Annotated in this window: 54 protein-coding genes and 1 riboswitch (2 of these 55 only partly in view); of the genes, 20 read left to right on the top strand and 34 right to left on the bottom strand. The window is 60.5% G+C overall.

Features of this window, described 5'->3' with window-relative positions; all coding sequences use genetic code 11:
• The 4 genes from PSPTO_RS26470 to hemE all read left to right on the top strand — a co-directional run.
• Positions 1 to 3, top strand: the end of a protein-coding gene (locus PSPTO_RS26470) for an FAD-dependent oxidoreductase (protein WP_005621194.1). The gene continues 1,416 nt to the left of window position 1, outside the view; only the last 3 of its 1,419 coding nucleotides appear in the window; its start codon lies off the left edge, out of view; the stop codon is at positions 1 to 3.
• 157 nt (positions 4 to 160) lie between these two features.
• Positions 161 to 1,720 (top strand): amidase family protein, encoded by a 1,560-nt coding sequence (locus PSPTO_RS26465; RefSeq protein WP_005765488.1) that lies wholly within the window; start codon positions 161 to 163, stop codon positions 1,718 to 1,720.
• A 145-nt stretch (positions 1,721 to 1,865) separates the two neighbouring features.
• Positions 1,866 to 5,114 (top strand): dermonecrotic toxin domain-containing protein, encoded by a 3,249-nt coding sequence (locus PSPTO_RS26460; protein WP_044390498.1) that lies wholly within the window; start codon positions 1,866 to 1,868, stop codon positions 5,112 to 5,114.
• A gap of 130 nt (positions 5,115 to 5,244) precedes the next feature.
• Positions 5,245 to 6,309, top strand: a complete 1,065-nt coding sequence (gene hemE, locus PSPTO_RS26455; protein ID WP_005765484.1) for a uroporphyrinogen decarboxylase — start codon at positions 5,245 to 5,247, stop codon at positions 6,307 to 6,309.
• A gap of 27 nt (positions 6,310 to 6,336) precedes the next feature.
• Here the strand turns inward: hemE and PSPTO_RS26450 are convergent, their stop codons facing one another.
• From PSPTO_RS26450 to PSPTO_RS26425, 6 genes are all read right to left on the bottom strand, one after another.
• Entirely contained in the window at positions 6,337 to 7,851 is a 1,515-nt protein-coding gene (locus tag PSPTO_RS26450; protein WP_011105323.1) for an N-acyl-D-amino-acid deacylase family protein, read from the bottom strand.
• Between the two features lie 3 nt (positions 7,852 to 7,854).
• Positions 7,855 to 8,715 carry a MurR/RpiR family transcriptional regulator gene (locus PSPTO_RS26445; protein WP_007245604.1) on the bottom strand — a complete coding sequence of 287 codons (861 nt, stop codon included), beginning with the start codon at positions 8,713 to 8,715 and terminating at the stop codon, positions 7,855 to 7,857.
• Positions 8,716 to 10,065, bottom strand: a complete 1,350-nt coding sequence (locus PSPTO_RS26440) for a GntP family permease (RefSeq protein ID WP_011105322.1) — start codon at positions 10,063 to 10,065, stop codon at positions 8,716 to 8,718.
• Between the two features lie 298 nt (positions 10,066 to 10,363).
• Positions 10,364 to 11,008: an HNH endonuclease gene (locus PSPTO_RS26435; RefSeq protein WP_011105321.1), complete on the bottom strand. Its 645-nt coding sequence runs from the start codon at positions 11,006 to 11,008 to the stop codon at positions 10,364 to 10,366.
• Entirely contained in the window at positions 11,005 to 12,273 is a 1,269-nt protein-coding gene (locus tag PSPTO_RS26430; RefSeq protein ID WP_011105320.1) for an AAA family ATPase, read from the bottom strand. Before PSPTO_RS26430 ends, PSPTO_RS26435 begins: the two co-directional genes overlap by 4 nt.
• Before the next feature lie 77 nt (positions 12,274 to 12,350).
• Positions 12,351 to 13,607 carry an MFS transporter gene (locus tag PSPTO_RS26425; protein ID WP_011105319.1) on the bottom strand — a complete coding sequence of 419 codons (1,257 nt, stop codon included), beginning with the start codon at positions 13,605 to 13,607 and terminating at the stop codon, positions 12,351 to 12,353.
• A gap of 116 nt (positions 13,608 to 13,723) precedes the next feature.
• Here PSPTO_RS26425 and PSPTO_RS26420 point away from each other — a divergent pair, with 116 nt between their 5' ends.
• Positions 13,724 to 14,617, top strand: coding sequence for a LysR family transcriptional regulator (locus PSPTO_RS26420; protein WP_005765469.1), 894 nt, complete (start codon positions 13,724 to 13,726; stop codon positions 14,615 to 14,617).
• A 37-nt stretch (positions 14,618 to 14,654) separates the two neighbouring features.
• Here the strand turns inward: PSPTO_RS26420 and PSPTO_RS26415 are convergent, their stop codons facing one another.
• From PSPTO_RS26415 to PSPTO_RS26320, 20 genes are read right to left on the bottom strand one after another with little or no spacing between them, the layout of a single operon-like run.
• Positions 14,655 to 15,881: a beta-ketoacyl-ACP synthase gene (locus PSPTO_RS26415; protein ID WP_011105318.1), complete on the bottom strand. Its 1,227-nt coding sequence runs from the start codon at positions 15,879 to 15,881 to the stop codon at positions 14,655 to 14,657.
• Complete coding sequence (gene fabG, locus PSPTO_RS26410) at positions 15,881 to 16,609, bottom strand: 3-oxoacyl-ACP reductase FabG (RefSeq protein ID WP_005765466.1); 729 nt, start codon at positions 16,607 to 16,609, stop codon at positions 15,881 to 15,883. The genes PSPTO_RS26415 and fabG overlap by 1 nt, the downstream gene beginning before the upstream one ends.
• Complete coding sequence (locus tag PSPTO_RS26405; RefSeq protein WP_011105317.1) at positions 16,606 to 17,061, bottom strand: hotdog family protein; 456 nt, start codon at positions 17,059 to 17,061, stop codon at positions 16,606 to 16,608. The genes fabG and PSPTO_RS26405 overlap by 4 nt, the downstream gene beginning before the upstream one ends.
• Positions 17,058 to 18,254, bottom strand: a complete 1,197-nt coding sequence (locus PSPTO_RS26400; RefSeq protein WP_005765463.1) for a beta-ketoacyl-[acyl-carrier-protein] synthase family protein — start codon at positions 18,252 to 18,254, stop codon at positions 17,058 to 17,060. The genes PSPTO_RS26405 and PSPTO_RS26400 overlap by 4 nt, the downstream gene beginning before the upstream one ends.
• A complete protein-coding gene (locus PSPTO_RS26395) occupies positions 18,251 to 18,733 on the bottom strand; it encodes a lipoprotein (protein WP_005765461.1) in 483 nt (160 codons plus the stop codon). The genes PSPTO_RS26400 and PSPTO_RS26395 overlap by 4 nt, the downstream gene beginning before the upstream one ends.
• Positions 18,730 to 19,464, bottom strand: a complete 735-nt coding sequence (locus tag PSPTO_RS26390; RefSeq protein ID WP_046463874.1) for a class I SAM-dependent methyltransferase — start codon at positions 19,462 to 19,464, stop codon at positions 18,730 to 18,732. The genes PSPTO_RS26395 and PSPTO_RS26390 overlap by 4 nt, the downstream gene beginning before the upstream one ends.
• Positions 19,461 to 20,708 (bottom strand): NAD(P)/FAD-dependent oxidoreductase, encoded by a 1,248-nt coding sequence (locus PSPTO_RS26385; RefSeq protein WP_011105315.1) that lies wholly within the window; start codon positions 20,706 to 20,708, stop codon positions 19,461 to 19,463. The genes PSPTO_RS26390 and PSPTO_RS26385 overlap by 4 nt, the downstream gene beginning before the upstream one ends.
• A complete protein-coding gene (locus tag PSPTO_RS26380; RefSeq protein ID WP_010212054.1) occupies positions 20,695 to 21,867 on the bottom strand; it encodes a membrane protein in 1,173 nt (390 codons plus the stop codon). Before PSPTO_RS26380 ends, PSPTO_RS26385 begins: the two co-directional genes overlap by 14 nt.
• On the bottom strand, positions 21,864 to 24,227 hold the full coding sequence (locus tag PSPTO_RS26375) for an MMPL family transporter (RefSeq protein ID WP_046463873.1): 2,364 nt from the start codon (positions 24,225 to 24,227) through the stop codon (positions 21,864 to 21,866). Before PSPTO_RS26375 ends, PSPTO_RS26380 begins: the two co-directional genes overlap by 4 nt.
• Positions 24,211 to 24,825, bottom strand: a complete 615-nt coding sequence (locus PSPTO_RS26370; protein WP_011105313.1) for an outer membrane lipoprotein carrier protein LolA — start codon at positions 24,823 to 24,825, stop codon at positions 24,211 to 24,213. The genes PSPTO_RS26375 and PSPTO_RS26370 overlap by 17 nt, the downstream gene beginning before the upstream one ends.
• Positions 24,822 to 25,247: an acyl-CoA thioesterase gene (locus PSPTO_RS26365; protein WP_005765450.1), complete on the bottom strand. Its 426-nt coding sequence runs from the start codon at positions 25,245 to 25,247 to the stop codon at positions 24,822 to 24,824. The genes PSPTO_RS26370 and PSPTO_RS26365 overlap by 4 nt, the downstream gene beginning before the upstream one ends.
• Positions 25,237 to 26,784, bottom strand: coding sequence for an HAL/PAL/TAL family ammonia-lyase (gene hutH, locus PSPTO_RS26360; protein WP_007245619.1), 1,548 nt, complete (start codon positions 26,782 to 26,784; stop codon positions 25,237 to 25,239). Before hutH ends, PSPTO_RS26365 begins: the two co-directional genes overlap by 11 nt.
• Positions 26,765 to 27,712 (bottom strand): glycosyl transferase, encoded by a 948-nt coding sequence (locus tag PSPTO_RS26355; RefSeq protein WP_011105312.1) that lies wholly within the window; start codon positions 27,710 to 27,712, stop codon positions 26,765 to 26,767. The genes hutH and PSPTO_RS26355 overlap by 20 nt, the downstream gene beginning before the upstream one ends.
• Positions 27,709 to 28,443, bottom strand: a complete 735-nt coding sequence (locus tag PSPTO_RS26350) for a glycosyltransferase family 2 protein (protein ID WP_011105311.1) — start codon at positions 28,441 to 28,443, stop codon at positions 27,709 to 27,711. Before PSPTO_RS26350 ends, PSPTO_RS26355 begins: the two co-directional genes overlap by 4 nt.
• Positions 28,436 to 30,118, bottom strand: coding sequence for an acyl-CoA synthetase family protein (locus PSPTO_RS26345; protein WP_005765442.1), 1,683 nt, complete (start codon positions 30,116 to 30,118; stop codon positions 28,436 to 28,438). The genes PSPTO_RS26350 and PSPTO_RS26345 overlap by 8 nt, the downstream gene beginning before the upstream one ends.
• Before the next feature lie 10 nt (positions 30,119 to 30,128).
• Positions 30,129 to 30,674, bottom strand: a complete 546-nt coding sequence (locus PSPTO_RS26340) for a membrane protein (RefSeq protein ID WP_011105309.1) — start codon at positions 30,672 to 30,674, stop codon at positions 30,129 to 30,131.
• Positions 30,671 to 30,925, bottom strand: a complete 255-nt coding sequence (locus PSPTO_RS26335) for an acyl carrier protein (protein ID WP_005765439.1) — start codon at positions 30,923 to 30,925, stop codon at positions 30,671 to 30,673. Before PSPTO_RS26335 ends, PSPTO_RS26340 begins: the two co-directional genes overlap by 4 nt.
• A 9-nt stretch (positions 30,926 to 30,934) precedes the next feature.
• On the bottom strand, positions 30,935 to 31,195 hold the full coding sequence (locus PSPTO_RS26330; protein ID WP_002551687.1) for a phosphopantetheine-binding protein: 261 nt from the start codon (positions 31,193 to 31,195) through the stop codon (positions 30,935 to 30,937).
• Positions 31,170 to 31,982 (bottom strand): lysophospholipid acyltransferase family protein, encoded by an 813-nt coding sequence (locus PSPTO_RS26325; protein WP_005765436.1) that lies wholly within the window; start codon positions 31,980 to 31,982, stop codon positions 31,170 to 31,172. The genes PSPTO_RS26330 and PSPTO_RS26325 overlap by 26 nt, the downstream gene beginning before the upstream one ends.
• Positions 31,958 to 32,677, bottom strand: coding sequence for a beta-ketoacyl synthase chain length factor (locus PSPTO_RS26320; protein WP_005765435.1), 720 nt, complete (start codon positions 32,675 to 32,677; stop codon positions 31,958 to 31,960). The genes PSPTO_RS26325 and PSPTO_RS26320 overlap by 25 nt, the downstream gene beginning before the upstream one ends.
• A 305-nt stretch (positions 32,678 to 32,982) precedes the next feature.
• Between PSPTO_RS26320 and PSPTO_RS26315 the strand changes: the two genes are divergently transcribed.
• The gene (locus tag PSPTO_RS26315; RefSeq protein WP_005765433.1) at positions 32,983 to 33,762 is read left to right on the top strand and encodes a ParA family protein; all 780 of its coding nucleotides are present in this window, start codon (positions 32,983 to 32,985) and stop codon (positions 33,760 to 33,762) included.
• 73 nt (positions 33,763 to 33,835) lie between these two features.
• On the opposite strand, the gene PSPTO_RS26310 is transcribed toward PSPTO_RS26315, so the two are convergent.
• Complete coding sequence (locus PSPTO_RS26310) at positions 33,836 to 34,228, bottom strand: PAAR domain-containing protein (RefSeq protein WP_005765431.1); 393 nt, start codon at positions 34,226 to 34,228, stop codon at positions 33,836 to 33,838.
• Between the two features lie 252 nt (positions 34,229 to 34,480).
• On the opposite strand from PSPTO_RS26310, the gene mdcA reads away from it, so the two are divergent.
• From mdcA to madM, 9 genes are all read left to right on the top strand, one after another.
• Positions 34,481 to 36,157 carry a malonate decarboxylase subunit alpha gene (gene mdcA, locus PSPTO_RS26305; protein ID WP_005765429.1) on the top strand — a complete coding sequence of 559 codons (1,677 nt, stop codon included), beginning with the start codon at positions 34,481 to 34,483 and terminating at the stop codon, positions 36,155 to 36,157.
• On the top strand, positions 36,157 to 37,032 hold the full coding sequence (locus tag PSPTO_RS26300; RefSeq protein ID WP_011105305.1) for a triphosphoribosyl-dephospho-CoA synthase: 876 nt from the start codon (positions 36,157 to 36,159) through the stop codon (positions 37,030 to 37,032). The genes mdcA and PSPTO_RS26300 overlap by 1 nt, the downstream gene beginning before the upstream one ends.
• A gap of 1 nt (position 37,033) precedes the next feature.
• Entirely contained in the window at positions 37,034 to 37,333 is a 300-nt protein-coding gene (locus PSPTO_RS26295; RefSeq protein WP_003378783.1) for a malonate decarboxylase subunit delta, read from the top strand.
• A complete protein-coding gene (locus PSPTO_RS26290; RefSeq protein ID WP_011105304.1) occupies positions 37,326 to 38,177 on the top strand; it encodes a biotin-independent malonate decarboxylase subunit beta in 852 nt (283 codons plus the stop codon). The genes PSPTO_RS26295 and PSPTO_RS26290 overlap by 8 nt, the downstream gene beginning before the upstream one ends.
• Positions 38,174 to 38,974, top strand: a complete 801-nt coding sequence (mdcE, locus tag PSPTO_RS26285; protein ID WP_005765423.1) for a biotin-independent malonate decarboxylase subunit gamma — start codon at positions 38,174 to 38,176, stop codon at positions 38,972 to 38,974. The genes PSPTO_RS26290 and mdcE overlap by 4 nt, the downstream gene beginning before the upstream one ends.
• Entirely contained in the window at positions 38,968 to 39,606 is a 639-nt protein-coding gene (locus PSPTO_RS26280) for a malonate decarboxylase holo-ACP synthase (protein ID WP_046463872.1), read from the top strand. The genes mdcE and PSPTO_RS26280 overlap by 7 nt, the downstream gene beginning before the upstream one ends.
• Entirely contained in the window at positions 39,603 to 40,538 is a 936-nt protein-coding gene (gene mdcH, locus PSPTO_RS26275; protein WP_011105302.1) for a malonate decarboxylase subunit epsilon, read from the top strand. The genes PSPTO_RS26280 and mdcH overlap by 4 nt, the downstream gene beginning before the upstream one ends.
• Before the next feature lie 69 nt (positions 40,539 to 40,607).
• Entirely contained in the window at positions 40,608 to 41,033 is a 426-nt protein-coding gene (gene madL, locus PSPTO_RS26270) for a malonate transporter subunit MadL (protein ID WP_005765417.1), read from the top strand.
• 1 nt (position 41,034) lies between these two features.
• Positions 41,035 to 41,799 (top strand): malonate transporter subunit MadM, encoded by a 765-nt coding sequence (gene madM / locus PSPTO_RS26265; protein ID WP_005765415.1) that lies wholly within the window; start codon positions 41,035 to 41,037, stop codon positions 41,797 to 41,799.
• Positions 41,800 to 41,809: 10 nt separating this feature from the next.
• Here the strand turns inward: madM and PSPTO_RS26260 are convergent, their stop codons facing one another.
• Positions 41,810 to 42,736 carry a LysR family transcriptional regulator gene (locus tag PSPTO_RS26260; RefSeq protein ID WP_011105301.1) on the bottom strand — a complete coding sequence of 309 codons (927 nt, stop codon included), beginning with the start codon at positions 42,734 to 42,736 and terminating at the stop codon, positions 41,810 to 41,812.
• A gap of 122 nt (positions 42,737 to 42,858) precedes the next feature.
• On the opposite strand from PSPTO_RS26260, the gene PSPTO_RS26255 reads away from it, so the two are divergent.
• Positions 42,859 to 43,473: a PAQR family membrane homeostasis protein TrhA gene (locus tag PSPTO_RS26255; protein ID WP_005765411.1), complete on the top strand. Its 615-nt coding sequence runs from the start codon at positions 42,859 to 42,861 to the stop codon at positions 43,471 to 43,473.
• A gap of 121 nt (positions 43,474 to 43,594) precedes the next feature.
• Here PSPTO_RS26255 and PSPTO_RS26250 read toward each other — a convergent pair whose 3' ends face one another.
• Complete coding sequence (locus tag PSPTO_RS26250; protein WP_011105300.1) at positions 43,595 to 44,314, bottom strand: 16S rRNA (uracil(1498)-N(3))-methyltransferase; 720 nt, start codon at positions 44,312 to 44,314, stop codon at positions 43,595 to 43,597.
• A gap of 116 nt (positions 44,315 to 44,430) precedes the next feature.
• A complete protein-coding gene (locus PSPTO_RS26245) occupies positions 44,431 to 45,837 on the bottom strand; it encodes an adenosylmethionine--8-amino-7-oxononanoate transaminase (protein ID WP_011105299.1) in 1,407 nt (468 codons plus the stop codon).
• A 210-nt stretch (positions 45,838 to 46,047) separates the two neighbouring features.
• Here PSPTO_RS26245 and PSPTO_RS26240 point away from each other — a divergent pair, with 210 nt between their 5' ends.
• The 3 genes from PSPTO_RS26240 (at position 46,048) to PSPTO_RS26230 (ending at position 49,415) form a co-directional block, all read left to right on the top strand.
• Entirely contained in the window at positions 46,048 to 47,925 is a 1,878-nt protein-coding gene (locus PSPTO_RS26240; protein WP_011105298.1) for a flavin monoamine oxidase family protein, read from the top strand.
• Between the two features lie 335 nt (positions 47,926 to 48,260).
• Positions 48,261 to 48,809 (top strand): cytochrome b, encoded by a 549-nt coding sequence (locus PSPTO_RS26235; RefSeq protein WP_003378760.1) that lies wholly within the window; start codon positions 48,261 to 48,263, stop codon positions 48,807 to 48,809.
• Between the two features lie 27 nt (positions 48,810 to 48,836).
• Positions 48,837 to 49,415 carry a YceI family protein gene (locus PSPTO_RS26230; RefSeq protein ID WP_003378759.1) on the top strand — a complete coding sequence of 193 codons (579 nt, stop codon included), beginning with the start codon at positions 48,837 to 48,839 and terminating at the stop codon, positions 49,413 to 49,415.
• Positions 49,416 to 49,696: 281 nt separating this feature from the next.
• Here the strand turns inward: PSPTO_RS26230 and PSPTO_RS26225 are convergent, their stop codons facing one another.
• From PSPTO_RS26225 to ahcY, 3 genes are all read right to left on the bottom strand, one after another.
• The gene (locus tag PSPTO_RS26225; protein ID WP_005765402.1) at positions 49,697 to 51,586 is read right to left on the bottom strand and encodes a DEAD/DEAH box helicase; all 1,890 of its coding nucleotides are present in this window, start codon (positions 51,584 to 51,586) and stop codon (positions 49,697 to 49,699) included.
• Between the two features lie 310 nt (positions 51,587 to 51,896).
• Positions 51,897 to 52,742 (bottom strand): methylenetetrahydrofolate reductase [NAD(P)H], encoded by an 846-nt coding sequence (metF, locus tag PSPTO_RS26220; RefSeq protein ID WP_005765400.1) that lies wholly within the window; start codon positions 52,740 to 52,742, stop codon positions 51,897 to 51,899.
• A 189-nt stretch (positions 52,743 to 52,931) separates the two neighbouring features.
• Positions 52,932 to 54,341: an adenosylhomocysteinase gene (gene ahcY / locus PSPTO_RS26215; protein ID WP_005765398.1), complete on the bottom strand. Its 1,410-nt coding sequence runs from the start codon at positions 54,339 to 54,341 to the stop codon at positions 52,932 to 52,934.
• Positions 54,342 to 54,364: 23 nt separating this feature from the next.
• Positions 54,365 to 54,474, bottom strand: a riboswitch (S-adenosyl-L-homocysteine riboswitch).
• A 220-nt stretch (positions 54,475 to 54,694) separates the two neighbouring features.
• Here ahcY and PSPTO_RS26210 point away from each other — a divergent pair.
• Positions 54,695 to 55,090 (top strand): acyl-CoA thioesterase, encoded by a 396-nt coding sequence (locus PSPTO_RS26210; protein WP_002551711.1) that lies wholly within the window; start codon positions 54,695 to 54,697, stop codon positions 55,088 to 55,090.
• 245 nt (positions 55,091 to 55,335) lie between these two features.
• On the opposite strand, the gene PSPTO_RS26205 is transcribed toward PSPTO_RS26210, so the two are convergent.
• Positions 55,336 to 56,190 (bottom strand): IS3-like element ISPsy8 family transposase gene (locus tag PSPTO_RS26205; RefSeq protein ID WP_122722792.1) (it continues 497 nt past the right edge of the window). Within the gene, positions 55,336 to 56,190 belong to an annotated coding region that runs on past the window's edge; the region does not span the whole gene.

Here is a 56,190-nt window from a genome sequence, read left to right as displayed (position 1 = left end):
TGATCCTTGGGAGTGCGCCTTTGCAGAGGCGTACTCCTACAACAAGCGTCTACCCTTCACCTGCAACCTGCCTATCTGTCTGACATCCCCGCTGTCACTTCCTTCCTAGACTTGCTGAATTCGCTCAGGACGAGCGTTTTATCAACCGGGGAAGGACGTCATGAAACTCAAGTTTGGTCTGTTTTGCGCGCTCTCTATTGCGCCCTTTGCATTTGCATGTGCTGACGATCAGGCAAATGCGCAATTCGATGGGCCCGTTTTCGGATCGATCATCGAAACGAAGGCATCCCATTTCGAATCTAGTGTGGAGCTTCAGAAACGCTTGAGCGAAGGTAGCCTGACTTCCGCCGAGCTGGTCCACGATCTGCTCCAGCGTATCGAAGCGCTGAACAACAATGGCCCGGCGCTCAACGCTGTCATCGAAGTCAACCCCGAGGCTCGGCGGATAGCCACTCTGCTTGACAGGGAGCGCTCCAGCGGCAAGCAAAGAGGGCCGCTGCATGGCATTCCCGTACTGGTGAAAGACAATATCGATACGGCAGACAAAATGCAGACGACTGCAGGCGCACTTGCCATGGCCGGCGCGCCTGCGCAGTACGACGCTTTTGTAGTGCAGCGGCTACGCGAGGCGGGCGCGATCATTATCGGCAAGGCCAACCTCAGCGAATGGTCTAATTTCCGTGGGAGTAACGTCCCGAACGGTTGGAGCGGCCGAGGCGGGCAAACGCGTCATCCATATGACCTCGCTGCCAGTCCGCTTGGCTCCAGTTCGGGTCCGGCGGTAAGTGTTGCAGCTGGCTTTGCGCCGCTGGCAGTGGGTACCGAAACCAATGGTTCGATCATTCAGCCTGCCGCCACCAGTGGCGTCGTGGGAGTGAGGCCCACGTTGGGTCTGCTTAGCCGCTCTGGCATGATTCCGATCTCCAGTCGCCAGGACACCCCCGGTCCAATGGCGCGGACGGTCACTGATGCTGCCATCATGCTGACGGCGATGAGCGGCACTGACCCGCTCGACAAAGCCACCTACCAAGTCCCCGGCAACACCGTTAGCTACGTTGAGTACCTCAGAGCTGGAGCGTTGAGAGGCAAGCGCCTGGGTTATCCGAGCAAACTGCCTGACGGTCGATTCATGGACGACGATCCCGCGTTCCAAAAGATAAAACGTAATCTGAGGTCTGCAGGGGCGATATTGGTTCCGGTCGACGTTCCGCTTGTTTCCAGCATGGCGGAGCCTGCAATGCTCATGAATGACTTCAAGCGTGAGCTTGAAGCGTACTTGAAAACCCGTCCCGGGCTTGAGGTTCGTACGCTTGATGACATCATTGCCTTCAATGTCGCGTCTCCTGGACCGGAAGGTTACAGTCAGGACGCGTTGATTGCGGCCTCGGGCACGGTCGTAGATCAGGCGATCTATTTTTATGATGCAACCGATTTACGCCGTTCCCATCAGCAGCTGATAGACGGGCTCTTGCAACGACACTCGCTTGACGCGCTTATCGACTGGTCGGAGAGTGCTTTCGGAGCGGTTGGCGCTATCGCGGGTTACCCCGGAATGAACCTGCCTGTCGGACTCAATAATGAAGGCCTGCCCAAAGGGCTGTATTTTCTTTCCACGGCCTGGGATGAAGCTAAATTGCTGAGCTATGCCTACGCACTCGAACAGGTTCTTTTGGCTGCGCCCTCAACCTCGATCAGCACGACTGTGCCGCGGGAAGATTGATGCAAGAAGCCTTCAGGGGAGCCAGTGCGTCTGAAGGATCCCCCCGCTTTTCTTACTTTCAAAAATATTTCGCTCTACACGTTCATCGGGAGATCGATCGCCGCATCGACACTCCCGTCACCCATGTCGCTATAAGGAAATAGCCATGTTGAAAGCAGCACCCATGGGCAAGCTTGCCCGATCCAACGAACAGAAAGCGCTCGGACCTGACCGCTTCAGCCCCAGTACGGTTGCAGTGCGTGAACACCGGGCACGTGAGCGCGCAGACCGAATGATCGACCAGTTGGTCGAGCGCTTCACGGAAAAGAATTATTTCCCTGACGATGGCGAGAGTGCCTTGTTCGCCTTGCTGGTTCAGTTGCCGGAATGGCCTGCTGAACTGATGATCAGTGTTCAAAACGAAAACGGTGAAGACCTTGCGTTGTACCTGAAAGGCAACGACCAAAGCGTTGTCGAAAACACCGTCGTGCTGATGCATGACAGTGACGATGCTTATGTCGCACCCGACGGTGTTTCTATCTCCGATGACGAGCCCCTGTTGAATCTTGTCTTCAGCCAATTGCCTGTCAGCTCAAGGCTCGGCATGGGCGGAAACTTTCCGGGCAACAACAGTACAGCCGGCCGAATCGTCACCCTGCGCGAACAGATAGCAGGATTGGCCAGGGAACAGCGGCCGCTGTTGTTCGCGGCCTTGCTGGCCGATGAGGGGACTTGCAAAAGCCTGTTGAATGTTCGTCTGCCCAATCCCTTCCTGCCACTTTGGGATCGTAGGGACATCGAAATCTCGCCGGTTCTGGGCTGGTTGGGGGCCTTGAATCCGCAGGTTCCTGTCAGCCGTCTCGGAGAGCTGCTGGAGCGGGTGCCACTGACCGAAGAACAGCAAATCGACTTTTTGAAAAATGATGTTCTCCCGGATAAATTCGTTGAAGCGATGGAAATTTCGCTGGATGAATGGACGCGCAGCACGGCGATTGATGGCCTGTCGCGCACGCGGATCTTCAATCAGTACACCGATGAACTGGCTCGCACCGGAGCGCGGGCGCTGCTGGCTGCTTCAGAGCAGAATCTGGTGATCGTTGACCCCGGCATGAGCAAGTACGAGCCTGCGGGACCTGACGAGACCAGTATCGTGTTGTTGCACGATGGCGCCGGTAATTACAGTGCTCAGGATATAAGCAATGGTGAGATAACTGAGTTCAAGGACGGCACCGACAGTTTTTATCTGGCAATCAGTTCGCAATTGAAGGCTGAGGATCGTTTGTCGCTGGGCATGCAGTTCGAGCAGGATGTAGCGGGGTTTCGCAAGGCTTTGACCCAGCGCGCAATCGAAGAAAACCGAGGCTGGTTCGATCCCGAAAAACCGACCGGAATTGAAAAGGAGTTTTTGCCCGAGTGGTTCGCGAGCGCGTCCGATGACGACAAGTATGCGTGGAAGATCGCCGTACAGGATTACAGTCAGGCGGTGCTCGAAGCCCAGGCTCCTGATCTGCTTGAACCTTCCAGGTACGGAGAGCCTGATCAGCTTCGTAACTATGCTCGCGAGAAGCTGCAGGAGCGAATCCTGCTGGATCATGGTGTAGAGGTTAATCCTGACGAGATCAGCATCCTTACCGTGAGTATTGAAATCGATCCGGGCTTTATCCTGGATCTGGATTATGAGTTTGCAGGCCCTTCGGAGGTCGAGGCTAACTACGAAACGCAGCAACGCAGCCTCACGGACTTGTCCCTGGAAAATATCGCTGTTACCGATCTCAACTTTTTGTGGACCAGTCGCGCGTTAGATGCTCAGGGGCAATTGATCGGTTTTCTCAAGGCTGGTTATCTGTTCAGTCTGATCCGTGATCTGAACATTGGTGAAAATTACCCCAGGTTCCTGAGAAACGTATTGTCGACCTCGTCTACCGGCGCATGGCACCGCCAACGCTATGCACGCGTGATGCATACGCAGATGCGCCTCGACGGGATCGAGGCAAAGATGGCAGGCGACTTTCTGGGCGACGGAAGTCTTCCCCCCGAGCTGGCGAACCGAGGTCACAAGTGGCTGACAGCCGTGCTGGACCACCCTGTCGACGATGATGACCGTGCAACTGTCGAGGGGCATCGCATTCAGGTCAGTCAGTTGTCCATTAACGGTGTGCCCTTGAGCGGCGTACTGGCGATCGGGGTTGAGGCACGTTCCAGCGTCGGCACCCTGGTGATGTTTACTCCGCAGGCACCTGACGGTAAATGTTTTCGGGAAATGAGCAGCATGACCGAGTTTCAGCAACTGTTGCTTGAGCCTGCATTACTGGACTATCTGGTGGGCAGGGCAGCGCTCCCCTATCAGGCCGATGTGCGGCGGGCATTGACCGCTGACCGGGATGCGCTGTTCATTGACTTGCTGCCCCGCAGCGAAAACTTTCTTGAAGCGGTGTATGACTCCGAAGTCGAACGGGTGATATCGGCTGTTGATGAGCAGACCAATAGTAATTGGGAAACCAACTGGCGAAGTGCTTGGGAGATCACCCAAGCCGTTGGCGACATCATCCTCACCTTCGTGCCCTTTAAAGTGCAGCTCCCGATCGCCGCTCTTCGCAGTTTCTACGCCATCTGGCAGGGCATTGGAAAGGTGGCCAGCGAACAAGGCAGTGCGCCGTTGTATTTCGCTCAGGCTGCGCTGTTGCTGGCCGATGGGCTGACGCTGCCCAAAGGGCGGCGGGTTAAACCGTATTCTCCGGCGGCGGTTGGCCGCTCTGTTCTCAATCCGAAAACAGCCGTATCAAAAACGCCCGGCGGGTTGACGGCGCGCGGCGACGGTATTTATCGGGGCATCCATGAGAAAGTTCAGGAGGGTGTGCCGAGTCGCTTTTACGCTATACAACAGGAAAAAGCCTATGCCGTCAGGTATGACGCTGATTCCGCTGTATGGCGAGTGATTGATTCGCGGCGACCGGATGCCTATTACCAACTACCGATCCAGTTGGACGGTCAAGGCGTCTGGGTGCACGCGCCGGTCGGTTTGCGTGGTGGCGGCAAACATACGGTGCCGAAACTTCCACGCGAGGAGGCTCAGGTCAATAAAGCTCGCCCGTCTGGGTACAAGATATTCATGGGTGAGTTTTTCACCAGCAGCAAGTTTACAAAGGCGCAGGGTAAAATACAGGAAGATATCGAAGGCGGCCTTAAAAGCGCAGTCAATCGTGCAGTTGCCAAGTACGTCGAAGATGGCGCTGGTAGCCTGCATGCGTGGAAACACAATGGAAAATTCAATATACCCAGGGACGTACAGATGTTTACTCTGGATCTGACTACCGTCGGTAACAGTACCGGGAGAGGGGACTGGCGTCTGATCCTCCAACAGGGGAAGGGCTTGCTTAAGCCTTGGAACATCCTGAATCATAAGGATTTGAAATAGACGTCATTCGGTTCCGAAGGCGCAACGTTTTTTATAACAAATCGCCTCGATAGACAAAAGGCACGGCGCTTGCCGTGCCTTTTGCGTCGCGCTCTGAGAAAATGCGCGCACTTTTATAGCGGATGCCGACATGACTGCCCTGAAGAACGACCGTTTCCTTCGTGCTTTGCTCAAGCAACCCGTAGACGTCACGCCGGTGTGGATGATGCGTCAGGCCGGCCGCTACCTGCCGGAATACCGCGCCAGCCGGGCAAGCGCCGGGGATTTCATGAGCCTGTGCAAGAACCCGCAGTTCGCCTGTGAAGTCACGCTGCAACCGCTGGATCGTTATCCGCTGGATGCCGCGATTCTGTTTTCCGACATCCTGACCATTCCCGATGCGATGGGCCTGGGCCTGTACTTCGAGACCGGCGAAGGCCCGCGTTTCAAGAAAACCGTCAGCACACTGGCGGACATCGAAGCGCTGCCAATCCCGGATGCACAGCAAGACCTGGGTTATGTGATGGACGCGGTCAGCACCATCCGCCGCGAACTCAACGGTCGTGTGCCACTGATCGGTTTTGCCGGCAGCCCGTGGACCCTGGCGACCTATATGGTCGAAGGCGGCTCGTCCAAGGACTTCCGCAAATCCAAGGCCATGCTCTACGACAACCCGCAAGCCATGCACCTGCTGCTCGACAAGCTGGCGCAGTCGGTGACCTCGTACCTGAACGGCCAGATTCTGGCCGGTGCCCAAGCGGTGCAGATCTTCGACAGTTGGGGCGGCAGCCTTTCTTCGGCGGCGTATCAGGAATTCTCGCTGGCGTACATGCGCAAGATCGTCAACGGCCTGATTCGTGAGAACGACGGGCGCAAAGTGCCGGTCATCGTCTTCACCAAAGGCGGCGGACTGTGGCTGGAAAGCATCGCTGAGATCGGTGCCGACACCCTCGGCCTGGACTGGACCTGCGACATCGGCGAAGCGCGTCAGCGTGTCGGCAACAAGGTTTCGCTACAAGGCAACATGGACCCGACCGTGCTCTACGCTCGCCCGGAAGCCATCCGCCAGGAAGTCGCGCGCATCCTCGCCAGCTACGGCAGCGGCACCGGCCACGTCTTCAACCTCGGCCACGGCATCACCCCCGAAGTCGACCCGGCCAATGCCGGTGCGTTCATCAACGCAGTACACGAGTTGTCGGCGCAGTATCACCAGTAACTGCCAGGCTAACGATGTGTTGAGAGATCAAGACGCATCGTTCCTTTCACGCTTGATCGCCGACGCCTGCGTCGGCGTTTTTGCACCCGAAAAGCCCTCCACCATTGACCCGCTGCGAGGCAGAAATCTGCCCTGACGCTCGCCCTGCGGTTTGCCCTCGGCATAGCTCAGTTGGCCGTTTACCCAGACGCCATCAATGCCTTCTGCTGCTCGCTGAGGATCTTTGAAGTCTGCTATGTCGCGCACGGTGTGCGGGTTGAACAACACCAGATCCGCCCAGTAGCCCTCGCGGATCAGGCCGCGCTCGTGCAGGGCAAAGCGCGCTGCCGAAAGCCCGGTCATTTTGTGGACGGCGGTGTGCAAGGCAAACAGTTTCTTGTCGCGGCTGAAGTGGCCGAGCACCCGTGGGAAAGCGCCCCACAAGCGCGGATGGGGGAACGGGTCTTCCGGAAGGCCATCGGAACCGATCATCGACAGCGGGTGGGACATGATGCGTTCGACATCGCCTTCATCCATGCCGTAATACACTGCGCCTGCAGGCTGCAACTTGCGGGCGGTGTCTTGTAATGACAGCCCCCAGCCAGCGGCAATATCCTGCAAGTCCCGGCCGCCCTGATCCGGGTGCGGCGTTGACCAGGTGATAGTGATACGGAACGCGTCAGTGACCTGTTTAAGGTCCAGCGTCGAAGAACTGGCTGCATAGGGGTAACAATCGCAGCCGACCGGATGGCCCTGCGCTGCGCTCTCCAGTGCCGCCAGCAGTTGCGGGCTACGCCCCCAGTTACCTGCGCCCGCGCATTTCAGGTGGGAAATGATCACTGGCGAGCGTGCATGGCGACCGATGTCGAATGCCTCTGCCATCGCCTCCAGCACCGGCTCGAATTCGCTGCGTAAGTGAGTGGTGTAGACCGCGCCGAACGCCGTCAGCTCTTCGGCCAGTTGTTTGACTTCGCCGGTTTCGGCCGAGAAGGCCGAGGCGTAGGCAAGGCCGGTCGACAAACCCAGCGCGCCGGCTTCGAGGCTGTCGCGCAACTGCTCGCGCATGGCGGCAATTTCCGCCGGGCTGGCGCTGCGCAACAAGTCATCCATGTGGTTGCTGCGCAATGCCGTGTGGCCAATCAGGGCGGCCACGTTCACCGCGGGCCGGGCGTTGTCCACCGCCGCACGGTAGTCGGCGAAACGTGGATAGACAAACGCCGCTGCGTCGCCGAGCAGGTTCATCGGGTCGGGCGGATTACCGCGCAGCGAGACCGGCGATGCGCTGATCCCGCAGTTGCCGACGATCACCGTCGTCACGCCCTGGCTGATTTTGGGCAGCATCTCGGGTTTGCGAATGACCACCGTGTCGTCGTGGGTGTGAACGTCGATAAACCCTGGAGCCAGCACGCGTCCCGCTGCATTGACCTCATCCCGCGCTCGGGCCTCGGTCAGGCTGCCGATGCGCTGAATGCGTCCGTCGCTGATCGCCACGTCGGCGCGCACTCCGGGCGTATCGCTGCCATCAATGACCAGCGCATCGCGAATGATCAAGTCGTAGAGCATGGTTCAGTCTCCCAGCGGCAGGCCGTCTTCGCCGCCGCGGTATTCATCCAGCGCAAGCTTGATTCGGCGCAGCCGCTCCTGATTGTCTTCAGGGCTCTGCAATGCCAGTTCAGTGGCCAGCACATCGATGGTCAGCAACATGCCGTAACGCGCTGCCGTGGGTTTATAGATGAAATTGGTTTCAGCAATTTGCAGCGGCAGTACCACCTCAGCCCGTTGCGCCAACGGTGAGTCAGGCAAGGTGATGGCCAGTACGCGAGTGCCATAGCTGCGCGCCAGCGTCACCGCATCGAGCAGTTCTGGCGTGCGCCCGCTGAGCGAACAGACAATCAGGCTGTGTTGCGGGCCGAGCGTGGCGGCAATCATGCGCATCATCACCGGGTCGCGGCAGGCGGCGACCGGGTAGCCGAGGCGCACCAGGCGGGTTTGCAGCTCCTCGCTGCACAGACTGGAGCAACCGCCCATGCCGAATGTATGAATCATGCTCGCGTCGGCGACACAGGCCACGGCTGCCGCAAAGCGCGATGCATCAAATCCTGCAAGGTGCTGACGCAACGTAGCTTCGATGTCGCCGACAATCCGGGTGAAGAACGCCGACTGCTCCGGAGCCTGTTCCGGGTTGAGAAAACGACTGCCCACCGCGCTGGCCTGAGCCAGTTGCAGACGCAAGTCGCGCAGATCACGGCAGCCGATGTTGCGGGCGAAGCGCGACAGCGTGGCACTGCTGACCTCGGCGCGGCTGGCCAGCTCGTCCAGGCTGGCGCTCGCGGCAAAGGCAATATCGCTGAGCAACAGTTTGGCGATCCGGCCTTCGCCCGCGCTGAATGAAGCCTGACGGGCACGTATCTGATACAGAATGTCCACTCAGAGCACCTGCGCCAGGCCAAGCGTCAAGGCAAAGGCGACAACGGAAATCAGCGTCTCCAGTACCGTCCAGGTCTTGAATGTTTGCGCTACGGTCATGTTGAAGTATTCCTTGATAAGCCAGAAACCGCCGTCGTTGACGTGGGAAAAGATTACCGAGCCTGCGCCCGTCGCCAGCACCAGCAACTCGGGATGTGGGTAACCCAGGCCCATTGCCACAGGCGCAACGATCCCCGATGCGGTGGTCATCGCCACCGTCGCCGAGCCCGTCGCCACACGCATCAGTGCTGCGAACAGCCAGCCCATCAGCAAGGGCGACAGATGAAAGTCCTGCGCCAGACCGACGATCTGGTTGGTCACGCCGCTGTCGACCAGAATACGGTTCAAACCGCCACCGGCGCCGACCAGTAAGGTGATACTGGCGGTAGGTGCCAGGCACTCATTGGTGAATTTCAGAATCGAGTCGCGATTGAATCCTTGAGCGATGCCCAGCGTCCAGAAGCTCAGCAAAGTGGCCAGCAGCAGAGCGATCACCGAGTTGCCGATGAACAACAGAAAGCCATTGAACGCGCTGCCCGGCGCGCTGATCAGGTTCGCCCAGCCGCCCAACAACATCAGCACCACCGGCAACAGGATGGTCGCCATGGTCAGGCCGAAGCTGGGCAGCTTTGCACGGGGTTCCCGGTCGAGAAACTGCTTCGCCAGCGGGTTTTCAGCCGGCAAATGGATGCGCGGCACGATAAATTTGGCATACACGGGCCCTGCAATGATTGCCGTGGGTATGCCGATCAGAATGGCGTAAAACAGGGTCTGCCCCACCGACGCCTGATAAGCCTGAACGGCCAGCATCGCCGCAGGGTGCGGCGGCACCAGCGCGTGTACCACCGACAGACCGGCCACCATCGGCAGGCCGACCATCAGAATCGACACCCCGACACGACGCGCTACGGTAAACGCAATCGGCACCAGCAGCACAAAACCCACTTCAAAAAACAGCGGCAAGCCGACCAGAAACGCAATACAGACCATGGCCCAGTGCGCATTACGCTCACCAAAGCGGTCAATCAGCGTGCGCGCCACCTGCTCGGCCCCGCCGGACTCGGCCATCATCTTGCCAAGCATGGTGCCCAGCGCCACAACCAGCGCGATATGCCCCAGCGTTTTGCCAACCCCGGCCTCATAAGAGGCAACCACGCCACTGGCCGGCATCCCTGCAACCAGCGCCAGCCCGACCGAAACAAGCGTAATGACAATAAATGGATTGAGCCGATACCGCGCGATCAGCACGATCAAGGCAATGATTGCGACAGCGGCGTAGACCAACAGCGAAATACCGGGTGACGGCGACATAGCGACGGTTCCTTGCAGAGGCGACAGGCGAGGGCGCAACAGCAACGGCTCTGGCCGTCAGCTGAGAGGCAACCCGGGAGTACTCGGCAGGGGTGAGGCAATGAGAGAGTGCAGGGAGGTTTCAGGGCGATCACAGGCATTCATTGTTTTTATCTCTGTTTTCGTGATGAAAATAAATTACACGAAAATTAGATATAAACAAATATATGAAAATAAATTTCTTTTTTGGCTGTGTAGGGTGGGGTCAGGAATGTGCGTCTGTCACGTCTCCCCGGCCCTGCTTTTTCAGGAGCGGGTGTCAGGACGCCAGCAACTGCTCCGCATAGCGTGCAACGACGTGGCCAAAGGCGACCTGCTTGCCGGCATCTCCTGAGCGCAAACTCTGCACCAGATGCGTCAACTCCGCCTCACTGGCGCTCAATATGAACTGGTCATCAAAAATGCCTGTGATCGCTTCCTGACGTCTTCTCGTCAGGTAGGCGATATCGAGTGCGAGTTTCTCGATCATCGTGGCGGCGGGAAGGTCTGCGGATTCAGTGTTTTGAATTTTTCCTGTCAGGAGATAGCGAAATCGCTGTTCGCAATCGTCTGCCAGTGGAGAAATGTGCAGCGTTTCATCGAACCAGTTGCTCTTGTGATGTCCGCAATGCAGTGGGTTTCCTGGTTTGGTCTCGCGCAGGCAGGACGCATGGAGATTGCTGTACTCCAGCGCCAGTGGCAGGTAGTGCTCCTGGGGTTTGAAATGTTCGATGTGGCTGCTCTCAAGTTCTATTTCCCTGCCGCAATGGCAGCAAGAAGAATGCTGCTCTTGTAGCAGGCTGTTATGCAATTCGCGTTTTTGTGGGTTCTGTAAGGTTGGATAAGTGGGCATCCAGTCTTCATTTGCGCTGGCTTTCCATTCGGTAAATGACGCAGGCTCAGTTCCCTTGATGATGCGTCTCATCGTCCAATAAGCTCCTTGCGCTTGAGCAGTGCTTCGGCACCTGCGAACTCGGGTAGATCGGGGGCTTTTTTCTTTAGCGCGTCAAGCTGCAGCCTGGCTTTTTCAAGTTCATTGTTTTCCAGCGTGCTGAACAGCTCATCAAGCAACACTTCAATTTCGGGTTCGCGCTGCGGTACGCCCATGACTTCTTCCAAAATGGTGCTGGAGTCCAGGCCATAGGTTGCTCGCGGGTGAGAGCTGTCGCCATTCTTCAGCAGGATGACCTCGCCCGGTTGCAGGCTGCCAATCACTTGAGGCGAGTGGCTTGTGGCGATGAATTGCACTTTGGGGAATGCTTTTTTAAGCGTCGGCGCAATGTTGCGTTGCCAGGCCGGGTGCAGATGAATATCGAGCTCATCAATAATCACGATGCCACCGGTATTCGCCAGAACGTCTTTTCCTATGTGTGGGTTTAGAACGCACATGCGTCGTGCAATATCTGCAATCAACGCAATCAAACTACGTTGACCATCACTGAGTTCGTGAAACGGAACGGCGTTGCCTTCCCCCATATCTACGAGCAGGCTTTGTAGCCTCAAGTCATATCGGAGATCATGGGCATCCGGTATGGCAAGTCTGATCGCTCGATTCACCCATTCAAGTTCATCTTCACGCTCGACAGTCGGAGTTGAATCAAGACGGTCCTGAAGGCGCTCAAGCGTCCTTGCGATTAACCAGCTTTCAAAATCACGCAGATCGGCTACGGCGTCAAACCAGTTTGCATATCCGTCAAAACGGGAAGTCCGCTGCTGTGCTGCGAACTCGGCAGATATGCGCGCACTGCTCCAACGACGATTGGCGCGATAGAAGGCAAGAACCGGAAAGTCAATCTGCTCACCTGCGTTGTTCCTGGCGAGCACAGCACTCAAGTGAGAGAGTGATGAGGGATCTACTCCTCCTTCCCAGGGCTCGAGCAGACGGACTGCCCGCCAATTTGGCAGATCAAAAATATCGCCATCCGCTCTTATGAATACGGGAAACTTTCTCTCAAATCGACTGCGTCCTTCATGCCTGTCTATAACGAAACGAACGTCTTCCTTGCTCAGAATTTCCTGGCCTTGCCCCATTGCATTGCCATAAGGAATCAGGCATTCCGCCACCCCCAACAGCAGCGACGTCTTCCCACTCCCATTAACCCCCACCACCAGATTGAAACCCGGCTGGAAGTCAAAATGAGCATCTTCGTAACAACGAAAATTCTGCAGGCGGAGGTGGTCGAGGCGCATGTCGGTTTCCTTTACCAGAGCGGGCGGATGCGCCAGTGTACCTTGGCTCACCCGATGCGCCATCGCCCGATGTGTGACTAAACCCTCGCCCCCAACGGCTGCAACCTCGCCAACCTCAACGCCACGCCCAGCGCCATCAGTAACAGTGCCCCGATAAACAGCCCGATGCCGTTCCAGCCCGCGTAATGCCAGAACACGCCACCGCCGGTTCCGGCTACGCTTGAGCCAGCGTAATAGCAGAACAGGTACAGCGACGCAGCCTGACCTCTTGCCGTTGTGGCCCTGCGGCCTACCCAGCTGCTGGCCACTGAATGCGCGCCGAAGAAGCCGAAGGTGAAGATCAATACACCGGGGATAACCAGGGCCAGTGGTGTGAACAGCGTCATGATCAAGCCCGCCAGCATCATCACGATCACGGCCCAGAGCACTTTCCGACGACCCAGCCGGTCGGCCAGCGAGCCGATCTTCGCCGAACTGTAGATGCCCGACAGGTACACCACGGAAAACACGCCGACCACGGCCTGGCTGAGGTTGTAGGGCTCGCTCAACAAGCGGTAGGCGATGTAATTGAACAGTGTGACGAAGGCGCCCATCAGCAGAAAGCCAATCAGAAACAACAGCGGTAACCCTGCGTCTTTGAACTGCACCACAAAGCCGTCCAGCAGGCTGCGCGGGTGCAGCGAGCGGGGGCGGAAGTTGCGTGACTCCGGGAGGATCTTCCAGAACACCACAGCGGCGATCAGCGCCAGCCCGCCGACCACCAGCATCGCCGCGTGCCAGCTCACATAATCGATCATGACCCCGACAATCAGCCGCCCGCTCATTCCGCCGACCGCGCTGCCACCGATATACAGCCCCATCGCCAGGCCCAGGTGAGTGGGGTGTATTTCCTCGCTCAGGTAGGTCATCGCTACCGCCGCCAGCCCGCTCAGCGACAGGCCCACCAGTGCCCGTGTGATGAGCACGCCTTCCCAACTGGGCATCAACGCGCTGGCGATGGTGAACAGCGACGCGCAGAACAGCGCCATGACCATCACCGACTTGCGCCCGAGCCGGTCGGATATCGGCCCGGTGATTAGCAGGCCGATGGCGAGCATCGCCGTGGCAACTGACAGAATCAGGCTGCTCTGGGCGGCCGAGAGGGAGAACTCGGTGGAAAGCGTCGGCATCATCGGCTGGACGCAATACAGCAGTGTGAACGTCGAGAACCCACCCGCGAACAGCGCCAGCGCGGTGCGTTTGAACAGCGGCGTGTTCTTTTCGATGTAGCTGTCGCCAGACGGTTTAGCGGACGTATTCAGGTCGGTGGTAGGCGGGGCGACGGCAGGATTCAAGGGAGACCTCGGAGCACGGTTGGGCAGGCAATGAAAAAATCATATAGCCCGTCAATCATTCCATCCAATATATTGTTCGACCTGTTTGATAGGTAAAACGTCTTAATGGAGGCCGCATGGAATTGCGCCATCTGCGTTACTTCATCGCAGTTGCCGAAGAGCTGCATTTCGGCCGTGCAGCACTGGCGCTGGGCATTTCTCAGCCGCCACTCAGCCAGCAGATTCAGGCGCTGGAGCAGGAACTGGGTACGCGTCTGTTCGAGCGCACCAACCGGCGCGTTGAGTTGAGCGAATCCGGGCGGCTGTTTCTTGATGAGGCGCGTCTGGTGTTGGCCCAGGTTGATAAAGCCACTGATGTCGCCCGACGCGCGCAACTGGGTGAAATCGGTGAGCTGAAGATCGGCTTTACATCGTCTGCGCCGTTCACTTCCAGCATTCCGCAGGCGATCTTTGCGTTCCGCCAGGCCTACCCCGACGTGCACCTGACCCTGACCGAAATCACCAGCCAGGAAGTGGCCGCAGGGCTTGAAGACAAGACCATACAGGTCGGCATCATGCGCCCGCTGGCGTTGCCTGATTCACTGGTGGTGTTTGAATTGCTGAACGAACCGCTGGTAGCCATCATGCGTGCCGACCATCCGCTGGCGGCCAGCACCGAGGACGGAATCTACATGGCAGCGCTGGCCGCCGAGCCCTTTGTGTTCTTTCCACGCACCTATGGCAGTGGCATCTACGCACAGGTCCTGAGCCTGGCCCGCGCCGCAGGGTTCAGCCCGTTGATCACTCAGGAAGCAGGGGAAGTGATGACCATCATTGGCCTGGTCGCAGCCGGCTTGGGCGTGACGGTGTTGCCTGCGTCCTACCGCCGAATGCGCATCGACAGCGTGGTCTACCGCAACGTCCTCGACCCCGGCGCGACCAGCGCGGTGTGGCTGGTGCAGCGCAAGGACGAACAGTCACCGATGGCCAAGGCGTTTACCGAACTCTTGACGCGGAGCGTCGCACGGTAGTGCGGTTATCGTGCCTCACGCCCCGGAGATTGAGGTCTTAACCCCAACGCTTGAAGATCAGGGAGGTATTCACCCCGCCAAAGGCAAAGTTGTTGTTCATCACGTATTCATTGCTCATCTGCCGGGGTTCGCCGAGGATGTAGTCCAGTTCGCCGCAGTGTGGGTCTACATCGACCAGGTTCAGCGTGTGGATGTAGCGATCACTGTTGAGCATTTCGATGCTGAACCACGACTCCAGTGCGCCGCAGGCACCCAATGTGTGACCAAGGAAACTTTTTTGTGAGCTGAGCGGCATGCGTGGGCCGAACAGGCTGCTGGTGGCGAGGGTTTCGGCGATGTCGCCTTGTTCCGTAGCCGTGCCGTGGCCGTTGACGTAGCCGATGGCTTCGGGAGGCAAACCGGCGTCTTCCAGCGCCAGTTCCATCGCGCGGCGCATGGTGGCCTGTTCCGGGCGAGTGCTGTGCGCGCCGTCGGCGTTGCTGCCAAAGCCGACGATCTCGGCATAGATGTGCGCGCCACGCGCCTGGGCGTGTTCAAGTTCTTCGAGCACCAGCATGCCGCCGCCTTCGCCGATCACCAGCCCGTCGCGTCCGCTGTCGTAGGGCCGTGGCGTGGTGTGCGGTGCGTCGTTTTTCAGGCTGGTTGCATACAGAGCATCAAAGACCATCGCTTCGGTCGGGCACAGTTCTTCGGCGCCGCCCGCGAGCATCAGCGGCAGACGCCCGAACTTGATCGCCTCGTAGGCGTACCCGATACCCTGACTGCCACTGGTGCAAGCGCTGGACGTCGGGATTAAGCGTCCGGTCAGGCCGAAGAAGATACTGAGGTTAGCCGCCGTCGTGTGCGGCATCATCCGCACGTACGAGTTGGCGTTGAGGTTCAGCGCCACCGAGTTGATCAGCATGTTGCCGAACGCCTTGATCTCGTCGGTACTGCCGGTGGACGAGCCGCAGGCAGTGCCCATGCGGCCGTCACGAATGATCGGATCATTCAGCAGCCCGGCGTCGATCAGCGCCTGTTCTCCAGCCCCGACCGCCAGCCGCGATACACGGCCCATGCTGCGCAATTGCTTGCGCGTCCAGTGCGCGGGCACGGCGAAATCATCGATGGGCCCCGCCAGCCGGGTGTTCAGCTCGATGAAACGGTCCCACTCGTCCATCCGCCGAATACCACTACGGTTTGCCGTGAAGCTCGCATTGATGGTGGCCCAGTCGCTGCCCACCGAGGTAATGCCGGACATGCCGGTAACCACCACACGCTTCATCAGCACAACCCTCCATTGACGGCCAGCACCTGACGGGTGATGTAGCTGGCTTCCGCCGACATCAGGAAATTCACTGCGCCTGCGACTTCTTCGGGAGTGCCCATGCGCTGCGCCGGGATCATTTTCATCAGTTCATCCACGGGAACGTTCTCGTCGAGCATCGCGGTGTCGATCAGCCCCGGCGCTACGCAATTGACGGTAATCTTGCGTTTGCCCAGTTCGATGGCCAGCGCTTTGGCTGCACCGATCAGGCCCGCTTTGGACGCGCTGTAGTTCACCTGGCCGCGGTTGCCGATCAGGCCTGAAACCGAAGTGATACAGACGATACGCCCCGCCGCGCGACGACGGATCATCGGCATGGTCAGCGGGTGCAGCACGTTGTAGAAGCCATCAAGGTTGGTGCGCAGCACCTGATCCCAGTCGTCGTCGCTCAGTGCCGGAAATGCGCCGTCGCGGGTCAGACCGGCATTGAGCACCACGCCGTAATACGCGCCGTGGGTTTCCACGTCATCTTCCAGAATCGCCTTGCAGGCGACGCGGTCCGAGACGTCGAATTGCAGCACCCGCGCCTGACGGCCCAGCGCGATGATTTCGGCTTGCACCGCTTCTGCTTCGCTGCGACCGGTGCGGCAGTGCAGGACCAGGTCGTAGCCAGCGCGGGCCAGACGCAAGGCAATGGCGCGGCCGATGCCACGGCTGGAGCCGGTGACCAGTATCGATTCAGTCATGCCGGGGCTCCTTCAGCCAGGTAGTCAGCAGTGTTGGGTGGGCAATATACATTGAGGCGGGCAAGCGCTGTGATGTCCGGGCCGGTGAGGGTGCATTCGAACACACCCATACCGCTGTCGTCCTGCAGGGAGCGGATGGCATGAATGTGCAGTTCGCTGCCAGCCGGGAAGCGCGCCACGTTGCAGTCGAACTTACGGCTGCCGAGCAAAAAGCCCAGCTTGACCGCTTCGCCCTTGCTGCGCGCCTGACAGCCTGCGTAGGCCGCCACGCTTTGCGCCATCAGCTCGATGCCGAGCCAGGCGGGCAGGCTGCCGTCCGGCTGGTTGAACAGACCATCGGCGCGCACGGTCAGGCGGGTGTTGATCTGCTCTTCGTCGAAATCCAGCACCTGATCGATGAGGATCATGTCGCCAGCATGGGGGATGAGTTCGGCGAGCTGCCACTCGATCATGGGGCATCTCCGATAATCAGGCTGATGTTGTTGCCACCGAAAGCAAAGGAATTGCTCATCATGTAGCGCGTGTCGGCAGCGGCCAGGCGTGCGCCCGGCACGGTCCAGTGCAGCGCGGGTAACAGCGGGTCGGCGGCGCCATCCCACACCTGCGGGGGCAGGGCGTGTTCAGTGTTGTGCGGCACCAGACTCAGCCAGCAAAAGGCGATTTCCAGCGCCCCTGCCGCGCCCAGCGTGTGGCCGCTGAGTGATTTGGTCGAGGAGCAGGGCACGCCCTCCGGGAACACCGCCTGTACCGCCAGGCTTTCCATGGCATCGTTGAGTTGCGTCGCGGTGCCGTGCAGGTTCAGGTAGCTGATCTGCGCAGCCTCAAGTCGGGCGTTGCTCAAGGCTTGCAGCATGGCATCCCGCGCACCGCGCCCGCTGGGTTCAGGGGCGGAGATATGGTGAGCGTCGCAATTGGCACCTGCGCCCAGCAGCGCAATCGAGTGCGTGCTGCCAGCCTCGCGGGTCATGAGAAACAGCGCCGCCGCCTCGCCAATGTTGATCCCGTTGCGATTGAGGGAAAACGGGTTGCACAGCTGTGGCGACATGGCTTCAAGTGCCGAGAAACCGTTCAGGGTCAGTTTGCACAGGCTGTCGACGCCGCCGCACAGCACCGCATCGCACAGGCCCATGTCCAGCGCCCGGCGCGCACTGAGCAGCGCCCGCGCGCTGGAGGTGCAGGCGGTTGAAATCACATAGGCCGGACCGCTCAATTGCAGCCAGGTGGCCAGAAAGTTAGCGGGTGCACCGAGTTCCTGCTGCCGATAGTCGTAATCGGCGGGGAAGGTCTGGTCGCGTAGCCAACTGGCCATGCTGCTGCTCGCTTCATCGATGCCCGACGTACTGGTGCCGATGATCACGCCAATGCGCCCGGCACCGTATTGCTCGATAGCCTGACCAATCTCGTCTTTGATTTGTAGGGCCGCGGCCAGCAGCAATTGATTATTGCGGCTGTGCTGCGAACGCATGGCAGGCGGCATGGCGGGCAGTGCACCCTTGACTGCGCCCACCGGCAATGCCCGCTCCGGCACCCAGCCGCTTTCGACCACCATGCCCGAGCTGTCGCCTGCGAACAGCCTGCGCGCGACTTCTTCGCGGCTGTCACCCAGCGCGCAGATCACGCCCAGCGCATTGAGGTAGGCGGTCATTGCGCGCGCTCGTCGTTCAGCGGTGTGACCTGGTAGCTCAGCCCGTCCTTGAGACGAATGGTGAAGGCGTTCGCCGATTGATACTCAACCAGCCAGCGATCATCCAGGCGGCGTTGCATACCCTGGCGGTAAGCGCTGGGATAGCGGCCATGCATTTCCATGTCCGGAGTCATGGCGAACATCAGCGCCGCAAACAGCTCGCGGGCTTCAGGGTTGGGCGGCAGCAGGCCGTCGGCTTGCCATTGCCCGTTGATCAGCAACTGGCGGGCCTGAGGAATGCCCAGCGGGTCCATCATCGACCAGCGCAGCCCGGCGTTTTCTCGCTGAATGACCAGCATCCAGTCCTGACGCTGATCGGTTTGCCGACGTTCGATGTGCAGTTGCATCGGCAAGTTCAGGGTCGGTGCAGTGGTCGGCAGCGGTGCCTGCGCAGCGCAGCCGCCGAGCAGCAGAAAAACCACGAACAATAGGCGAATCATGAGGCGTCACCTCGCAGCGGCTTGCGGGCCACGACATTGACCAGGGTTTCTTCGCGCTGGCCGAATGGCTTGGGCTTTTGCAGCTTCAAGGCTTCGAGCAGGCCGAAGTCTCTGGCGCGGCTCCACCACAGATAAGGGTAGGAAACATTGCCGGCATCGAACTCGAAACCCTGTTCGCGGATCATCTGCAGATAGTCGGCGGCGCTCTTCTGCACGTGCATCGGGTGACGAAACAGCCAGCGGATCACCCACGTGTCGATGTAGGCCTCGGTGGACTCGGCAAACAGCAGATAGCCGCCCGGTTTGAGCACCCGATAGAACTCGGCCAGCGCCCGTTCCTGCTCGACCAGATGATGAAAGGTCTGGTGACAGAACAGCACATCGACGCTGGCGTCCGGCAGTTGCAGGGCTGCGCAATCGCTGCCGATCAACTCGACATCGATGCCGCGGGCCTGCGCTTCGAGGCGACTCATTTCAAGGCTGTCCGGGTCTGCATCGACGCCGATCAGTTTCGACGGGGCAAAGACCTTGCTCAGGTGCTGGAACGACTTGCCCTGCCCGCAACCGGCATCCAGCAACACGGGTGCAGTCGGTGGCGGGCTGGCGAACAGGCTGCGTAAATCGTTTATAGCAACTCGCAACACCCGGTATTGCCAGGTGTGGCTGCGCAGAAACCACAGACCAAAGCGGGTTTCCTCGACGTAGCTGTCACTCATAAACGGACGACTCATGAGCCGCCGTCCGCACAGATTTCCGACAGCATGCGCAGGCGGCGTTTTGGCTCGCTGACGAACGGGTTGCGCTCGTCCCAGGCATAACCGGCCAGAATCGCACTGATCATACGGCGAATATCCGGGGTGCTTTCGGGGTAGAAAATCACGCTCTGGAACGTGCCGTTGTACCAGCCTTCGACGTAGGCCCGAAAGGTATCGACGCCGCGTTTCAAGGGGATGGCGAACTCGGTTTCCCAGTCCACGTTTTCGCCCTGCAACTGTCGGTTCAGCACGCCGGCGGCCATGCTCGCCGAGCGCATGGCGATGGTCACGCCCGAGGAGAATACCGGGTCGAGAAACTCCGCCGCATTACCCAGCAGCGCAAAGCCCTTGCCGTGCAGGGTTTTGACGTTCGCCGAGTAGCCACCGATGGTCCGCGCAGGCGTGTCCCAGACTGCATTTTTCAGCACGCTGGCCAACTGCGGCGTTTCATCGATAAAGGCGCGCAGGCAGGCGTCCAGATCGTCGGGCTTGCCTTTGAAGCGCTCGGCCGAGGCCACGACGCCCACTGAGCAGCGGCCCTCGCTGAACGGGATCGACCAGAACCATACGTCGCTGTGCTGCGGATGGATGCTGACGAGGATCTTCTGGCGGTCGAAAGGCGGGCTTTCGATGCGGTCTTCGATGTGCGTAAACACCGCCTGACGCAGCGGAAAGCCTGAGGGCGCTTCCAGGTCCAGCAAGCGCGGCAGCACGCGGCCGTAACCGCTGGCGTCCAGCACAAAGGTCGCTTGCACGCTGTATTCGCTGCCGTCTTCGCGCCTTACCTGCAAAACCGGCTGCGGGCCGTCGAAGTCGGCACTGATGATTTCCTGCTGATAGCGGATATCCACGCCCTGCAACTCGGCCTGATCGGCCAGCAGTTTGTCGAACTCGCTGCGCTGCACCTGAAACGTGGTGGTTTTGCCGTTGCTGAACGTGTCGCCGAAGTCGAAATCGCTGTACTGCTCGCCGCGTGCAAACGCTGCACCGTTCTTGCGCTGAAAGCCGGCGGCGTTCACCGCATCGAGCATCCCCGCTTCTTCGACGAAGTCCAGGCAGTGGCAGAGCAGGCTTTCGCCGATCGAGAAGCGCGGGAACAGTTGGCGCTCGATGATCAGCACGTCGTGGCCCTGGCGTTTGAGCAAGGCAGCAGCGATTGACCCGGCAGGGCCGGCACCGATGACGACGACCTGACGAATTTCCCTATCAGTGATGGGCACAGGTATTCCTTTCCGGTTTGGCGGTTGCAAGGGAGGGCTGCACGGTAACGCGACCCATGCCGGTGAGTGCCGGCAACAGCGTCGCGAGCAGGCCCATCAGCATCAGGGCGAAATACAGCGCCGGGCTGATGAGTTGCTGTTGCAGCAGCAGATTGAGGAAAACGATTTCGCTCAAGCCACGAATATTCAGCAGCACGCTTTCACGCCAGCGGCTGGCCCCGGCGAACGACGGCGGGGCCCAGCGCAGGCCAATCCAGTTGCCGAGCAGCTTGCTGACAATCGGCAGCACGATCAGCACGGCCAGTTGCAGTGCGCTGAGTTCGCCGAGGGCGCTGTGTACGTTGATCTGCACGATGCCGAAGGTCAGCAGCAGCGGGATGGCCAGGCGGTTTTGCACAAAGCCACGCTGTGCGGCGCTCAGCGGCGGCACCCAGGCCTGGCCGAGGCGCGCCATGCACAGCAGATACCCAATACCGAAAATCAGCGCGTTGAGCCGGTAATGCTCAGCGACCATCAGCAGAATGAAAAACGTCAGGCTGTAAAGCAGCGGCTGGCGCAAACGCAGCAAGCTGAACAGCAGCGGCACGCAGGCACCCAGCAAGGGTAACAACAGGCTGCTCAGGTGCAGGCTGCCCTGAGCGATGGCGAACAGGCTCCAGCAGGTCAGGTCGATAAGAATCGCGGTCTGCACCAGGCGGCGAGTGGCGGCAGGCGGGTAATCGATGTGCTGCAGATACAGGTAAAGCACCGGGATCGCGGTGATGGCGAACACCAGCCCGATGGCCAGCGAACTGATCCACGCTTGCTCCGGCAGCAGCCATGCGGCACAGGCCAGCCCGCTCAGAAATGGCACCAGAAAGCTCGGCACGGCGATTTTCAGGCTTTGGCGGTCAAGTCTCAGGTCGATCACATCGCTGAGAATCTGCCCCAGCACGATGGCAAACGCCAAGCCGTACAGGCTTTTCAGCCAGACGGGAGACACCAGTTGCGCGCCGCTGAGTTGCCAGTGGGGTTCTATCCAGAACAGCATCAGCAGCGGCAAACCGAAGGTTGCCAGCAGCAGTTGGCTGACGATAGGGATCAGGCCCAATTGCCGACCTGCCCAAGTGGCCAGCGCGAACAAGGCCAGCGCCATCAGCCAGAACGCCACCACCATCATGCGTGCGGCTCCCCGGAGTTGACCTGCGTGCGAGCAGTTTTTCGCGGGCTTGCCCACGGTGCCAGCAGAAAACTGAAGGCCAGCCCCAGGCTGACCGACAGGCCGAAATTGCTGATCGCTGGCGTGCCGGAAATGGCCAGCAACCCGAACGATAGCCAAGTGGTGACCGCCGCCAGCAGGGTGCCCAGCAGGCTGACCGCCGCACCGCCGATCTGCTCGCGCATCAGAATCGCGTAATCGACACTGATCGCCGTGACCAGCAGCAGGCCGAACAGGCTGAACAGGGTCAGTGGCTGGCCGAGCCAACCCAGGCTGGCAAGGCTGCACAAGGCGGCGAGCAAGGGCAGGGCGACGACGCGTAACGCGCCGTTGAAGCCGAACGGTGCGATCAGCAGCAGAACGATCAGCACGCACGAGGCTAGCTTCAATTCGGCTGCGCTGATTTGTGTGTGGGCGAACACATCGTTGAGTTCACCCAGGCGGTCCACCAGTTGCACACCTTCCAGGCCGATGGCTTGCACACGCAGCAACGCCATGCTGTTCAGGCCGCGCAGGCTGACGATGCTGGCTACCTGAGCGTCGCCTTCGGCATCTTCGCTGGCGCCCAGCCAGAGCGTGCGCCACTGTTCGCTGAGCGGGCCTTGAAGCGCCTGATCAATGTCTTGCGTCGGCAGTGCCTGCAATTGAGCGAGTTCGGTTTTCAAGGCGCTGGCCGGAACGCCGAGCTGCACCAGTGGTGTCCAGTATTGCGCCAATTTGCCCAGTGCATCACGGGTCGCCTGTTGTTCGGCTGGCGAATCGAGCAACTGATTGATCGCCATGTAGCCTTGCAGCTTGTCCATGCTGACCAATTGATCGAGACGCTGGGTCAGCGCCGACTGGCGGTCGAGCAACTGCTGTTGGTCTTTGCCGCGCACCAGAAAAAACTGGCTGGTGGGCTGATAGCCGGTAATTCGCGCGATGGCTTGTGCTTCGTCGGTCAGCGCCTGAGGTGCCGAGACCCATTGGCGAATATCGTTCTTGGTGGTCAGGTGCCAGAGCCCGCCGCCACAGAAGGCCAGCAGCAGCGCGAGCAGGATCGGCGTGTTGATGCGCTGCAACAATGCGGCGCGGCAATCGAGCATCTGTTGCGCCAGTTTCAGCGGCCATTGCGCGGGACGAATTTCTACCCTGGCGAGCAATGCAGGCAACAGGCAGACGGCGGTCAGGTACGCACCGATCAGCCCCGCTGCCGAGAACACGGCAATTTGCGTCAGTGCCGGGAACGGCGTCCAGGCCAGGGCGAGATAGCCAATGCAACTGGTGATCAGGCTCAGGCTCAGCCCCGGCAGGGTCAGGCGCAGGGCGGGCCAGCTGCGCCAGGGCTTCATGCTCCAGCTTTTCGACAGGTAATGCAGCGGGTAATCCACCGCCACGCCGATCAGGCTGGAACCCAGCACCAGCGTCATGACGTGCATGCTGCCAAACAGCGCCACGCAGGCCACCGCACCAAACAGCATGCCGACCACCACCGGGACAAAGGCCAGCAATACACTCCAGCGCCGGAAGGCCAGCAACAGCAGCAACAGAATGCCAACCGTTGCGCCACCGCCCACCCAGGTGATCTCGCGGCTGGCCTGTTTCTGGCCGTCTGCGGCGTACAACAGGCCGCTGGCTGCCAGCAACTGACCACCCGCCTGAGCGGCCTGCCCCCGCGCTTTTGCCAGCAGGTCGGCGACCTGACCGGGCAAGTGCATGTCGAACGCATCGCTGCGGGTTCGCGAGCGCAGCAGCACCCAGCTTTTACCTTCGGCGGTCGCAATCAGCGCGCCGCTGGCCAGGTCCGCCTCGACCGAGCCCTGTTTCGGCAGCCCGTTCTGAATACGTCCGGTCAGGCCCAGCCAGTCATCCTGGCCCGGCACCAGGCTGAAACCGGCAAACGGGTCGAACAGGGTTTGCACGCGCTGCTCGATGAAGGCCTTCGGGTCGTCGATCAGCAGCGTGCGGTCCACAGCTGGCAACATCGCGATTCGGCCTTGCAGCAACTGGGTGCGCAGCGCGGGCAGATCGGCCTGCAGCGACCACTGGACCTTTTCGAACAGGCCACTGGCCTGCCATTGCTCGGCCAGCGTGCGCGTCAGCTCGACGGCTTGCTGGCGATCAGCGTGACCGACCAGCACCAGCATTTCGCGATTAAGCGGCGCCTGCATGCGCTTTTCGGCACTCGTTACCAGCGCGTCATTGTCAGTGCCCGGCACCAGCTCCATGAGGTTGGCCGACAACGGCGAGCGGTCGTGCCACTGCCAGCCGGCCAGCGCCAGTACGCCCGCCAGAATCAGCAGGAACAGCCTCGGCAGCAGCCGCTCAGTTGTTGAAGTCATTACGCTGCGCATCGGTCAGGGTAGGGGCGCTGTTGCTGTCGATCATTTTCAGGACCGTGCTGTCGCCCTGGGTTTCCAGCAGTTCAATGCGCTGGACCAGCTCGCCGCCATCGATGTTGATCTGCCTGAACACCTGTTGCAGCAACAGCGAGCGCGGTGTCAGCGTGAGGTGCCAGGCGTTCGCTTCGCCCTTGATCTGCAAGTCGAAATCCCGTTGCAGGCCGCTGCTGTCGCCTTGCAGCACGGCCAGAAACAAGCGGTTCTGCTCGGCGCCGGCATTTTTGTTTGGCACCGGCTTCCAGGTACTGACATCGCCGACGGTTTCGCGACGGGCAATGCCGGTGGCGTTGATGCGGTAATCCTGTTTCAGCGGTGTTTCCAGCAGCCAGAGCAGCCCGAAATCCTTGGCGAGCACGAAGCGGCCTTTGCTCAGCAGCGGCTGCGGCAGGGCGCGCAGGTGTTTTTCCTGAATGAAACGGCCTTGCACCACCGCAGGTTTGGCCAGTTGGTCGCTCAGTTGTTGCAGATCGAAAGCCTGCGCCAGTGAAGACAGGCACAGCAAACCCAGCAGCATCAAGGCTCGGCACAGACGGTTCATGGCAACGCTCTCTTTACGGCATCGATAAAGACCTGGGGCGAGGCCAGTTGCATTTCGTGGCTGTCGCGGTCAACTGCGACCTGCACGGTGCTGGCACGGGTCAGGCGCTCGCCGGTGTCGGCGTCGGTGATCAGATAGTTGATTTTCAAGCGGTTCTCCCACTCCACCAGACTGGCGCGCACGTTAAGCTTCTGGCCGAACACGGCACTGCGCACATAGCGCAATTGCAGGTCGATCACCGGCCAACCATAACCGGATTCGAGCATTTGCATGTAGTTATGGCCAATGTGGTCGAGCAGCGCGCAACGCGCCACTTCCAGGTATTTGACGTAATGCCCGTGCCAGACGATGTTCATCATGTCGACGTCGAAAAACGGCACCACGATTTCAGTGTCCAGGTGCAGAAAACCCTTACTGCGCATGCAACCTCCAGCGGCGGTTGGCGATGTGTTTCAGGCACAGACGCAGTTCGCTTTCCAGTGCACGGTCTTCGATGACCGGAGCAAAGTCTTCGCCCAGTTCTGCGTGCATGCTGGCCAGCGCCGGTGGCAGCGGGCGCGCATCGGCGCCCTTGCTGCGCAGCCAGACACCCTGATTGGCGGCGATCAGCGTGGCCGCGGCGACCTGTTCGGTCAGCTCCAGCACACGAATGGCGTCACGCGCAGCGATTGTGCCCATGCTCACCTTGTCCTGATTGTGGCATTCGGTGGAACGTGAGAACACACTGGCCGGCATGGTGTTTTTCAGCGCTTCGGCGGTCCACGCGCTGGTGCCGATCTGCACTGCCTTGAAGCCATGATTGAGCATCGCCCGCTCGGCGCTGGCACCCGACAGGTTGCTCGGCAAGCCGTGGTTGTAGCGCTCGTCCACCAACAGCGCCAGTTGCCGGTCGAGCAAGTCCGCGACGTTGGCCACCAGGGTTTTCAGGCTGTCCATTGCAAAGGCGATATGCCCGCCGTAAAAATGCCCGCCGTGCAACACGCGCTCGGCTTCTGCATCGATAATAGGGTTGTCATTGGCGCTGTTCAGCTCGATCTCGATGAACGAACGCAGCCAGTTCAGGCTGTCGGCCAGCACGCCCAGCACATGCGGTGCGCAACGCAGCGAATAGCGATCCTGCAAACGGTGCAGCGGAGCGGTTGGCGCGTCGATGGCCAGGTCCTGACGCAGCCACGCCGCCACTTGCATCTGGCCCGGGTGCGGCTTGGCGGCAAACAGGCGCTCGTCGAAGTGTTCCGGGTTGCCTTGCAGCGCCACCACATTCATCGCGGTGATGCGGGTGGCCAGTTGCAGCAGGTAATCGGCGCGGGCGAAGGCCAGGCAGGCGATGCCGGTCATGACAGCGGTGCCGTTCATCAGCGCCAGTGCTTCCTTGGGGCGCAGCACCAGCGGCGTCCAGCCCAGTTCGCGATGCACATCGCTGGCCAAACGGCGCTCGCCACGGAACATCACCTCGCGCTCACCGGACAGGGTCGCGGCCACGTACGACAGCGGCGTCAGATCACCACTGGCACCCACCGAGCCTTCTTCGGGGATCAACGGCAGCACGTCCTGATCGATAAATGCCTGCAAACGCTCGAGCAGTTCGACCCGCACCCCGGAAACGCCCTGACACAACGACTGCAAGCGCGCCGCCAACACTGCGCGGGTGGCCTGGGCGTCGAGCAGTTTGCCCAGCCCGCAACCGTGAAACGTGTACAGATAACGCGGTAGCGCCTCGACATGCTCCAGCGGCACCGCCACCACGCAGGAATCCCCGTAACCGGTGGTGACCCCGTAGATCACGCCTTCCTTGCTCAGCAACGAATCGAGAAACTGCGCGCCCCTGGCGATGCGTGCGCGAAATTCATCGTCGCCTTGCAGCGCGCTCGGTGCCTGACGATTGGCCAGGGCCAGCACGTCTTCGATACACAGGGCGCGTTCGCCGAACATGATCGGGTCAGGAACTTGATTCGTCATCGGACTTCCAGAATGGGTAGAAATTGAACCACTGCTGTGGCGCTTCCAGGCAGTAATGACCCAGGCGCTCGGCATAGCGCGTGGCCCAGTGGGCGATTACCTGAGCGCGGTCGCTGCGACGCCATTCGATGGCGTCGGCGAACGGTTCGAGAATCACCCGATAGCCCTTCGGGCCCTTGAGGCAGAAAAACAGATTGACCGGGCACTTGAGCAGACCGGCCAGCAGCCACGGGCCTTGCGGGAACGTCGCGGGCTGGCCGAGAAAGTCGACCCGCACGTTGCGCCCGCCATGCAGCGCAACGCGGTCGCCGGCAATGGCCAGCCACTCGCCTTCGTCCAGACGCTGACTCAGTTGCAGCATGATCGCCGGGTCCAGCTCGCTGACCTGAATCAGCCGCAGGTTGGTTGCCCCGGCTTCACCGAGCAGGCGATTGAAGCGTTCGGCATGCTTGGTGTGTACCAGCACGTTCATGGTGATCTTCTCGCCGAGCTCGGCCAGCGCGCGGCACACCTCAAGGTTGCCCAGGTGCGCGCCCACCAGCATCTGCCCGCGTGCGCCACGCAGGCTCTGGCGCAGCAATGCCGGGTCGATGATCTCGATCTGCTCGATGCCCAGCCTGCCGTTCCACACGTCGAGTTTGTCGAGCAGCGCCTCGGCAAAGGCCATGAACTGGCCGAACACCCGCCGTTGGCTTGGGCGCAGCTCAGGCCGGGCGCTCCAGTCCGCCAGGCGCTGCTGGTATTCCCAAATGCTGTGCCGGGCACGACGGCCGAACACAAAGAAATACAGCACGATGCCATACTGCACAGGGGTGAGCAGGCGACGGCCGAGCACGCGCATGCCCCAGGCAGTGAGCTTCATGAGCATGAAACTGCCGCGCTCCTGGTGGCTGGCCCAATGCTCCCTGGGCGATTTGTCGATGCTCATGAGCGCCACCGTCGCCAGAGGATCAGCGGCAGGCGCATCAGCATGCCAAAGAACAGTTTGGCGTGCATGGTCGAGATCAGCGCGTTGTCGTGAAACAGGCGGAAATGCGACAGGCCGTCCTGTGGATAATGAACGCGGGTCGGCAGCCAGCGCATCGCCTGACCGCGCCAGGCCAGGCGCACGAGGATCTCCGAATCAAAATCCATGCGCTTGCCGATCCGCACCGCGTCGATCAGCACGAGCACCGGCGCCAGCGGGTACAGGCGAAAGCCGCACATCGAGTCGCGAATCTGCAATGACAGGGTGTTGATCCATACCCACACGTGAGTGAGATAGCGGGCGTACAGGCGGCCTTTCGGCACGCTTTCGTCGTACTGCGGATAGCCGCAGATCAGCGCTTCGGGGCACTGACGCGACTGCTCCAGAAACACCGGAATATCGCTCAGGTCATGCTGGCCGTCGGCATCGACCTGCAAGGCATGACTGAACCCAAGCCGCGCCGCCTCCCTGAACCCGGCCATGACTGCGCCGCCCTTGCCTTGGTTGACCGGCAGGCACACCAGATAGATTTCGTCGCCTTGGGCGAGCTGTCGCAGCACGGCGGCGCAGGCCGGGCTGCTGGCGTCGTCCACCAACACGCAGGGCAGCCCGGCGGCGCGCACGGCCTTGACGACGTCGGGCACGGCCAGCTCGTGGTCGAACACCGGAATGATCACGCAAGGCTTATGCATGGGCACCTTCCAGCACAACCCGACCGCTGGAGCACGGTGCGTTTTCGCTGTTGTGAAAGGCGAAATGCAGCTTGGCGCGTGTAGCATCGAAGCGCAGGGTCAGTTTCAGTCGGTCACCGGGGCGCACCAATTGCTGAAATTTGAGCACTTCCATGCCGGCAAAATCGGGTGGCAGGTCGAGCAATTGTTGGCCCAAATTGATTGCCCATTGCACCTGAAGCACACCTGGCAAGACCGGTGCCTTGGGGAAGTGGCCGCTGAAAAAAGCCAGGTCGGGCGGGACCATCAGGTTCAGGTGCCACTCGCCATCAACCATTTGTTGGTCGAGTACTTCCGGCTGTTTGGGGCGTGGCGCCATGAGCAGGGCCTGAACGTCGGTCTGCGCCAGTTTGCCCTGGGTATTGAGGGGCATTTGCCGCAATAGGCGCCAGCGGCGCGGCAGGGCGATGGTTTCGCAATGCGGTCGCAGATGCTCGCGCAAGGCTTCGGTGAGTGCGCGACGGCCCTGATTACGCAGGGCCAGCAAGCCGCTGTCGCTCAGCACCAGCAGCGCGCCGAGTGACGCACGATTTTCCTGCACCACACCCAGGCGCGCTTCGCTGACCCAGGCATGGCTGGCAAGCGCTTGCTCGATCAGCGGCAATGACACGCGCTTTTCTTCCAGTTTGACGATACGGTCCAGCCTGCCCAGCAGCTCGAATCGCCCGTCATCGCCAATCAGCACGGCATCGGCGGTTTGCTCGACATGGCCGGATGGCAGGTAAGGCGAACGGATGCGCAACGCACCTTCGCTGTCCTGACTCAGTTCGATGCCGTCGAAAGCCTGCCAGCGCTGTTCGCCCTGACGCCAGGCGATACCACCGGTTTCCGAGCTGCCGAGAATTTCCGTTGGCCATTGTCCCAGACGCTGATGCAGGCTTTGCGCAGCCTCGCCAGGCAGGGCGCCACCGGATGAAAACACCCGGCGCACGCTGCTCAGGCTGTTCCAGTCGAGGTTGTCGCCCATGCGCTTGAGCAGTGCCGGGCTGGCGACCCAGGCAAAGGACGGGTATTGGCGGCTGGCCCGTTGCAGGTCTTCGGCAAATGGCAACTGGCAACGCACGAACGGGCGCGCCGCGCACAGCGGCCATAGCAGTCGGAACAGCAAGCCATAAATGTGCTGGGTCGCGACGCTGCCGATCATGCACGCCGAGCCAAGCTGCGCGCCCCACAGCTGCTCCAGCCCGCAGACTTCGTTGGCCAGTTGGCGCAGACGCTTTTCAATCAGTTTGGGTTCGCCGCTGGAGCCCGAGGTGCACAGGCTCAACCGGCACTGGTCGAGGTCCAGCGTGGCCGCTGCGAGAGGCGCAGCCTGTAAATCGCTCAGTTGAGCGTCGCCCGGCAGGTCGGTCAGCCACAGATCGACCTGGCTCGCCCAGCGCTCGCGGGTCTGGCCCTGCAAATCGGCGGGCAACAACACATGCACGCCCGCGCGCCAGGCACCGAACAGCGCGACGGCCAGCTCGGCGGCATCTTCAAGGTGCAGCGCAAGGTTTTTGATACCACGGGCTTGCAGCCCTGCCGCCACGCTTAACGACTGCTCACAAAATTGCGCGTGATCCAGCGCAGGGGTCTGGGTCAGCAGCCGGTCGGGCAGGGCGTCGAGCAGCAGGTCTTGCAGATTCAACCAGTTCATGCGATCCATTTCATTTGCCGTCCGTAGCGGGTGGGCGAGCTATCCATTCAGCGGCGAACAGCAGCCCCATCAATCCATAGGAAATCAGGCCGGTGTACAGCGCCCACCACGACAACGGTGCCCACAGCGTGAGCATCGCTGCAGTCAGGCCATTGGCCAGAAAGAACAGGCACCAGATCTGTGTGACTTTGCGGGTGTAGCGGATGCCGGATTCGGGCAGTTGCGGGCGGGTGATGCGCGCCATTCTTTCCACGATCGGCGGACCGTAGATCAGGCTCGAGCCAAACAGACCGAGCATGAACGTGCTGACCAGCACCGGGTACCAGCGCAGCATCAAATGGCTGTCGAGCACACCGAGCACCACGCAAAAGGCCAGGGCCACACTCGCCATCGCCAGGCTGCCGGGTTTGCGTTCGCCGGTCAGCGCACGCGCCAGCCACAGGCTGCCAAGCAGCAGCGCGAACTGCCACGGGGCGAAGTGCTCGGTGCCCCAGTAAACGGCAAACGGATACAGCACACCGGCCAGTACCAGAGTCAGGCCAATCAGCCGCTTCATTCGGCTGCGTTGACCAGGCGGTAGACGGCCTCGACCACGTCGTCGACGGTTCTGACCGACTTGAATTCTTCTGCAGCAATCTTTTTGCCGGTCTTGCGTTTGATGTGGTCGATCAGGTCCACGGCATCGATGCTGTCGATTTCCAGGTCCTGATACAGGTTGGCGTCCAGCGTGACCCTTTCAGGCTCCAGTTCGAACAGTTCCACCATCGCGGCGCGGAGGATTTCGAAGATGTCTTCACGGGTTTGCATGTTCAATTCTCAGGCCGGTTGTCTGGCGCTGACGAAGGCCGCAAGGCTGTCGACGCTGGCGAAATGGTTACGGGTGTCCTTTGCATCGGCGTCTATCTTGATGCCGTAGCGTTTCTGGATGGCCAGGCCCAGTTCCAGTGCATCGACCGAATCCAGGCCCAGGCCTTCGCCGAACAGGGTCATGTCGTTGCCGATGTCTTCGGGGGTGATGTCTTCGAGGCCCAGGGCATCGATGATCAGCAATTTAATGTCCTGGTGCAGATCGCTCATCTGAGGCGAGCTCCTTGGTGAAATAGTCATGCAGGTAATCGTTGAGCTTGCGGGACGCTACGGGTGGTGGGCCGAGCGCACTGAAGGCATTGGGGTCTATATCGGCGCCGACGCACAAACTGAAGTGCACACGGCGCTGGGGAATGCGATACCAGGGTTCGGCCTTGGTCAGGGTTGTCGGATGGACCTTGATGGTCACCGGCGTGATCATGCTCGCGCCCCGCAGCGCAATGGCCGCCGCGCCGCGGTGAAAGACCGGCGGCTGGCCGGGCTGGGTGCGCGTGCCCTCCGGGAATATGATCAATGTCTGGCCGCTTTGCAGGCGCTCCACGGCGGCGTCGAGCATGTCCATGCTGCCGTCGTTGCTGATGTAGCCGGTCGAGCGCACCGGGCCGCGGGTAAACGGGTTTTCCCAGAGGCTGCGCTTGACCACGCAGTTGGCGTCACGCACCAGCCCGATCAGGAACACCACATCGATCAGCGACGGGTGATTGGCGATGATCATCTGGCCGGGACGTCCCAGCTTTTCTGCGCCCCGAACCTCGTAGGTCAGCACGCCCATGCGCGCCATTATGCGGATGAAGCGCCAGAACAGTCGGCTGATGGTGCGCCGGGCGCGGCATTGATGACTGGCGGCGCTGCCGGGCAGGCAATCGAGTACCGGAAAAACGAACAGTCGCAGGCACAGGCCGCTCATCCCGAACAGGGCAAAGCTGATGCCGGTTGCCAGCAGCCGCCAGTAATAAGCGTCACGGCCTTTCTTCAGTGGTTGCGTTGCCAGTTCCATAACCGGTTATTCCAGGGGTGCAGGCAGGCGGATTGATCAGTGTGCAAGGCTTGCAGCAGGTTCAGCGCATGGGGCCACTGAGTCCGCTCTGTGCCTTGCGTATCGGTGTTCAGAGACAATTGCCATTCATTGCCGGGCGTCAGCAGTAAGCCGACGGCGTAAGGGAACGGCACGTCATCAATCCATTGGGCATAGGCTTGCGGTGGTTGCTCTTCTGTCACCACCAGCAGCACGGCTTCGGCTCCTTCAGCCAGCAGCGCCGCTGCCTCGAATGCTCCATATTCCAGGCCATCGCCTGCGGCTGCCAACGCCGTCATTTCACTGGTTTCGCCACGCATGATCGACCACAGACCAATCACTGCGTTATGTACCGACAAACTGAATTGCGTGGGTGAAAGCGGTTCTTCTGCGGCCAGGTCACGCAGAATTTCGAATGTTCTCGGGGTTTCGCCGTGGCGCGAGACGAACACCAGCGGCACGCGCCCGTAGCCTTCGGTCAATGGCCAGCCCACCGCAAACGCCATGCGCGCCATGCGACCAAGCCGTCGGCGTTGCATGGCGGGAAGAAAAGACACGTCCGGCGCTGCGTCACTGGTTTCCAGCAGCGTCGGGTTCAGGCTCCATTGTCGCCAGTCGTCCGCGCTCGCCAGGCCCGGTGCCCAGGCTTGCCATCGTGCAATATTGAAGGTGATCAAGACTTCTCTTCCCGCCCCTGCGGGCATGTTTCTCACTACATCGATATCAGGTCGATATCAGCCTGGGTGCGGTAATTGACTGAGTGCGCGCATTATCCCGATGGGGCTCGTTACTAGCAAATTTGTTACATAAAAACCGTTTACAGACGTGTATTTTAAGGTTCAAGTCGCATTTTTGATGACAAACAGGCAGAGGTGCTTTGCTGTAACCTCACGGTTGTCATCTGCAGTGCCTAGACTCGACCGATCCTGAGGTCTTTATCGGCCACTCCTGCTGTTTCTTCATCTTTCAAGGAATCCAAAGCATGCGTCGCGTGGTATTCAATCAGAAGGGCGGTGTCGGCAAATCGAGCATCGCCTGCAATCTGGCTGCAGTCAGCGCTCACGAAGGCTATCGGACGCTGTTGATCGACCTCGATGCCCAGGCCAACTCGACTCAGTACCTCACGGGCCTCACGGGCGACGACATTCCGATGGGCATCGCCGAGTTCTTCAAGAACACGCTGTCGGCGGCACCGTTTGCCAAGAAAAAACACGTCGATATCTATGAAACACCGTTCGACAACCTGCACGTGGTGACCGCCACCGCCGAGCTGGCTGATCTGCAGCCCAAGCTTGAGGCCAAGCACAAGATCAACAAACTGCGCAAATTGCTGGACGAGTTGAGCGAAGATTACGAGCGGATTTACCTGGATACGCCGCCAGCATTGAATTTCTATGCGGTTTCGGCGTTGATTGCTTCAGATCGCGTCCTGATCCCGTTTGACTGCGACAGCTTCTCCCGGCAGGCGCTGTATGGGCTGATGCGCGAGATCGAAGAGCTGAAAGAAGATCACAACGAGGATCTTCAGGTTGAAGGCATCATCGTCAACCAGTTCCAGCCCAGGGCCAGCCTGCCGCAGCAGATGCTCGACGAACTGATCGCCGAGGGCCTGCCGGTGCTGCCGGTCTACCTCAACGCATCGGTGAAAATGCGCGAGTCGCATCAGGCCAACCTGCCCCTGATCCACCTCGACCCACGGCACAAGCTGACACAGCAGTTCGTTGACCTGCACCACTTGCTCGAGACCAATGCCCATCCGTGATGGGTATGTACCGCGCGTAGCGTCGCACGATAGTTGAGATTAGATGAGCTGGACGCGGAGCACTGGCCAGAAATCATCGCGGCCGGAGCACCTCGGGCGTGTAGCTGCCGTCTCTGAGTGAGCAGGCCAGATGCTCGGCATGCAGCCGCGCCGCCAAGGCAAGTTCGGTGGATATGGTGACAGCAGCGTCCATGTCGGCGTGGACGTGTTCCTGCGAGGCGCTCAGGCGGTTGCTGCCGGGTTTGCAGCCGCACTCCACTGCATGTCCCTGCGTGGCAACCGCCACCAGATCGTCGACATACGTCGGGTTGCCCTGAGCAATGAAACCGATGCTCGTGCACATCGGGCACCACACCGGATCACCCATGCGGGCAACGCGGCGCTGGTCGATGACTTCGCTTGACGACCCGCTCAGCACAAACCCGCCGGTGGTGGTTGGATCGCCTTCCCTGACTATGAACGACATGGCAGTGCTTCCTGTGGGTTCTGGAAGCCTGAAGGCTAGGCGAGAATCGGCTGCCCGATTGTGCAAAAGCCCTGTTAAAGACCGGTCCTACGCAAACATCAGCAGGGTGTTTCGCAAATGTTACGCAGTCCGGCAAAAAATGATCGCATTCCCCATCGTTACTCCAGCCGTAATGATCCGTCTCGCTGCTTGATTGATGCCTGCCGCTATCGCTCCTAAGGTGGCCCTCGACAGCAAAATCGTGGAGTGATCATGACAACAACAACTTCCCCCGACGCACGCTGGACACGTCGTCGCACCGAGAAACAGCGGCGTCTGGAGCAAGTACGGGCGCTTGCCGATGGCGTGGTGTTGCCGACCGATAAAATCGTCGCGGCGCTGGAGGCCTTGCTGGTTTCCGGTGATCGGGTGGTGCTTGAGGGCAATAACCAGAAACAGGCGGATTTTCTGTCCCGCGCGCTGGCCAAGGTCGATCCGGGCAAGGTGCATGACCTGCACATGATCATGCCCAGCGTGGGCCGCGCCGAGCACCTGGACCTTTTCGAGCAAGGCATCGCACGCAAACTGGACTTCTCGTTTGCCGGCACGCAAAGCCTGCGCATCAGCCAGTTGCTGGAAGACGGTTTGCTGGAAATCGGTGCGATACACACCTACATCGAACTGTATTCGCGGCTGGTGGTGGACCTGATTCCCAACGTGGTGCTTGCCGCAGGCTTCATGGCCGACCGGGCCGGCAACATCTACACCGGCCCGAGCACCGAAGACACCCCCGCGTTGATCGAACCGGCCGCCTTCAGCGATGGCATCGTTATCGTTCAGGTCAATCAACTGGTGGATGACGTCAGTGAGCTGCCTCGGGTGGACATTCCTGCCTCGTGGGTCGACTTCGTGGTCGTGGCCGACAAGCCGTTCTACATCGAGCCGCTGTTCACCCGCGACCCGCGCCACATCAAGCCGGTCCACGTGCTGATGGCGATGATGGCGATTCGGGGCATCTACGAAAAACACAACGTTCAGTCGCTGAACCACGGCATCGGTTTCAACACGGCTGCCATCGAACTGATCCTGCCGACCTACGGCGAGTCACTGGGGCTCAAAGGCAAAATCTGCCGCAACTGGACGCTCAACCCGCACCCGACCCTGATCCCGGCCATTGAAAGCGGCTGGGTCGAGAGCGTGCATTGTTTCGGCACCGAACTGGGCATGGAAAACTACATCGCCGCCCGCCCGGACGTGTTCTTCACCGGGCGCGACGGCTCGCTGCGTTCCAACCGGCAACTCTGCCAACTGGCTGGCCAGTACGCCGTTGACCTGTTCATCGGCGCGACCCTGCAGGTCGATGGCGACGGGCATTCCTCGACCGTCACCCGTGGGCGCCTGGCAGGTTTCGGTGGCGCGCCGAACATGGGTCATGACCCGCGTGGCCGCCGCCATGCCACCCCGGCCTGGCTGGACATGCGCCAACAGACCGAAGACGGCCCGGCTGCCTATCTGGAGCGCGGTAAAAAACTCGTGGTGCAGATGGTCGAGACGTTTCAGGAGGGCGGCAAACCGACCTTCGTCGAAACCCTTGATGCGGTCGAAGTGGCGAAGAAAAGCGGCATGCCGCTGGCACCCATCATGATCTACGGCGACGACGTCACCCATTTGCTGACCGAAGAAGGCATCGCCTATCTCTACAAGGCGCGCAGCCTGGCAGAGCGTCAGGCGATGATCGCCGCCGTGGCGGGCGTGACCGTGATCGGCTTGCGCCATAACCCGAAAGACACCGCGCGCATGCGCCGTGAGGGGCTGATTGCGCTGCCCGAAGACCTCGGTATCCGGCGTACCGACGCCAGCCGCGAACTGCTGGCCGCCAAGAGCATTGCCGACCTGGTTCAGTGGTCCGGCGGCCTCTACAACCCGCCTGCCAAATTCAGGAGCTGGTGATGAGCGCACTTCAACGGACACCGCAACCCGCTTCGCTGGCCGAACGACTGGCCGATCTGGCCGTCGATGCGTTGATCGACGAAGCCGATCTGTCGCCCAAGCCCGCGCTTGTGGACCGCTGCAGCAATGGTGCGCACACCGATTTGCACCTGGGGCTGATGCATTCTTCGGCGCTGTCGCTGTGGCCGACCTTCAAGTTGATGGCCGACGCCGCCGCGCAATTCCAGGCAGTGGGCGAGCCATTGCGGGAGGCGCTGGGGCGTCTCGGTCGTGAAGGTGAAGCCACGATGCTGCGCACCACATCAGGCGTGAATACCCACCGCGGTGCGATCTGGGCGCTGGGCCTGCTGGTGACCGCCGCCGCGCTCGACCCGCAAGACTGTGGGCCTGACGCAGTCTGCCAGCGCGCTGCCAGTCTGGCGTTGATCAAGGATCGGCAGGTGCTTGCGCAAAACAGCCATGGCAGTGAAGTGGTGCGTCGTTATGGTGTCATGGGCGCCCGCGAGCAGGCCCAGCACGGCTTTCCTGCCGTTATCCGGTGTGCCTTGCCGCAATTGCAACGCAGCCGCGCAGCCGGCAGCGGCGAGCAGAACGCCCGGCTGGATGCGCTATTGGCAATCATGACCACCCTGGCCGACACCTGCGTGCTGCATCGCGCCGGTCTTGAAGGGCTGCAGACCATGCAGAACGGCGCACAGCGCGTGCTGGACGCTGGCGGCAGTGCCAGCCTGGCCGGTCGTCGCGCGCTGAACCAACTGGATCAGCAACTGCTGGCCCTCAACGCCTCGCCTGGCGGAGCGGCTGATCTGCTCGCCGCCTGCCTGTTTATCGACGGCCTGGAGCCTGCGCTCGGCCCTGTTTCGAGGAGTGCCTGAAATGGAAACCCTGTCTTTTGAATTCCCCGCCGGACAGCCGCCCAAAGGCCGTGCGCTGGTGGGCGTGGTCGGTTCCGGTGATCTGGAAGTACTGCTGGAGCCTGGTCAGCCAGGCAAATTGTCGATTCAGGTGGTGACCTCGGTCAACGGTGCCTCGCTGCGCTGGAAACATCTTTTCGAGCGCATGTTCGATGGCCAGACCCCGCCCGCGCTGAGCATCGACATTCATGACTTCGGCGCAACGCCTGGCGTGGTGCGTCTGCGTCTGGAGCAGGGTTTCGAGGAGATCGGCCATGACTGATAACGCACGTTTGCTGAGCCAGCACAGCTTTATCGAGCTCGGTGCCCGTCAACGCGCCCGCGCCTTGCTGGATGCTGGCAGCTTTCGGGAATTGCTCGGTCCGTTCGACCGCGTCATGTCGCCCTGGCTGGCCATGCAAGGTGTCGTGCCGCAGGCCGATGACGGCGTGGTGGTTGCCAAGGGCACCGTTGATGGCCTGCCGGTAGTGATCGCGGCCATCGAAGGCTCTTTTCAGGGCGGCAGCATGGGCGAAGTCGGCGGCGCGAAAATGGCCGGTGCGCTGGAACTGGCCGCTGAAGACAACCGCAACGGCATCCCTACTGCCGCCATCGTGCTGCTGGAGACAGGCGGCGTGCGTTTGCAGGAAGCCAATCTGGGCCTGGCGGCGATTGCCGAGATTCATGCTGCGATGGTCGATCTGCGTCAGTACCAGCCGGTGATAGGTGTGGTGGCGGGCAGTGTCGGCTGTTTTGGCGGGATGTCCATTGCCGCCGGTTTGTGCAGCTATTTATTGGTGACTCAGGAAGCCCGGCTCGGCCTGAACGGACCGCAGGTGATCGAGCAGGAAGCGGGCATTGAAGAGTACGACTCACGCGACCGGCCCTTTATCTGGAGCCTGACCGGTGGCGAACAGCGTTTCGCCAGCGATCTGGTGGACGGCTTTGCTGCCGACGATGTGGCCGACATCCGCCAGCAGGTCAGCGGCTGGCTCAAGCAGGGCGTGCCGGCAACGCATCGCAGCGGTCAGTACGCGCTGTTCCTGCAACGCTTGGCCAGTCTCGACACCGAGCCACAAATCGATCCGCAGAGCGTACGCACTCTCTATCAAGGAGCCCGGCCATGAGCCATTCACAACGGGGTTTGAACTGGTTCAACGCGCTGAGCGCAGACGCGAGCGAAGTGACCGGTCTACCGGCTTCGCTCAAAGTGGCCGATGGCTTGCTGGGTGAGCAGCCGGTGCGCTTTGTGGCGGTGATTGCCGACACCAACAACCGCTTTCCTCGGGCGCGTCAGGGTGAAGTCGGCTTGTTGGAAGGCTGGGGTCTTGCCAAGGCGGTGGACGATGCCATCGAACAGGATCGCGAGCGCGCCGAAAAACGTGCGCTGATTGCGATTGTCGATGTGCCGAGCCAGGCGTATGGCCGTCGCGAGGAAGCGCTCGGCATCCATCAGGCGCTGGCCGGCGCGGTAGACAGTTACGCGCGGGCGCGGTTGGCCGGGCATCCGGTGATTGGCCTGTTGGTTGGCAAGGCGATGTCCGGCGCATTCCTGGCTCACGGCTATCAAGCCAATCGGTTGATTGCGTTGCGCGACCCTGGCGTGATGGTGCACGCGATGGGCAAGGCCTCGGCCGCCCGCGTTACCCAGCGCAGTGTCGATGACCTGGAAAAGCTCGCCGCCAGCATTGCGCCCATGGCTTACGATATCGACAGCTACGCCAGCCTCGGCCTGCTGTGGGAAACCCTGTCGGTCAGCCAGATCGAACAGCCCGCTGTGGACGACCTGACCCAGGTCCGCCAGGTGCTGAGCAGCGCGATCAAGGACGTGCAGGCCAGCGGTGTCGACCTGAGCAGTCGTCTGGGTGCCAGCAACCGTAAAGCCTCGGCGCACGTGCGCCAGTTGTTGCGGGCGCAGTGGTGATCGACAGCGCATTCGTAGTGCTGCCCCATGATTTGTTGTGGGGCATGCCGCTGTCTGCCTTGCCGGACGATGCGCCCCAATGGGCGGTCGATACGCTGCTGGCCGGGCAGCCGGTGGTAGTGCGCCGCCAGGCCATGCCAGCCGGTCAGGTGGCCGTGGGGTTGCGCGGCCGTGGGCGTGAGCAGCGCTATGCCGCGAGCATGTGGCTGACGAATGTCTATCGCCGGGTGACTCCCGAGCAACTGATCGATTGCCCGAGCGAGCATATTCAGGACTGGCCAGCGCTGCGTGCCTTGCGCCAGGTCCGCCCGGTGATGGATGCGCTGGAGCGGGTCTGGGGTGTCGGCGGCAGTGCCGGATTCGAATTGGCCAGCGGCATTGCCGCGCTGAATCAGGACAGCGATCTGGACCTGATTCTGCGCACGCCTGCGCCGTTCAGTCGCCGCTGTGCCGCCGAGCTGGTTGAAGCGCTGGCAGCATCGGTCTGCCGGGTGGATGTCCAGTTACAGCTTGATCAAGGCGCCGTGGCGCTGCGCGAATGGGCGCGGCCAGCGGGAAGGGTACTGCTCAAGACCGCCAGCGGTGCGCGACTGGTGAGTGACCCGTGGCATCTGGCCGAGGTGTGCGCATGAGCAGCCTGTGGGTGTTTCCAGGTCAGGGCGCGCAGCAGGCGGGCATGCTGCATCAGTTGCCGGATGACCCTGTGGTTCGCGATTGCCTGCAAAACGCTGCGGATGCGTTGGGTGAGGACGTACTGGCGCTGGACACCCCTCAGGCGCTGCAAGCGACCCGTGCCGTTCAACTGTGCCTGCTGATCGCCGGAGTCGCCTGCGCCCGGCTGTTGCAGGCGCGCGGCTGTGTGCCGGATTACGTCGCAGGGCTGTCCATCGGTGCCTATCCGGCAGCTGTCATCTGTGACGCGCTGGCCTTCGACGATGCCGTGCGGCTGGTCGCGCTGCGCGGCGAACTGATGCAGAGCGCCTGGCCCGAAGGTTATGGCATGACCGCTGTCATCGGTCTGGATCAGACCCAGGTCGAGGCGCTGATCGGCCGGGTACACAGCCCGGGTTCGCCGGTGTTTCTCGCCAATATCAACGCCGATAACCAGATGGTGATCTCGGGCAGCAACGAGGCCATGCGGCAGGTCGGGCAACTGGCCAAAGCGGCTGGCGCTGCCGCCATCAAGCGCCTCGCAGTCAGCGTGCCATCGCATTGCGCCTTGCTGCAAGCGCCAGCGCAGCAACTGGCCGAGGCTTTTTCCAGCATCGAGCTGAAAGCGCCGAAGGTGCGCTACCTCAGCGGCAGCACGGCGCGCCCAGTGCTGAACGCCGAAAAGCTGCGTGACGACCTGGCGTTCAACATGTGCCGGGTCATCGACTGGCGCAGCACCGTGGAAACCGCCTACGAGCGCGGTGTGCGCCTGCACATCGAGCTACCACCCGGTGCCGTGTTGACCGGCCTGGCGCGCAAGGTCTTCCAGCAAGGAACGGCGCTGGCTTTTCAGGCTGCGCGGCTGGACAGTCTTGTCGCGTTGTCGCGTGAGGAGGGTCGCCGCAGCCCATAGAGCCGCCGTGCAGCTGCTACGAAGGACAAAAACAACAACTTCAGCAATGCAAACAGAGGAATAACAACAATGATTATCTACGGTGTTGCACTACTGGCCATCTGCACGCTTGCGGGCGTGATTCTCGGTGACATGCTCGGCGTTCTGCTGGGTGTCAAATCCAACGTAGGCGGGGTCGGGATCGCCATGATTCTGTTGATCTGCGCACGCCTGTGGATGGAGAAAAACGGCGGCATGAGCAAAGACTGTGAAATGGGCGTCGGTTTCTGGGGGGCGCTGTATATCCCGGTGGTGGTCGCGATGGCTGCGCAACAGAATGTCGTCACCGCGCTGAAGGGCGGGCCTGTTGCCGTTCTGGCCGCTGTCGGTTCGGTGGTGTTGTGTGCCTGCACCATCGCCGTGATCAGCCGTACCAACCGGGGCGAGCCATTGCCCAGGGAAGAGCCGCTGCTGAGCCCGGTGATCCCTGAAATCACTCCGGCTGGAGGTCGCTGACATGTGGGATCTCATCGAAAAAGGACTGGAACACAACGGCCTGATCACCGCCTTCGCCTTCGTCGGCATCATTATGTGGGTGTCGGTGGTGCTGTCAAAACGGCTGACGTTTGGCCGCGTGCACGGCTCGGCCATCGCGATTGTCATCGGGCTGATCCTGGCCTGGGTCGGCGGCACCTTGACCGGTGGCCAGAAGGGGCTGGCCGATATCACCCTGTTCTCCGGCATCGGCCTGATGGGCGGGGCGATGCTGCGTGATTTCGCCATCGTGGCGACGGCCTTTGAAGTGCAGGCCACCGAAGCCCGCAAGGCCGGGCTGATCGGTGTGATCGCCTTGCTGTTGGGCACGATTCTACCGTTTATCGTGGGTGCGAGCATTGCCTGGCTGTTTGGCTATCGCGATGCAATCAGCATGACCACCATCGGCGCAGGCGCGGTGACCTATATTGTTGGCCCGGTGACGGGTGCTGCCTTGGGCGCGACCTCTGACGTCATGGCGCTGTCGATTGCCACCGGCCTGATCAAGGCGATTCTGGTGATGGTCGGCACTCCCATGGCTGCGCGCTGGATGGGGCTGGACAACCCGCGCTCGGCGATGGTCTTCGGCGGTCTGGCCGGCACCGTCAGCGGCGTGACTGCCGGGCTGGCGGCTACGGATCGGCGTCTGGTGCCTTATGGCGCGCTGACTGCAACGTTTCACACCGGGCTGGGCTGCTTGCTTGGCCCTTCGGTGTTGTATTTCATCGTGCGCGCTATCGTCGGTTAGTCCATGCCCGTCAGGTCGCCTGTTCCAGCAGGCGATTCGCGTACATCCGGCACTCGGCCAGCAGCGCCAGCAGGTTGGGATCGCGCTCTTTGGATTTGAGAAAGACCACGCCAATGTGTTGCTGCATCCGGTAGCGGCTTTGCAGCGGAATCAGGCGCACGCGGTTTTCATAGACCGCTGCTATGCGCCCCGGCAGCAGCGCATAGCCGACGCCGGAGCTGACCATGCTCAGCAGAGTGAAGATGTCATTCACCTGCATCGCCACCTTGGGTTCGAACCCTGCCTGCTGAAAAACCCGTACGCCGTCGCGATGGGTCGCAAAGCCTTGGGTGAGGGTGATAAACGTCGCCTCGCGCAGGTCGATCAAGTCCACTTCGTGGTGCTCGGCAAAGGGCGAGTCGGTGGGCACGGCGAGGAAGATATCGTCGGAAAACAGCGCCAGATGCTCGCAATCCGGGTCATTGGTGCTCTCGTCCAGCGACACCAGCATGGCATCGACTTCCATGTTCTTGAGCTTGTAGAGCAGGTCGATGTTCGAGCCCAGAATCAAGTCGATGTTCAGCTCGCTGCGGCGGATCTTCAGGCCCATGATCAACTGCGGCACCGTCTTGACCGTCAGCGAATACAAGGCTCCGAGCCGGAATCGCGCCGCCGAAAAGCCCGCCGCCTGACGGGTCAATTCAACCGTTGTGAGCACATCCTGCACCAGTTTCTGCGCACGCTCTTCCAGCACATAAGCGCTTTCCAGCGGCGTCAGATTGCGCCCTTCGTGCTTGAACAGCGGGCAGCGCAGGGCGCTTTCCAGTGAATGAATGGCGCGGTGCACGCTGACGTTGCTGGTCTGCAACTCTTCTGCCGCACGGGCCAGATTGCCGGTGCGCATGAAGGCCAGGAAGATTTCGAGTTTCTTGAGCGTGAGTTCGTCATCGATCTGCATGTCGTGGCGCTTGTTGTTGGTGTGAACTGATTGTGCCCTGTAATGACAGATACGTTGCTCTTTGTTTCAATAAGCCGGAGCCTCTGCAATCAGGGTTTTCTCTAGACGAGGGCAATAAGCGGATGTATTACGGAGAAAAATTCAACGCCTGGTCTCATTTGGTGGGCGCAGTGCTCGCCACCGTCGGTGCGATTTGGTTATTGGTGATAGCCAGCCTGCAGGGCGACGTCTGGAAAGTGGTCAGCATGGCCATTTATGGCGCGTGTCTGGTGACGCTGTACAGCGTCTCGACGGTGTACCACAGCGTCAAAGGCCGCTCGAAATCGATCATGCAGAAGGTCGATCACTTTTCGATCTACCTGATGATCGCTGGCAGTTACACGCCGTTCTGCCTCGTGACACTGCGCGGTGCGTGGGGCTGGACGTTGTTCGGTATCGTCTGGGGGCTGGCGCTGATCGGCATTTTACAGGAGATAAAACCCCGTTCCGAAGCGCGCATCATGTCCATCGTGATCTACGCGGTGATGGGCTGGATCGTGCTGGTGGCCGTGAAACCGTTGATCGCTGCGCTCGGCCTGGCGGGCTTCATCTGGCTGGCAGGCGGCGGCGTGCTGTACACCGTCGGCATCCTGTTCTTCGCCTACGACCAGATCCGCCACTTTCACGGCATCTGGCACCTGTTCGTGATTGGCGGCAGCTTGATGCACTTCGTGGCGATTTGTTTTTATGTGCTGTGAAAGTGGCCAGGTTCATGCCTCAATGGCTGGGTAGATGCAAATCCTTGTGGGAGCAAGCTCGCTCCCACCCCGCCGGTGTCTGACTCTGAGCGTGCAGCGCGTTTGAGGACGCATCAAATGATCAGAAATCGCCCCACAACTGCTGCGCCACGCTGAGCGCAACTACCGGGGCGGTTTCGGTGCGCAGGACTCTCGGGCCGAGGCGGGCGGCGTGGAAGCCAGCGTTTTGTGCCTGATCGACTTCTGCGTCATTCAAGCCACCTTCCGGGCCGATCAGAAAGGCCAGGCTGGCGGGTTTGGCATGGCTGGTCAGCGGTTCGGCCACCGGGTGCAGCACCAGTTTCAGGTCGGCCTCGGTGAGCTTGATCCAGTCGGCCAGCGGCATCGGTGGGTGAATGACCGGCACCACCGAGCGACCGCATTGCTCGCACGCGCTGATTGCGATCTGCTGCCAGTGCGCCTGGCGCTTCTCGGCGCGCTCGTCCTTGAGGCGCACTTCGCAACGCTCGCTGACAATTGGCGTGATCTCGCTGACGCCCAGCTCGGTCGCCTTCTGAATCGCCCAGTCCATGCGCTCGCCACGTGACAAGCCCTGACCCAGATGAATGCGCAAACCTGATTCAACCTGCCCGGCAAAGCGTTCAGTCAGTTGCACACGCACGCGTTTCTTGCCGACCTCCAGCAGCGTGCCGCTAAACTCCTGGCCTGAGCCATCGAACAGTTGCAGGGCATCGCCCTCGGTCATGCGCAGCACACGGCTGATGTAATGCGCCTGGGCTTCAGGCAGTTCGTGCTCGCCCAGGCTCAGCGGCGTTTCAGTGAAAAAGCGGGACAGTCTCATGGTGTGTCTCGGTTCCGGTGTTTGTTCTGTGATGACGCTGTCGCGGACAAGCGAAGCGTCGCCCGGTCCGCTCGTGGGAGCGGAAGAAGTCAGTCGCGACGCCGCAAATTCCAGCCCTAGCCCGGATCCCTGAAATCCGGATGAAAATTCTCGCGCACCGCCACACTGATGCTGCTGCGCGTCGCGATATCAATACCTTCAGTGGCCACTTCTGCGAGAAAGTCGATCTGCTCCGGCGTAATCACATACGGCGGCAGGAAATACACCACGCTGCCTAGCGGCCGCAGCAATGCGCCACGCTCCAGCGCATGCTGAAAGACCTTCATGCCCCGGCGTTCCTGCCACGGGTAGGCAGTCTTGGTGGCCTTGTCCTGAACCATCTCGATAGCGATGGCCATGCCGGTCTGGCGTACTTCCGCCACATGCGGGTGATCCACCAGGTGCGCCGTCGCCGTTGCCATGCGCTGCGCCAGCGCCTTGTTGTTCTCGATGACGTTGTCCTGCTCGAAAATATCCAGCGTCGCCAGCGCCGCAGCACAGGCCAGCGGGTTGCCGGTGTAACTGTGCGAATGCAGGAAGGCGCGCAGCGTGGGGTAGTCGTCGTAGAACGCGTCGTACACGTCGTCTGTGGTCACGCAGGCCGCCAGCGGCAGGTAGCCACCGGTCAGCGCCTTGGACAGGCACAGAAAATCCGGGCGGATACCCGCCTGCTCGCAGGCAAACATGGTCCCGGTACGGCCGAAGCCCACGGCGATCTCATCGTGGATCAGGTGCACGCCGTAGCGGTCACAGGCTTCGCGCAGCAGCTTGAGGTAGATCGGGTGATACATGCGCATGCCGCCCGCGCCCTGAATCAGCGGCTCGACGATCACGGCTGCGACGCTGGCGTGATGCTCGGCCAGGGTCTGCTCCATGGCCGCAAACATGTTGCGCGAATGCTCTTCCCAGCCCATGCCATCGGGGCGGTGATAGCAGTCGGGGCTTGGCACCTTGATGGTGTCGAGCAGCAGCGCCTTGTAGGTTTCAGTAAACAGCGGCACGTCACCGACCGACATCGCCGCCATGGTTTCGCCGTGGTAACTGTTGGTCAGGGTGACGAAACGCTTCTTGGCCGGCTGGCCGCGATTGAGCCAATAGTGAAAGCTCATCTTCAACGCGACTTCGATGCACGAAGAACCGTTGTCGGCATAGAAGCAACGCGTCAGACCTTCCGGTGTGAGCTTGACCAGCCGCTCGGACAGCTCGATCACCGGCTGATGGCTGAAACCGGCGAGAATCACGTGCTCCAGCTGGTCGACTTGGTCCTTGATGCGCTGGTTGATGCGCGGGTTGGCATGGCCGAATACGTTGACCCACCAGGAGCTGACAGCGTCCAGATAACGCTTGCCTTCGAAGTCTTCAAGCCACACGCCTTCGCCACGCTTGATGGGTATCAACGGCAGATTTTCGTGGTCTTTCATCTGGGTGCAGGGGTGCCACAGGACCTTGAGGTCACGCTGCATCCACTGGTCATTGAGGCCCATTTGCAATCTCCGGGTAGCGACTCGCTTGATGCGAGGACGAACAATCGCGCAAGCCTATGCAATGCCCGGCTGCGGGACAACCTCTGATGCCGTTTTAACGGCTGATGGACATTGCTGGCGGCTATTTGATGGCTCGCGTATCCTGCGCAGCGAGTCGATCCTTCTGGCTGACTTGCCCAATCTTTCCTACGTTTTTTCGGAGTTCGCCGAATGCTTTCTGGGTGGCTGCGCGCGTGTGCGCTGATAGTTGCAGGGCTGGTCAGCGTTTCTACGCTCGCCGACGAAAAACAACGCACGGCGATCGTCGTCGGCGGTGGCCTGGCGGGCCTGACCGCTGCCTATGAGCTGCAAACCAAGGGCTGGCAGGTCACGCTGCTGGAGGCCAAACCTGCGCTGGGTGGTCGCTCCGGCCTGGCCACCAGCGAGTGGGTCGGCAACACCAAGGCCCAGCCGGTGCTGAACCGCTACCTGGACAGTTTCAAGCTGGCGACCGTGCCCGCGCCTGAATTTATGCGCACGCCCAGCTACCTGATCGACGGCGTTTACTTCACCCAGGCTGACCTGGCGCTCAAACAGCCTGCGACCGCCGAAGCCATCAAGCGCTACAACGAGACGCTGGACAACCTGGCGCGCTCCGTTGATGACCCGCAAAACCCGGCGGCCAATAGCACATTGTTCGCCCTGGACCAGATCAACGTCGCCAACTGGCTTGACCGTCTGAGCCTGCCGACCACGGCGCGTCAGTTGATCAATCAGCAGATTCGTACACGCTACGACGAGCCTTCGCGCTTGTCGCTGCTGTATTTCGCCCAGCAATCGCGGGTTTACCGTTCGGTTGACGAGCGTGATTTACGCGCCTCGCGCCTGCCCGGTGGCAGCGCGGTGTTGACTCAGGCGTTCGTCAAACAGCTAAAGACCGTCAAGACCAACTCGCCGGTGACGGCCGTTGTTCAAGACAAGGACAAAGTCACCGTTCAGGCTGGCGCAACCAGTTACAGCGCTGATTACGTGGTCATGGCCGTGCCGCTGCGTTCGTTGGGCAAGATCCAGATGACGCCCGCGCTGGATGCGCAGCACATGGGCGCGATCAAGAGCACCAACTACGGCTGGCGCGACCAGATCATGCTCAAGTTCAAGACCCCGGTCTGGGACAGCAAGGCGCGCATGTCCGGTGAAGTGTTCAGTAACACCGGCCTGGGCATGCTATGGGTAGAACCGGCCCTCAAGGGTGGTGCCAATGTGGTGATCAACCTGTCCGGCGACAACGCACGCATCATGCAGGCCTTTGGTGACAAGCAGATCGTCGATCAGGTGCTGATCCGCCTGCACGCGTTCTATCCCGAGGCGCGCGGGGCCTACACCGGCTACGAAATCCGCCGTTACAGCGTTGACCCGTCCACGGGTGGCTCCTATCTGGCGTTCGGCCCTGGCCAGATCAGCAAGTACTGGCGCTTGTGGGAAAGGCCGATTCTGCGCGTAGCCTTTGCTGGCGAGCACACCGACACCTTGTACCCCGGCACGCTGGAAGGCGCCTTGCGCAGCGGTCAGCGTGCGGCCAGCCAGGTGCAGGATCTGGCGGCTGGCAAATCGTTTGAGCCCGTCAAGGTTGCTCCGCCGAAAGCGCCGGCACCGGCTTCGCAGAAATCCGAAGGCAATTTCTTCAGCAACCTGTTTGGTGGCGGTTCTGCCGACAAACCGGCTGAGCCGACCACGCCGCAGGCCAGCAAGCCAGGCTTCTTCTCGCGCCTATTTGGTGGTGCCCAAGAGCCAGCTCCAGCTCCTGCTCCGTTAGAGAAGGCCCCGGAACCTGCTCAGGCCCCCGCGCCTGTTGCTGCCCCGGTGCCAGTGGTTGCGCCGGTGGTTCAGCCAGCCAAACCGCCGGTAAAAGCAGAATCTGCGAAAAAGCCTGCAGCCAAGGCTGACGCGGCGAAAAAACCGCAGCCCTCGGAAGCCGCGAAGAAAGAAGCTGCCAGGAAGGAAGCGGCAAAGAAAGAAGCCGCGAAAAAAGAGGCGGCAAAAAAAGCTCAGGCCAAACCGGCTCCGGCCAAGGCGCCCGCTGAAAAAGCCCCCGCAGACGTCAGTAACTGACCGAGCGCGAGCTGACTGAAAAGGGACGCGGTTGATACCGCGTCCCTTTTTTTGTGCCTGCTGAATTCGTTCTGGGTATGAGGACCGACCACATCGAGACGGATCATGCCGTTCATCGGCATCGAACGGCCGATGGTCATTGCAAAGTGTTACTGACTTTGATTTATCGGGATGCTGTTGCTGCAAGGGTGGTAGGCGTTGGCTTTGCCGACGTAATCGGAACACTGATCATTGAAATGACTGATCGTATTGTTCGATGCATCCGAGCGAAAATTTGCGCTTTCATTCGATAGATAAAAAGCTAGTCTGGTAACACTTCTGACAAGGTATTGGGAATGCAGCTACGTAATTCATCCTCTCGCTACGGTCTGGTCAGCATGGTGCTGCACTGGGGTGTGGCTGCTGTCGTGTTTGGAATGTTCGCGCTGGGGCTGTGGATGGTCGGGCTGGATTACTACGATACGTGGCGCAAGGCCGGCCCTGATCTGCACAAGAGCATCGGCATCACCCTGTTTGCGGTCATGTTGATCCGTGTGGTCTGGCGCTTGCTCAGCCCGCCACCGCCGCCGTTGACCAGCTACAGTAAGTTGACGCGCATCGGTGCTGCGTTCGGCCACTTGTTTCTGTATGTGGCGCTGTTTGCCGTGATGTTCGCCGGTTATCTGATATCCACCGCCGATGGCGTGGGCATCCCGATATTCGGCTTGTTCGATGTGCCTGCGCTGGTTTCGGGCCTTCCTGAACAAGCAGAAACGGCTGGCTGGATTCACCTTTACCTGGCCTGGGTCATCGTGATTTTTGCGGGGCTCCATGGTCTGGCAGCATTGAAACACCACTTCATCGATCGCGATGTGACCCTCAAGCGTATGCTGGGTCGTCATTGATTGTTCAACCAAAACGGGAATAAAAGCATGTTGAAGAAGTCTCTCGCCGCTCTGGCTCTGGGTACCGCACTGTTGTCTGCTGGCCAGGCCATGGCTGCCGACTACGTTATCGACAAGGAAGGCCAACACGCATTCGTTGACTTCAAGATCAGCCACTTGGGCTACAGCTTCATCCACGGTACATTCAAGGACTGGGACGGCACGTTCAGCTTTGACGCTGCCAAGCCTGAAGCCAGCAAAATCAATGTCGAGCTGAAAACCGCCAGCCTGTTTACCAACCACGCTGAACGCGACAAGCACATCTCCAGCAAAGACTTCCTGGACGTTGCCAAATACCCTGAAGCGAAGTTCGTCTCTACCGCTGTCAAATCGACCGGCGAGAAAACTGCTGATGTGACCGGCGACCTGACCCTGCACGGCGTGACCAAGCCCATCGTGATCAAGGCAACCTTCAACGGCGAAGGCAAGGACCCGTGGGGCGGCTACCGTGCCGGCTTCAACGGTACTTCGACGCTGAACCTGAACGACTTCGGCATCAAAGGCCCTGGCCCGACGTCGCAGACCCTGGACCTGGACATCACCTTCGAAGGCGTACAGAAGAAGTAAGTGCACGCTTGATCGACAAAACGCCGGCCTTAGGGTCGGCGTTTTTGTTTGGGTGCTGCTTTGTGGGGAAAGTTTATAACTATCGTGCCAATGCTCCGCGTTGGCATGCATTTCGTGACGCTCTGCGTCACAGATCGGCGCCGCGCTAGCGCCTCAAGATCGGACGCGGAGCGTCCAAGGCTGCGCTACCACGCGGAGCGTGGGAGCGATGATCAACATCCTCCAGGCCCACAAACAAAAACGCCCCGAACAGGTCGGGGCGTTTTGTTGTTGCCGGGCTATCAGCTGTCGCGGTTGCGGGTCAGCAGGGCCGGTTTTTCACCACGTGGGCGTGCTGGCAACTGGTCCAGTTGCTCGGCAGACGGGAAGCGGTCGATCTTGGACTCTTTGTGCACGATCTTTGGCTGAGGCTGGCCGTCGCGTGGGGCGCGTACAGCGGGCTCCTGGCCTTCGCGCGGCAAGGGTTGATCTTCGCGTGCCGGGCGACGACCGCGCGGCTGGCTGTCGCGCGAGCGCGGCGCCGAAGAACCCGAACCATTGCGCTTCGGTGCACCAGCACCAGAACCGGTACGTGGCGCGCCACCCGCAGGGCGGCCCGAATTGGCCGGACGTGCAGCGCCGCCGGCCGCCGGTGCAGCGCCAGGCGCAGCAGCAGGGCGACGGCCACGGTTTTGGCCTTTACCCTGATAAGGGCTTACGTAGTCAGCACGATTGCCGAAGTTATCGACTTCGTCGTCGCGAAACTCGTCCGGGGCACGATCTGATGCCTGACGCGGAGTTGAAGGCTGCACTGCACGCTGTTCGCTACGAGGCGTGCCCTCACGGGGCTTTTTTTCGCGTGGCGGCCGGGCTGGGCGTTCGCCTGTAGCTGCCGCAGCGGCAGGTTTGTCCTTACCTTTATCCTTGCCCTTGTCGCGACGACCACCGTTGTTCTTGTCGCCATCGGCACGCGCAGGACGTGCGCCGCGCGAGTTGCGAACATCGGGACGCTCACGCACTTCAGGCTTCTCGGCCTCAACTGCAGTGATATCGAAGCCCATTAGATCACCGTCGGCAATCTTCTGTTTGGTCATGCGCTCGATACTTTTGAGCAGCTTCTCTTCGTCCGGTGCAACCAGCGAGATGGCTTCGCCGGAGCGACCTGCACGGCCGGTACGACCGATACGGTGCACGTAGTCTTCATCGACGTTAGGCAGCTCGAAGTTGACGACATGCGGCAACTGATCGATATCCAGACCGCGCGCGGCGATATCGGTAGCCACCATGATGCGCACATCACCGGCCTTGAAATCGGCCAGCGCTTTGGTACGTGCGTTCTGGCTCTTGTTGCCGTGGATCGCTACTGCCGCAAGGCCGTGTTTGTCCAGGTACTCGGCGAGACGGTTGGCACCGTGCTTGGTGCGGGTGAACACCAGCACCTGTTCCCAGGCGCCCACGGTGATCAGATGCGCCAGCAGCGAACGCTTGTGGTTGGCAGCCAGACGGAAAACCCGTTGCTCGATGCGCTCGACCGTGGTGTTCGGCGGCGTGACTTCGATACGCTCCGGGTTGTGCAGCAGCTTGCCGGCCAGGGACGTGATGTCATTGGAGAAGGTCGCTGAGAACAGCAGGTTCTGACGCTTGGCCGGCAAACGTGCCAGGACCTTTTTGACGTCATGGACGAAGCCCATGTCGAGCATCCGGTCTGCTTCATCGAGCACCAGAATTTCGACGTGGGACAGATCGACGCTGCCTTGACCGGCCAGATCGAGCAGGCGGCCAGGGCAGGCCACCAGTACGTCTACACCACGGGACATGGCCTGAACCTGTGGGTTCATGCCGACGCCGCCGAAGATGCAGGCACTGACGAACTTGAGGTCGCGGGCATAGAGCTTGAAGCTCTCGTGCACTTGCGCGGCCAGTTCGCGAGTCGGGGTCAGGACCAGTACGCGGGGTTGGCGCGGGCCGTGACGCTGGGATTTGTCCGGAACACCATTGGGAAACAGCCGCTCCAGAATAGGGAGGGCGAAACCACCGGTTTTACCCGTACCGGTCTGTGCCGCAACCATCAGGTCGCGACCTTGCAACACGGCGGGGATGGCCCGCTGTTGCACTGGGGTAGGCTGGGTGTAGCCCGCTGCCTCGATGGCGCGGACTAAAGCCTCGGAGAGACCGAGGGAAGCAAAGGACATGAGTAATCCTGTTCTGTTGGAGCTTAAGCTCAAGGGATGTCTTGCCTGGCGCGAATGGCGTGTAAAGACAACGCGATCCCGTCCGGTCCTGCCGGGTCTTCAGTACATCTCGTGACGTCTGCGCTTGATGAAAAGTGCGCTGATGGCGTGAACAAGTGACGATTGCAAGACCGAGCGTCCGGGCGTAAGCCTGGCGGGAAGGCTGGAGTATAACAGAGCGAGCGCAATACGCTGCTTTCATGCTGCCCAACGGTGTATCAGGCCGCGATCTGTGGGGAAGCGCCCGACAGATCGCGGCTTTACAGGGTTATCAGCGTGGCAATTGCAGATTGTTCCACACCGCCAGGCTCGGTTCTGCCTGGTTCAGCGTGTAGAAGTGCAGGCCCGGGGCGCCACCCTCCAGCAGGCGTTCACACATCTGCGTGATGACGTCTTCGCCAAACGCCTGAATGCTCTGCACATCATCGCCATAGGCTTCCAGCTGCTTGCGGATCCAGCGCGGGATTTCCGCACCGCAGGCATCGGAGAAACGCGCCAGCTTGCTGTAGTTGGTGATCGGCATGATGCCCGGCACGATCGGAATGCTCACGCCCATCTTCTCTACACGTTCGACGAAGTTGAAATAACTGTCGGCGTTGAAGAAGTACTGGGTGATCGCACTGTCGGCACCGGCGTTGGCCTTGGTGACGAAGTGCTTGAGGTCATCCTCGAAATTGCGCGCCTGCGGATGCATTTCCGGGTAGGCGGCGACTTCGATGTGGAAGTGGCTGCCGGTTTCTTCACGGATGAATGCCACCAGGTCATTGGCGTGACGCAGCTCACCGCTGGCCATGCCCATACCGGAAGGCAGGTCGCCGCGCAGGGCAACGATGCGTCTGATACCCGCATCCTTGTACTGGGCAAGCAGGCTGCGCAAGTCTTCCTTGCTGTCCCCAACGCACGACAAATGCGGCGCGGCGGGCACTTTTACTTCATTCTCCAGCTGAAGCACGGTATTGAGCGTGCGGTCGCGGGTAGAACCACCGGCACCGTAAGTGCAGGAGAAAAAATCGGGGTTGTACGTAGCGAGCTGACGAGCAACGGTCAGCAGCTTTTCATGTCCAGCGTCGGTCTTGGTAGGAAAGAACTCGAAGCTGAAGCGGCGTTCTTGAGACATGGGGGAGGAGACCTCCAGCTTTTAGCTGCAAGTTGCAAGCTGCAAGAGGGCTGTATGCCTGGCTCCGCAGTCTTACGCTTGCCGCTCACGGCTGTTTAGTAACGATAAAGAAACGAGCTTAAAGCCCAAGCTGCAAACAAGAAAAGCGCACTTGCTTGCAGCTTGAAACTTACCGCTTACAGCTATCAATCAATAGCGATAAGCGTCTGGCTTGAACGGACCTTCGACGGTCACGCCGATGTAGTCGGCCTGGGTCTTGGTCAGTTTGGTCACAACACCGCCGAAACCGCGGACCATTTCCAGGGCCACTTCTTCGTCGAGTTTCTTCGGCAGTACTTCAACGGTCAGACGCTCGGCTTTCTTGGCAGGTGCCAGGTCAGCGTACTTCTGATCGAACAGGAAGATCTGCGCCAGCACCTGGTTGGCGAACGAGCCGTCCATAATGCGGCTTGGGTGGCCAGTGGCGTTGCCCAGGTTGACCAGACGGCCTTCGGCCAGCAGGATCAGATAGTCGTCGTTCTGTGCGTCGAACGCGCCAGCACCGGTGCGGTGAATCTTGTGCACCTGTGGCTTCACTTCTTCCCATGCCCAGTTCTTGCGCATGAAAGCGGTGTCGATTTCGTTGTCGAAGTGGCCGATGTTGCACACGACAGCGCGTTTTTTCAGCGCCTTGAGCATGTTCGAGTCACAGACATTGACGTTGCCGGTGGTGGTCACGATCAGGTCGATCTTGCCCAGCAGCGCTTTGTCGATGCTCGCTTCGGTGCCATCGTTTTCGCCGTCGATGAATGGGGAAACCAGCTCGAAACCGTCCATGCAGGCCTGCATGGCGCAGATCGGGTCGACTTCAGTCACTTTGACGATCATGCCTTCCTGACGCAGCGACTGGGCCGAGCCCTTGCCCACGTCACCGTAGCCGATCACCAGTGCCTGCTTGCCGGACAGCAAGTGGTCGGTGCCGCGCTTGATGGCGTCGTTCAGGCTGTGACGGCAGCCGTACTTGTTGTCGTTCTTGCTCTTGGTCACCGAGTCGTTGACGTTGATGGCCGGGATTTTCAGCTCGCCCTTGGCCAGCATGTCCAGCAGACGGTGAACGCCGGTGGTGGTTTCTTCGGTCACGCCGTGGATCTTGTCCAGCATCGCCGGGTATTTCTTGTGGATGATCTCGGTCAGGTCGCCGCCGTCGTCGAGGATCATGTTGGCGTCCCATGGCTGGCCATCCTTGAGGATGGTCTGCTCGATGCACCACTCGTATTCTTCTTCGGTTTCGCCTTTCCAGGCGTACACGGCAATACCGGCGGCGGCGATGGCAGCAGCGGCCTGGTCCTGCGTGGAGAAGATGTTGCACGACGACCAGCGTACTTCGGCACCCAGGGCAACCAGGGTTTCGATCAGCACGGCGGTCTGAATGGTCATGTGGATGCAGCCGAGGATTTTCGCGCCTTTGAGCGGCTGCTCAGCGGCATACTTGCGGCGCAGACCCATCAGGGCAGGCATTTCGGATTCAGCGATGATGGTTTCGCGACGACCCCAGGCAGCCAGGGAAATGTCGGCAACCTTGTAGTCGTTAAATTCTGCAGGCGTGATTACAGCACTCATTGAGAGTCTCCATTCCATAAAAATGCGAATGGGCGCCGTTGTGCGTTTAAGGCTTGCCGGCTGTGATCAACCTGACAAACAACGCCCCATCCGAGCCTGACAGGGTAAACCTGCTGCAGCGCCCCTCGGACAGGTGGCGGGAACGGTATCAAGCGTAGATGACCGTTTTGAAACGGTTGGCAGTATAGCTGTGCTGGCGATTCTTCCCAAGGCTTTCTGTCGGGTAACTGGCCACCCTATTGCCATCTGGCTGTAATCGGGTGGATGCACAATTGCAATGACGCAGGCATGGGCGTTGGCCGCCGGCTCTGCCATCATGCTGGTCTCTACCGGCCAGACGCTCAGGAGTGAACATGAATTTCCACACCCGCAAATGGGTCAAGCCCGAAGACCTCAACCCCAACGGCACGTTATTCGGCGGTAGCCTGCTGCGCTGGATCGATGAGGAGGCGGCGATTTACGCGATTGTCCAGCTGGGCAATCAGCGCGTGGTGACCAAGTACATTTCCGAGATCAACTTCGTCAGCGCTTCGCGTCAGGGCGATATCATCGAGCTGGGCATCACCGCCACCGAGTTCGGTCGCACCTCGATCACCCTCAAATGCCAGGTGCGCAACAAGATCACCCGCAAGAGCATTCTGACGGTCGAGAAGATCGTCTTCGTCAACCTCGACGAAGACGGCCAGCCCGCCCCGCACGGCCGGACTGAAATCCGCTACATCAAGGACCAGTTCGACGTAGAGGATTGATCCATCTTCCAAGACCGGACGCGGAGCGTCCAGAACGGCATGCGACGCGGAGCGTCGCACGATAGTCGTGTAGAGCGGACAGGGCGACGCTTCGCTTGTCCGCGATCTGACGGGAACCGGCAGCAAAACCGGTGTATGCAGTACATCAGGCGCAACCAAAGTCGTCTGGTTTAGGGCCGCTTCGCAACCCATCGCGGACAAGTCCACTCCCACAAAATGGACTGCCCCCCGGAAGTTGGACAGTTTTAGCTTGCCGCCTGAGTCCTGTATTTTACGGGGCTCAGGCCGCCTAGCTTCAGCTTAATGCGGTCATGGTTGTAGTAGCGGATGTACTCCTCCAGACCTGCCGTCAGCTCTTCTATGCTTTCAAATCGTTTCAAGTAGAAAAACTCGGACTTAAGCGTACCAAAAAAGCTTTCCATCGCAGCGTTGTCCAGGCAATTTCCCTTACGAGACATGCTTTGCTTCACACCCTTTACCGCCAGTTTCTGACGGTACTGCGCGTGTTGATACTGCCAGCCTTGATCCGAGTGCATCACAAGCTTCGGCTCGTCTTGCAACTGCTGCAACGCCTTGTCCAGCATACTGGTGACCAGCTCAAAGCACGGCCTGGTAGACAATTCGTACGCCACGATCTCACCGTTGTACAGGTCCATCACAGGCGAGAGATACAGCTTTCGATTGGCCACTTTAAACTCGGTCACATCGGTCACCCATTTCTGGTTCGGGCGTTGCGCCGTGAAATTGCGCTCCAGCAAATTCGGTGCAATTTTTCCGACGGTGCCCTTATAGGAACGGTATTTTTTTGGTCGAACAACGGAGCGCAGACCCAGTTCAGCCATCAATCTCTCCACAACCTTCTTGTTGACCAGCGTGCCTGAGTTGCGGATAACCGCCGTGATGCGCCGAGCCCCATAAAGACCTCTCTCCTCGTGATAAATCCGCTCTACCTCCTGCTTTAGAGCAGCATCTGGATCGGGTCTGGATTGCACCTGAACCTGATAGTAGAACGTACTGCGCGCCAAGCCCGCCAGCGTCAGAAGGGCGCAGAGCGAGAAGCGGCTCCTCAGTTGTTTGACGATCAGGGCTTTTTCTTTTGC

This window comes from Pseudomonas syringae pv. tomato str. DC3000 (assembly GCF_000007805.1).
Lineage (GTDB): Bacteria > Pseudomonadota > Gammaproteobacteria > Pseudomonadales > Pseudomonadaceae > Aquipseudomonas > Aquipseudomonas avellanae.
The sequence above is the reverse complement of the archived record's forward strand: the minus strand, read 5'-3'. Positions and strand labels throughout refer to the sequence as shown.

Excerpts from the sequence above, each read along its gene's own strand:
- PSPTO_RS26465 (WP_005765488.1), top strand. The coding sequence starts at position 161 with ATGAAACTCAAGTTTGGTCTGTTTTGCGCGCTCTCTATTGCGCCCTTT.
- PSPTO_RS26460 (WP_044390498.1), top strand. The coding sequence starts at position 1,866 with ATGTTGAAAGCAGCACCCATGGGCAAGCTTGCCCGATCCAACGAACAG.
- hemE (WP_005765484.1), top strand. The coding sequence starts at position 5,245 with ATGACTGCCCTGAAGAACGACCGTTTCCTTCGTGCTTTGCTCAAGCAA.
- PSPTO_RS26450 (WP_011105323.1), bottom strand. The coding sequence starts at position 7,851 with ATGCTCTACGACTTGATCATTCGCGATGCGCTGGTCATTGATGGCAGC.
- PSPTO_RS26440 (WP_011105322.1), bottom strand. The coding sequence starts at position 10,065 with ATGTCGCCGTCACCCGGTATTTCGCTGTTGGTCTACGCCGCTGTCGCA.
- PSPTO_RS26435 (WP_011105321.1), bottom strand. The coding sequence starts at position 11,008 with ATGAGACGCATCATCAAGGGAACTGAGCCTGCGTCATTTACCGAATGG.
- PSPTO_RS26430 (WP_011105320.1), bottom strand. The coding sequence starts at position 12,273 with ATGCGCCTCGACCACCTCCGCCTGCAGAATTTTCGTTGTTACGAAGAT.
- PSPTO_RS26420 (WP_005765469.1), top strand. The coding sequence starts at position 13,724 with ATGGAATTGCGCCATCTGCGTTACTTCATCGCAGTTGCCGAAGAGCTG.
- PSPTO_RS26415 (WP_011105318.1), bottom strand. The coding sequence starts at position 15,881 with ATGAAGCGTGTGGTGGTTACCGGCATGTCCGGCATTACCTCGGTGGGC.
- fabG (WP_005765466.1), bottom strand. The coding sequence starts at position 16,609 with ATGACTGAATCGATACTGGTCACCGGCTCCAGCCGTGGCATCGGCCGC.
- PSPTO_RS26405 (WP_011105317.1), bottom strand. The coding sequence starts at position 17,061 with ATGATCGAGTGGCAGCTCGCCGAACTCATCCCCCATGCTGGCGACATG.
- PSPTO_RS26400 (WP_005765463.1), bottom strand. The coding sequence starts at position 18,254 with ATGACCGCCTACCTCAATGCGCTGGGCGTGATCTGCGCGCTGGGTGAC.
- PSPTO_RS26395 (WP_005765461.1), bottom strand. The coding sequence starts at position 18,733 with ATGATTCGCCTATTGTTCGTGGTTTTTCTGCTGCTCGGCGGCTGCGCT.
- PSPTO_RS26390 (WP_046463874.1), bottom strand. The coding sequence starts at position 19,464 with ATGAGTCGTCCGTTTATGAGTGACAGCTACGTCGAGGAAACCCGCTTT.
- PSPTO_RS26380 (WP_010212054.1), bottom strand. The coding sequence starts at position 21,867 with ATGATGGTGGTGGCGTTCTGGCTGATGGCGCTGGCCTTGTTCGCGCTG.
- PSPTO_RS26375 (WP_046463873.1), bottom strand. The coding sequence starts at position 24,227 with ATGACTTCAACAACTGAGCGGCTGCTGCCGAGGCTGTTCCTGCTGATT.
- PSPTO_RS26370 (WP_011105313.1), bottom strand. The coding sequence starts at position 24,825 with ATGAACCGTCTGTGCCGAGCCTTGATGCTGCTGGGTTTGCTGTGCCTG.
- PSPTO_RS26365 (WP_005765450.1), bottom strand. The coding sequence starts at position 25,247 with ATGCGCAGTAAGGGTTTTCTGCACCTGGACACTGAAATCGTGGTGCCG.
- hutH (WP_007245619.1), bottom strand. The coding sequence starts at position 26,784 with ATGACGAATCAAGTTCCTGACCCGATCATGTTCGGCGAACGCGCCCTG.
- PSPTO_RS26355 (WP_011105312.1), bottom strand. The coding sequence starts at position 27,712 with ATGAGCATCGACAAATCGCCCAGGGAGCATTGGGCCAGCCACCAGGAG.
- PSPTO_RS26350 (WP_011105311.1), bottom strand. The coding sequence starts at position 28,443 with ATGCATAAGCCTTGCGTGATCATTCCGGTGTTCGACCACGAGCTGGCC.
- PSPTO_RS26345 (WP_005765442.1), bottom strand. The coding sequence starts at position 30,118 with ATGAACTGGTTGAATCTGCAAGACCTGCTGCTCGACGCCCTGCCCGAC.
- PSPTO_RS26340 (WP_011105309.1), bottom strand. The coding sequence starts at position 30,674 with ATGAAGCGGCTGATTGGCCTGACTCTGGTACTGGCCGGTGTGCTGTAT.
- PSPTO_RS26335 (WP_005765439.1), bottom strand. The coding sequence starts at position 30,925 with ATGCAAACCCGTGAAGACATCTTCGAAATCCTCCGCGCCGCGATGGTG.
- PSPTO_RS26330 (WP_002551687.1), bottom strand. The coding sequence starts at position 31,195 with ATGAGCGATCTGCACCAGGACATTAAATTGCTGATCATCGATGCCCTG.
- PSPTO_RS26325 (WP_005765436.1), bottom strand. The coding sequence starts at position 31,982 with ATGGAACTGGCAACGCAACCACTGAAGAAAGGCCGTGACGCTTATTAC.
- PSPTO_RS26315 (WP_005765433.1), top strand. The coding sequence starts at position 32,983 with ATGCGTCGCGTGGTATTCAATCAGAAGGGCGGTGTCGGCAAATCGAGC.
- PSPTO_RS26310 (WP_005765431.1), bottom strand. The coding sequence starts at position 34,228 with ATGTCGTTCATAGTCAGGGAAGGCGATCCAACCACCACCGGCGGGTTT.
- mdcA (WP_005765429.1), top strand. The coding sequence starts at position 34,481 with ATGACAACAACAACTTCCCCCGACGCACGCTGGACACGTCGTCGCACC.
- PSPTO_RS26300 (WP_011105305.1), top strand. The coding sequence starts at position 36,157 with ATGAGCGCACTTCAACGGACACCGCAACCCGCTTCGCTGGCCGAACGA.
- PSPTO_RS26295 (WP_003378783.1), top strand. The coding sequence starts at position 37,034 with ATGGAAACCCTGTCTTTTGAATTCCCCGCCGGACAGCCGCCCAAAGGC.
- PSPTO_RS26290 (WP_011105304.1), top strand. The coding sequence starts at position 37,326 with ATGACTGATAACGCACGTTTGCTGAGCCAGCACAGCTTTATCGAGCTC.
- mdcE (WP_005765423.1), top strand. The coding sequence starts at position 38,174 with ATGAGCCATTCACAACGGGGTTTGAACTGGTTCAACGCGCTGAGCGCA.
- mdcH (WP_011105302.1), top strand. The coding sequence starts at position 39,603 with ATGAGCAGCCTGTGGGTGTTTCCAGGTCAGGGCGCGCAGCAGGCGGGC.
- madL (WP_005765417.1), top strand. The coding sequence starts at position 40,608 with ATGATTATCTACGGTGTTGCACTACTGGCCATCTGCACGCTTGCGGGC.
- madM (WP_005765415.1), top strand. The coding sequence starts at position 41,035 with ATGTGGGATCTCATCGAAAAAGGACTGGAACACAACGGCCTGATCACC.
- PSPTO_RS26260 (WP_011105301.1), bottom strand. The coding sequence starts at position 42,736 with ATGCAGATCGATGACGAACTCACGCTCAAGAAACTCGAAATCTTCCTG.
- PSPTO_RS26255 (WP_005765411.1), top strand. The coding sequence starts at position 42,859 with ATGTATTACGGAGAAAAATTCAACGCCTGGTCTCATTTGGTGGGCGCA.
- PSPTO_RS26250 (WP_011105300.1), bottom strand. The coding sequence starts at position 44,314 with ATGAGACTGTCCCGCTTTTTCACTGAAACGCCGCTGAGCCTGGGCGAG.
- PSPTO_RS26245 (WP_011105299.1), bottom strand. The coding sequence starts at position 45,837 with ATGGGCCTCAATGACCAGTGGATGCAGCGTGACCTCAAGGTCCTGTGG.
- PSPTO_RS26240 (WP_011105298.1), top strand. The coding sequence starts at position 46,048 with ATGCTTTCTGGGTGGCTGCGCGCGTGTGCGCTGATAGTTGCAGGGCTG.
- PSPTO_RS26235 (WP_003378760.1), top strand. The coding sequence starts at position 48,261 with ATGCAGCTACGTAATTCATCCTCTCGCTACGGTCTGGTCAGCATGGTG.
- PSPTO_RS26230 (WP_003378759.1), top strand. The coding sequence starts at position 48,837 with ATGTTGAAGAAGTCTCTCGCCGCTCTGGCTCTGGGTACCGCACTGTTG.
- PSPTO_RS26225 (WP_005765402.1), bottom strand. The coding sequence starts at position 51,586 with ATGTCCTTTGCTTCCCTCGGTCTCTCCGAGGCTTTAGTCCGCGCCATC.
- metF (WP_005765400.1), bottom strand. The coding sequence starts at position 52,742 with ATGTCTCAAGAACGCCGCTTCAGCTTCGAGTTCTTTCCTACCAAGACC.
- ahcY (WP_005765398.1), bottom strand. The coding sequence starts at position 54,341 with ATGAGTGCTGTAATCACGCCTGCAGAATTTAACGACTACAAGGTTGCC.
- PSPTO_RS26210 (WP_002551711.1), top strand. The coding sequence starts at position 54,695 with ATGAATTTCCACACCCGCAAATGGGTCAAGCCCGAAGACCTCAACCCC.